We start from the raw sequence: 57,233 nt of genomic DNA on the forward strand, positions 1-57,233 counted from the left end.
GGGCGGCGGCCATCCGCTCGACCGTGGACGGGTGCGTGGCGGAGTAGAGGTACTCCCAGCGGGGCGGATCGGGGTCGGCGAGGTTGATGCCGGCGAGCCGCCGCTGCATCGCCTCGAAGGCGGCCGGGTCGCCGGTCAACGCGAGCGCGTGCGCGTCGGCGCGCGCCTCCACCCGCCGCGACATCAGCGCCTGTGCCGGCGCGGAGACCAGCCCGGCCACCGTCACCAGGGCCACCAGCAGGGGGAACGCGCGCGGCTGGGCGACCGAGTCGACGCCGGCCAGCCGCAGCAGCGGGCCGGCGGAGCCGAGCAGGTAGAGCGCGACCACCGCGGCGGCGGCGCCCAGCGACCCGGTCAGCGTGCCGACCGCCACGTCCCGGTCCTTGGCGTGCCCCAGTTCGTGGGCCACCACGGCGGTCACCTCGGCCGGCGTCGCCTCGCGCAGCAGCGTGTCGTAGACCACCACCCGCCGGGTCGGCCCGAGGCCGGAGACGTACGCGTTGACCGCCCGGGTGCGGCGCGAGGCGTCGGCGACCAGCACGTCGCGCACCGGGACCCCGTCCCGGGCCGCCAGCTGCGTCAGCTGGGCGCGCAGGGGGCCCTGTTCCATCGGGGTGAACCTGTTGAAGACCGGCTCCACGAGCACCGGCAGCACGAAGGAGAGCAGCACCACCAGGGTCGCCGCGCCGGCCGCGCCGAACGCCCACCACCAGCGCGGCGACAGCCGGACGACGGTGTAGAAGCCGAGCAGCGCCACCGCGCCGATGACGGCGCTGACCGCGTACGACTTGAGCAGGTCGACGGTCCAGCCGCTCCAGCCGTTGGTGCTCAGTCCGTAGCGGGTGAGCACGGCCTGCCGCCAGGCGGCGAACGGGAGGGTCACCAGGTCCGCGACGAGCACCACGGCGAGCCCGCCGAGGACGGCCTGGGCGGCCCAGTGGTCGCCGAACGGGCGCCCGGCCAGCTCGACGAGCCGGCTGCCCAGCGGGGTCAGGCCGAGCAGCAGGGCCACCAGCAGGCCGATCGCGATGGCGACCCAGCCGGCGGGGCGCAGCGCGGAGCGGAACTCCCGGCTGCGGGCCACCTGCTCGGCGGGGAGGTCGCCCAGCGCGGCGAGCTGGTCGGCCCGGGGGGCCGGCGGCCGGTGCCAGGGGATCAGCAGCGCCGCCGCGACGAGGAGGGCGAGGGTCAGCCCGGCGAGGGTGAGCAGCGCCCAGCCGCGCGGGGTCACCGCAGCCGTCCTCGCGCCGCGTCGTCGCGAGCAGTGCGCATCCGTACCCGCGTCATGCCGCCGCTCCCTCCGCCGTGACCGCCCATCCTATTGCCCGCCGCGCCGCCGCCCGCGCGGCCCGGCACGCGCGGTCCCGGCGACGATCCACCCCCCTGGCGCCACCGATTGCCAACGTGACGCCATCCGAAGCCATGATGGCTTGCTATGACGCCATTCTGATGCCATAGTGACGTCATGGACCTGACGTCGTATGTCGACAACCTCCGGCAGGAACTGGCCGGCGTCGCCGAACTCGGCGGCGCCGAGGCCCGCGCACTCGCCGAACGACTGGCGGGGCCGCTCGACTCGGCGCTCCGGCTGGCGCTCCTGGACGCGCTGACCGCGGCGGCGGCCGAGATCACCCGCGACCTGGCCCCCGGGTCGGTCGAGCTGCGCCTGCGTGGGCGGGAGCCGAGCTTCGTCGTGACGCCACCGCCGGCCGGCCCGGAGTTGCCGGGCGAGGCCGAGGCCCCCGAGCCGGCCGTCCCGCCGGCGGCGGACGCCGAGGAGGGCGCCACCTCGCGGATCAGCTTCCGCCTCTCCGAACACCTCAAGAGCCGCATCGAGGAGGCGGCCGCCCGCGACGGCCTCTCGGTCAACGCCTGGCTGGTCCGGGCGGCCACGGCCGCCGTGGCGTCCAGCGGGGCGGGCCGGCAGCCGCAGCGACGCGCCCCGTTCAGCGGGGAGCGCTACACCGGCTGGGCCCGCTGAACCGCCCGCCGGTCCGCGTCACACCTCCGACCATCCGTCCCGGTCCGGGACGTCCACCCGCCAGAAGGGACTGCGCCGTGCCCACATTCGACACCCCGACCCCGATCTCGGCCACCGTCGACCTCGTCGTCGGTGACGTCCAGCTCACCGCCACCGACCGCACCGACACCCACGTCGAGGTCCGCCCGAGCAACGCCGGCACCGAAGCCGACGTACGGGCCGCCGAACAGACCCGGGTGGAGTACGCCGACGGCCGGCTCGTCGTCAGGTCGCCCCGGCAGCGCGGGTTCGGGCTGTTCGGCAAGCCCGGCTCGGTCGACGTGACGATCGGGTTGCCCACCGGCTCGCACCTGCACGGCGACGCCTCCGTGGCGGCGTTCCGCGGCAGCGGCCGGCTCGGCAGCTGCCGGGTCCGGATCGCGACCGGCGACATCCAGCTGGAGCAGACCGCCGACGTGGACCTCGACACCTCCGCCGGCGGCGTCCGCGTCGGGCATGTCGCCGGTGCGGCCCGGCTCAGCACCGGATCAGGACGGATCCAGGTGCAGCAGGTCGACGGCGACGCGGTGGTCAAGAACTCCAACGGCGACAGCTGGCTCGGCACGGTCACCGGCGAGGTGCGGGTGAAGGCCGCCAACGGCGAGACCACCGTGGACCGCGCGCACGGTCCGGTCACCGCCACGGCCGCCAACGGCGACATCCGCATCGGCGAGGTCTCGGCGGGCACGGTGTCGGTCCGCACCGCGACCGGCGGGCTCGACATCGGCGTCCGCTCCGGCACCACCGCCCTGCTCGACCTGCACACCCAGCTCGGCCGCGTGGACAACCACCTCGAGGCGTACGAACCGCCCGGCGAGCCCGAGGGCGCCGTGCGGGTGACCGCCCGGACCTCCTTCGGCGACATCGTGATCCGCCGCTGCTGAACCACCGCTCCGCCCGCCCGCCCGCCCGACCGGCCCCGACGGCCGGCCCGCCCCGACCGGCCCGACAGCCGGCGTGAAGGAGAAGAGACATGCCACCCAGCTCGGCCCCGGCGGCCATCACGGTCACCGCCCTCCGGAAGTCCTTCGGCGATCACGTGGTGCTCGACGGGATCGACCTCACCGTCGCCGCAGGGACGATCTTCGCCCTGCTCGGCCCCAACGGCGCCGGCAAGACCACCACCGTGCAGATCCTGTCCACCCTGATCGGCGCCGACTCCGGCGAGGCGCGGGTGGCCGGTCACGACGTCGCGCGGGAGCCTGACGCCGTACGCGCCGCGATCGGCGTCACCGGCCAGTTCTCCGCCGTCGACGGACTGCTCACCGGCGAGGAGAACCTGCGGCTCATGGCCGACCTGCACCACCTGCCCCGGGCCGAAGGACGGCAGCGCGCGCGGGGCCTGCTCAGGATGTTCGACCTGGTCGAGGCGGCCGGCAAGCCCGCCAGCAGCTACTCCGGCGGGATGCGCCGGCGACTCGACCTGGCCATGGGTCTGGTCGGCCGCCCCCGCATCGTCTTCCTCGACGAGCCCACCACGGGGCTCGACCCGCGCAGCCGGCAGGCCATGTGGCAGATCGTCCGGGACCTGGTCGCGGACGGCGTCACCATCCTGCTCACCACCCAGTACCTGGAGGAGGCGGACCAGCTCGCCGACCGGATCGCCGTGCTCGACCACGGCCGCCTGGTGGCGGAGGGCAGCCCGGCGGAACTCAAGCGGCTCGTCCCCGGCGGGCACGTCAGCCTGCGTTTCGCCGACCGGGCCGCGTTCGACACGGCCGTCCGGGTGCTGCCCGGGCAGTCCCGCGACGCCGCCGAGCTCACCCTGCACGTGCCCGGCGACGGCGGTGTCCGGTCGCTGCGGGACCTGCTCGACCTGCTGGACAGCGAGTCGATCGCCGTGGAGTCGCTGTCCGTGCACACGCCCGATCTCGACGACGTCTTCCTGGCCCTCACCGGCCAGCCCGAGAAGGTGGGAACCCCCCGATGAGCACGGTGACGTACGCCGTCCGCGACTCCGGCACGATGCTGCGCCGCAACCTGCGCCGCTGGGTGCGCTACCCGTCGATGACGGTGCTGCTCGTCGGCATGCCCATCATGCTGCTGCTGTTGTTCGTCTACGTCTTCGGCGGCACCCTCGGCGCCGGGCTGGGCGGCGGTACGGGCGACCGGGGCGACTACGTCAACTACGTCACCCCGGGGATCCTGCTGATGACCGCCGGCCTGGCGGCCACCGGGACGGCGGTGTCGGTCGCGATGGACATGACCGAGGGCATCATCGCCCGCTTCCGGACCATGGCGATCGCCCGGGCGTCGGTGCTGACCGGCCACGTGCTGGCCAGCCTGGCGCAGAGCATGCTCGGCCTGGCGATGGTCACCGGGGTCGCCCTGCTGATCGGATTCCGGCCCACCACGGGCGCGCTGGCCTGGCTGGCGGCGGCCGGCGTGCTGGTCATGACCGCCTTCGCCTTCATCTGGCTCTCGGTCGCGCTGGGGCTGGTCTCCAAGAGCGTCGAGACGGCGAGCAACCTCCCCATGCCGCTGACCTACCTGCCCTTCATCGGCAGCGGGTTCGTGCCCACCGACTCGATGCCCGACGGGCTGCGGCAGTTCGCCGAGTATCAGCCCTTCACCCCCATCATCGAGACCCTGCGCGGCCTGTTGACCGGCGGGCCGGTGGGGACGAACGCCGCACTCGCGGCGGCCTGGTGCGCCGCCATCGCGCTGGTCGGCTATCTCTGGTCGAAGAAGCTGTTCAACCGGGACCCGTCCCGCTGACCGTCGTCCCCGATGTTTGTTCCCCGAGCCAGCGGCCCGGGGAACGAGCGTCGTCGGGGCACCGGCCGTGGCCCTTCACGCGACGCGGCGGCGTCGGGTGCGCCGCCCGGCCGGCCCGGGGGCGGGCAGGACCTCCACCTCGAACCCGGCTCGGGCGAACACCTCGATCGCCCGGGCCTCCGCGCCGTCCAGCCCGGCGGCCGGGGACGAATCGTCGAGCAGGGCGGTCACCAGGCAGTCGGCGCAGCCGGTCCCCCGGATAGCGCACCCCGCGCAGTCGATGAGCATCTCGCCTCCTGATGCGCTGCGGTGACCGGGCGCGGCGTCACCGTCGCCGCCCGAGCACCGTCGGTCACCACGACGGTAGGCGGGGGGTGCGACAGAAAAGGGACAACCGGTCGCGGACGGCCCGAAAGCGATCAAGCACCCCGATCAGGAACGGGCCAGGCGGCGCAGCAGCGAGTCGGCGCCCAGCGGGTACGCCCCGTGCCGGCGTACGCCGTCGGCGACCTCCCGGTCGGAGGAGACCACGACCACCGGCCGTCCCGGCGGCTCGGCGCGGACCAGGCGCCGGATCAGCTCGTCGGCGGTCTCCCCCTTGCGGGAGAAGAGCACCCGTACGCCGCGCGGCGCCGGCGGCAGCCCGTGCATCCGTTCGGCGCCGTCGAAGACCACCGTGACCTCGTCGCCGGTCTGCGCGGCGATCCCGCCCAGGCCGGTGATGAGCCGTTTGCGCTGCTGTTCCAGGGACATCTCGCCGAAGCCGCGCTTGGTCACGTTGTAGCCGTCGACGACGAGGTGCGCCCGGGGCAGGGCGAGCAACTGGTCGAGGCGGGCCGGGTCGTCGGTGTCCCGGGCGCGCGTCGCGGCGCCGGCCGCCGGGGTGGCGGTCTGGTCGGCGAAGGTGTCGGCGACGAAGTCCGCGGGCAGCTTGTCGACCGGGTCGAGCGCCAGCTCGCGGCGCAGCCCGACGGCGGCCTGCCCGATGGTCTCCAGCAGCAGCCAGAGCCGGGCGTCGTCGACCGAGCGGGCCTCCTTGGCGCTGGCCCGGGCGACTCCCGCCGCCGCCTCCGCCTCGGCCAGCCGGGCCCGGACCCGGCGCAGCTCGGCGTCGACGTCCGCCGTCGCGCGGGCGGCCCGCCCGCGCTCGGTGGCGAGCAGCTCGGTGGCCTTGCGCTCGCGGGCCTGCGTCTCGCGCAGCGACCGGGTCAGCTGCCGGCTCTCCTCGCGTAGCTGGCCGAGCTCCTCGCGGACCCGGGCCAGCTCGTCGCGGAGCTTCTCCGCCTCGACCCGGGCCACCGCCCGGTCGTGCTCGGCGCGGGTGGCCCGCTGCTCGGCCTCGCGGACCAGCTCGGCGACGACCGCGCTGTCGGCCTCGGCGCGGACCGCCGCGCCGCTGGCCTCGATCAGCTCCCGCCAGCCCCGGGGGCGGGCCAGGTAGGCCAGCGCGGCCACCTCGACCGGATCGGCGGCGGCCGGCGCGGTGCCCTCCAGCACGGCGGCGCCCAGGTCGCCGGTGTCGGCGAGGACCCGGGCGGTGATCCGCTGGCGGAACAGCGGGTCCGCGGTGAGCTGGGCGGCGATGGCCGGGGCGCCGAGCCGGGCCCGGCGGTTGGGGGCGAACTTGGCGACCCGGCGCAACGGGACCGGCACCTCGTCGGCGGGCAGCCCGGGCAGCACCGTCGCGGTGAGCGCCACGATGCGCTGCCGGACCGGCTCCGGCAGCACGGGCTCCGGCTCGGGCGCCGCCGCCTCAGGTTCGGAAGCCGACGCCGCAACCTCGGACGCTGCGAACTCGGGCGCCTCAGAACCGGGCGCCGAAGCCTCGGAGGCCGTGGCGCCGGGCGGGGTGGTCCCGGCGGGTGCACCCTCACCGGCGTCGCGCGCAGCGTCGACCGGATCCTCCTGCCGGAGGTGGTCGTCGTGCGGCTCGGTGAGGGGCATGTGGCAAGTCTCCCACCGCGACCGGGCCCACCGCCCGGTGAGTGAGCCGATCTCTCATCCTAGACCGGTGGTGACGCCTGATGCCGTTGGGACGGGAGTGTCGGACCGGACCGTTAGCGTGCCGCCGATGGCACAGACCGAGTACGTCCAGCAGCCGCTGGCCGGTTTCGACCCCGGCGCGGGCGGGGTCGACCCGGCGCTGCCCTTGTACGCGACGACGTTCGTGGTGGTCGACCTGGAGACCACCGGCGGCGCGCCGGACGGCGGCGGGATCACCGAGATCGGCGCGGTCAAGGTGCGCGGCGGCGAGGAGCTGGGGGTGCTGGCCACCCTGGTCAACCCCGGCGTGCCCATCCCCCCGTTCATCACCGTGCTCACCGGCATCACCCAGGCGATGCTGGTGCCGGCCCCGCCGATCGAGCAGGTGCTGCCGAGCTTCCTGGAGTTCATCACCGACGCCGTGCTGGTCGCCCACAACGCCCCCTACGACGTGGGCTTCCTCAAGGCCGCGTGCGCGAAGCACGGTCACCGCTGGCCCAACCCGCGGGTGCTCGACACCGCCGCGCTGGCCCGCCGGGTGCTCACCCGCGACGAGGTGCCCAACCGCAAGCTCGGCACCCTCGCGGCCTACTTCCGCACCGCCACCCAGCCGACCCACCGGGCGCTCGACGACGCCAAGGCCACCGTCGACGTGCTGCACGGGCTGATCGCCCGCCTGGGCGGGCACCGGGTCGACACCGTCGGCGACGCCATCGAGTTCGCCCGGGCGGTCACCCCCACCCAGCGGCGCAAGCGGCACCTGGCCGAGGGCCTGCCCAAGGCGCCGGGGGTCTACATCTTCCGGGCCGCCGACGACCGGCCGCTCTACGTCGGCACCTCCGGCGACATCGCCACCCGGGTGCGCAGCTACTTCACGGCGGCGGAGAAGCGGGCCCGGATCTCCGAGATGCTCGCCGCCGCGGAGCGGGTGGAGGCGGTGGAGTGCGCCCACTCGCTGGAGGCGGAGGTCCGCGAGCTGCGGCTGATCGGGGCGCACGCCCCGCCCTACAACCGACGGTCGAAGTTCCCGGAGCGGGTGCTCTGGCTGAAGCTGACCGACGGGCCCTACCCCCGGCTGTCGGTGGTCCGGGCCATCTCCCCCGGCGACGCCGCCTACCTCGGGCCGTTCAGCTCCCGTCGGGCGGCGGAGCTGGCCGCCGCCGGGTTCCACGACGCCGTGCCGCTGCGCCAGTGCACCCACCGGCTCTCGCTGCGCACGGTCACGCCGGCCTGCGCGCTGGCCGAGCTGGGCCGCTGCCCGGCGCCCTGCGAACACCGGATCTCCCCCGAGGAGTACGACGCCCGCGCGGTCGCGCCGTTCCGCACCGCCACCGCCAGCGACCCGCAGCGGGTGGTCGACGCCCTGCTCGCCCGGATCGACACGCTCTCGGACGCCCAGCGCTACGAGGAGGCGGCGGTGGCCCGGTCCCGGCTGGCGGCGGTGCTGCGGGCGACCGTGCGGATGCAACGGCTGACGGCGCTGACCGGGATCGCCGAGCTGGCCGCCGCGCGTCCGGCGGCCCGCGGCGGCTGGGAGTTGGCGCTGGTGCGGCACGGCCGGCTGGCCGGGGCGGGGGTCTCACCCGCCGGCGTCCACCCCCGACCGACGATCGCCTCGATCCGGGCGACCGCCGAGACCGTCCCGCCCGGCCACGGCCCGGTCCCGCGCGCCTCGGCCGAGGAGACCGAACGCATCCTGTCCTGGTTGGAGCGACCAGAGACCAGGCTGGTGGAGATGTCGTCCGGCTGGGCGTCCCCGGTGGCCGGTGCGGCCCGCTTCCGCGACCTGCTGCGCAAGGCCGAGAACGCCGCGTCCCACCAAAGCTCGACCGAACGCCCATGACCAAGTGACCGATCGGACTACCTCCACTCCCTTAGGCTGTTAGAGAAGTGCAGTCCTGCCCGTTTCGTGGGCCTGCTCCCGGTTGCCGGGTTCCGGCGGCCGTGGAGCCGGGGTGAGGAGGTGTCCCACGTGGACGTCGACGCCGGACACGGCGCCGCCCTGGGGGGCGCCCTTCCGACCCATGCGGGCGAGCTGCCGCTGGCCCGCCGGCTGCGCTCACTGCTGAGCTGGCCCACCGCCGACACCGATCCGGTCAGCCAACTCGTCCGGACCCACCGGACGATCCATCCCGGCACCGAGCCCTCCGTGCTGCGCCGGGCTTACACCATCGCGGAGAACATGCACCGCGGGCAGTTCCGCAAGAGCGGCGAGCCCTACATCACGCACCCGCTGGCGGTGGCCCAGATCTGCGCCGAGATCGGCATGGACGCCATCACCCTGGTCGCCGCGCTGCTGCACGACACCGTGGAGGACACCCGCTACACCCTCCAGGCGCTCGCCGAGGACTTCGGGCCGGAGGTGGCGCACCTGGTCGACGGGGTGACCAAGTTCGACAAGGCCTTCTACGGCAAGGCCGCCGAGGCCGAGACGATCCGCAAGATGATCATCGCGGCCGGCAAGGACGTCCGGGTCCTGATCATCAAGTTGGCCGACCGGCTGCACAACATGCGCACCCTGGGCGTCCGGTCCGCGGCGTCCCGGGAGCGGATCGCCCGCAAGACGCAGGAGGTGCTGGTCCCGCTCTGCGACCGGCTCGGCATCCAGACGCTCAAGCGCGAGCTCGACGACGTGGTGCTGCTGCACCTGGAGCCCGACGAGCACGCCCGGATCGCCCGGCACGTGCACGACCGGCCCGGCTGGGACGCGTACCTCGACGAGGTGGTCACCCACGCGAAGTCGGCCCTGCGGCGCAGCCGGGTGGACGCGGCGGTGACCCCCCGCTCCCGGCACCTCTACTCGATCTGGAAGGACACCGTGGCCGGCGGCCACAGTGCCCCCTTCGACCTGCCCCGCATCGTGATCGTGGTGGACGGCCCGGCGACCGACTGCTACGCGGCCCTCGGCGCGGTCCACGGCGTGTGGCGGCCGGTCCCCGGCCGGTTCAAGGACTTCATCGCCTCCCCCAAGAACAACCTCTACCGCTCGCTGCACACCACCGTCTGCGGGCCCAGGAACCGCACCGTGGAGGTGCTGATCCGCACCGTGGAGATGCACCGCTCGGCGGAGTACGGGGTCGCCGCCGACTTCCGTTTCCCGCGCTCCGGCGGCGGCACGGCCCGGGCGGAGCAGCTCGACTGGCTGCGCCGGGTGCTCGACTGGGAGCAGGACACGGCCGACCCGGCCCAGTTCCTCGAATCGCTGCGCTGCGACCTCGCCGAGGCGCAGATCCAGGTCTTCGCCGACGGGCGACAGGTCGTGCTGCCCGCCGGGGCGACCCCGGTGGACCTCGCGTACGAGTTGGCCACCGAGCGGGGCGACCACTGCCTCGCGGCGCGGATCAACGGCCGGCTGGCCCCGCTCGCCTCCGAACTGGACGAGGGCGACGTGGTGGAGATCTTCACCGAGACCGACGCAGAAAACGGCTTCGACGCCGACGCCGCCCCGCGTGGCCCCCGCCGGGAGTGGCTCGGCTTCGTCAAGTCGCCGCAGGCGCAGATGCAGATCAGCCGGTGGTTCGCCGAGCACACCGAGCCCGGCATCTCCATCACCGACAAGGTCCGCCTCGGCCGGGCCACCATCGGGCTGGCCCTGCGCAAGCACGACCGGGGCCTCGCCAGCGACCTGCCGCTGCTGCGGCTGTCGGAGGAGTTGGGCTACCCCGACCTGGAGACGCTGCTGGTCGCGGTCTTCGACCGGGTGATCGAACCGGACACGGTCGTACGCCAGCTCATCGACCTGGTGGACCACCGGCAGTGACCGCCCCGGGCCCGGGTGGTCCGAACGCTCCTCGCGGCCACTAGCCTGGACGCATGATCCCCCGCTCGCGCGCCACCGGTCGAGCCGTCGTCTACCAGGTCTTCTACCGGCTGCCACTGCCGGTACGCCGCCGCCTGGTCCGGCTGGCCGTGCCGAAGTACATCGTCGGCGCGGTCACCCTGGTCCGGGACAGCGAGGCCGACGGCGCGGGCCGGCTGCTGCTGCTGCGTCAGCCGCCCGGCAGGGGCTGGGGGCTGCCGGCCGGCCTGTTGCAGAAGGGCGAGGCGCCGGTGGTGGGCGCCGCCCGGGAGCTGCACGAGGAGTCCGGCATCCGGCTGTCGCCCCGGCAGCTGAGCCCCGCCGTGCCGAACGCCGTGGTGCACGCCAAGGGCTGGGTGGACGTCGTGTTCACCGCCGAGGTGCCGGCGTCGAGCACCGAGTTGAAGGTCGACGGGGCCGAGGTCTACGAGGCCGCCTGGCACCCGCTGGACGACCTGCCCAAGCTGACCTGGCCGACGGCCCGGCTGCTCGCGTACTACGACATCGGGCCTCTGGCCGGGCAGTTCCCGCCACCGGTGCCCGACACGAAGCCGTGACCGTCGGCCGCGCCGCCGACGGCCCGGCCACCGCCTCCTCGGCGACTGGCCACGGCCCGGCCGAGGTCTGCGCGGTGGCGCTCGCCGCCGGCGAGGGCACCCGGCTGCGGCCGCTGACCGAGCGGCTGCCCAAGGCCCTCTGCCCGGTCGGCAACGTGCCCCTGCTCGACCGGGCGCTGCACCGGCTGGCCGGGCTCGGCCTGGTCGGGCCCGGCCTGGTCGCCGTCAACGCCTGCTACCTGGGCGACCAGGTCGTCGAGCACGTCGGGGACCGCGCCCACCTCTCGGTCGAGCCGGGCGACCCGCTCGGCACCGCCGGCGGCGTGGCGAACCTGCGGGACTGGATCGGCGGGCGCGGGGTGCTGGTCGGCAACGCCGACGCCTACCTCGCCGACCCGGCCCGTCCCCCGGGCCCCGACATCGCCGCGCTGCTGCACGACTGGGACGGCGACTCCGTACGCCTGCTCGGCCGGCCCGCCCCTGACCCGGCGGCACCGGGCACCTTCGACGGCCACGTCTTCACCGGCTTCTCGCTGCTGCCGTGGCGGCTGGTACGGGAGCTGCCGGTCGGGTTCGGCGACCTCGTCCGGGCGCTCTGGCGTCCGGCGGAGGCGGCCGGCGCGCTGGCCGTCGTGCCGTATCCCGGCACCTTCTACGACACCGGCACCCCGGCCGACTACCTGGCGGCCAACCTGCACGCGGCCGGCGGCGGCAACCTGGTGGACCCGACGGCCACGGTCACGGGCCGCTGCCGCTCGGCGGTGGTCGGCGCGGGCGCCGTCGTGCACGGCGACGTGGAGCGGGCGGTCGTCTGGCCCGGCGCCACCGTCGGCCCCGGCGAGCACCTGCGCGACGCGGTACGCGCCGGCACCGCCCTCACCGTCCCCGGCACACCACCGGCCCCGGGCCGGGGAAGCCTCTAGCATGGGCGACGACGCCGACGAACGGAGAAATGTCCCGTGATCACCGCCATCGTGCTGATCGACTGCGCCACCGACTCGATCCCCGAGGTGGCCGAGAACCTGGCCAACCTGCCCGGCGTCAGCGAGGTCTACTCGGTGGCGGGCCACGTCGACCTGATCGCGATGGTCCGGGTCCGGGAGTTCGAGCAGATCGCGCAGGTGATCGCCGGCAGCATCTCCAAGGTGCCCGGGGTGCTCAACACCGAGTCGCACATCGCCTTCCGGGCGTACTCCCAGCACGATCTGGAGGAGGCCTTCGCGATCGGCCTCGCGAACGCCGACTGAGGCGGACGCCGGTAAGGAAGGGCACCTTCCTCAGCTGAAGCCCGGCGGGCGGCCCGCCCGGAAGGCGGACCGCCCGTCATGGTGAGGCGACGTCAGCTACCCGCGGGAGCCGGCGTCTCGATGGTGCCGCCCGGAGCCGGCGACTCGGTGTTGGTGCCACCCGGAGCCGGCGACTCGGTGGTGCCACCCGGAGCCGGCGTCGTGCCACCCGGGCTCGGGGTGCCGCTGGCGCTGGTCTGCGGCACCGGGATGCCCAGCTGCTCCGCCAGCTGCACCAGCGCGTCGTAGTGCGCCTGCAGGGTCGGCAGGGCGGTCTGGGCCAGCTGGACCACCGACTGCTCGGAGCCCTGCGAGATCTCCGTCTGGGTGGCCTGGATGGCCTGGACGTGGCCGGCCAGCTCGCTGGTCACCCAGAGCCGGTCGAACTCCTCGCCGCTGGCGTTGTTCAGCTGGTCGAGGACGGACTGCTGATCCGCGGTGGGCTCACTCGGCAACTCCACGCCCAGCTGCGACGCGGTCTGCTGCACCGTCTGGTCGAGCTGGGTGTGGTCCGTCTTGAGCCGGGCGCCCAGGTCCTTGACCCCCTGGCTCTGGCCCTTCTGCTGGGCCAGGTCACCCGCGGTGATCTCGAACAGATTCACCTGGTGCACGGCCTGCAGGTACTGGGTGTCCTGCTGTGACGGCTGCACCGCGGCCTGTGCCGCCGCAGCCGGCGCGATCCCCACCAGCACCAGCGCGGCCAGCAGGCCGAGGCGTTTGATACCCAACATGCTTCCCCCCCTTGAGACGTTGGATCGCACGGATACCCGGCTGACCGGGGTTATTCCTGCGTTCCCCCGTCGGGGAGCCGACCGACTGACACGCCCGTGTCGGACCGTCGGGGGGCGGAAACGGACGTGGCGCCCGCCGGAGGACTCCGGTGGGCGCCACGTCGAGGTGTCGCGGGGTCAGCGGCGGCTCTCGCCGCTGCCGATCTCCTCCCGCTCCGGGCGGGGCTCGACCGGCGGGTGACCCGGCGAGACCGGCGCCTCGGCCGGCTTCTCGATCGGGTAGAAGAAGCCCCGGATGGCCGGGCCGAGGGCACCGAGCCGGTTCATCTTCTTCGGCACGACCCAGCCGGCGTACGGCAGCGCGCCGTGGCCGTCGCCGTGCCCGTCGGCCGCCGCGAGCGGCTGGTGCACCTCTTCGAACCGGCCGTCCGGCAGGCGCCGGATGATGCCGGTCTCGACACCGTGGGCGAGCACCTCCCGGTCGTGCTGCTGGAGACCCAGGCAGATCCGGTAGGTGACGTAGTACGCCAGCGGCGGCAGCACCAGCAGGCCGATACGGCCGGCCCAGGTCATCGCGTTCAGGCTGATCTGGAACTTGTCGGCGATGACGTCGTTGGCGCCGGAGAGGGTCAGCACGACGAAGAACGCCAGCGCCATGGCGCCCAGGGCGGTCCGGGCCGGCACGTCCCGGGGACGCTGGAGCAGGTTGTGGCTCCTGGTGTCCTTGAGGCGCCGGGCCTCCAGGAACGGGTAGAGCGTCGACAGGCCGACCAGGATGCCCGGCAGCACGACCGTCGGCCAGAACAGCGGCGGGATCACGTACCCGTCGCCGAGCGGGATGTTGATCTCCCAGTTGGGCATCAGGCGGGTCGAGCCGTCGAGGAACATGACGTACCAGTCGGGCTGGCTGGCGGCCGAGACCACCCACGCCTCGTACGGGCCGAACAGCCAGATCGGGTTGATCTGGAACAGGCCGCCCATCAGCGCGATCACGCCGAAGACGACCATGAAGAAGCCGCCCTGCTTGATCGCGTAGCGGGGGAACATCCGCTCGCCGACCACGTTGCCGTTGGTCCGGCCGGGGCCGGGCCACTGGGTGTGCTTCTGCTTGAAGACCAGGCCCAGGTGGGCGCCGATCAGCGCGAGCAGCAGGCCCGGGACGAGCAGCACGTGGGCGATGTAGAACCGGCTGATGATGATCGTGCCCGGGAACTCCCCGCCGAAGACCGACGAGGTGACCCAGGAGCCGACCACCGGGATGGAGAGCATGATCGCCGAGGCGATCCGCAGGCCGGTGCCGGAGAGGCCGTCGTCCGGCAGCGAGTAGCCGGTGAAGCCGGCGAGGAAGCCGACCCAGAACAGCAGCGAGCCGATGATCCAGTTGGTCTCACGCGGCTTGCGGAACGCGCCGGTGAAGAAGACCCGGAGCATGTGCACCACGATGGCGGCCATGAACAGCAGCGCCGACCAGTGGTGCATCTGCCGCATGATCAGGCCACCGCGGACGTCGAACGAGATGTCCAGGCTGGAGGCGTACGCGGCCGACATCGGCGTGCCCCGCAGCGGGGCGTAGCTGCCGTTGTAGACGACCTCGGTCATCGCCGGCTCGTAGAAGAAGGTCAGGAAGACGCCGGTCAGCAGCAGGACGACGAACGAGAACAGCGCGATCTCGCCGAGCAGGAACGACCAGTGGTCCGGGAAGACCTTGTTCAGCAGCCGGCGCAGCGGGGTGGCCACCTGGAAGCGGTCGTCCACTCCCCGGGCGACGTTCCCCGGGACTGCTGCCTTGTCAAACTTGCGCCGCTTCACGGCCGCTCCCAGAAGTCTGGCCCGACGGTCTCGGTGTAGTCGGACTTGGCCACGAAGTAGCCCTCGGAGTCCACCTCGATCGGCAGCTGCGGCAGCCGTCGGCTGGCCGGGCCGAAGATGGGCCGGGCGTTGTCGGTGATCAGGAACTGCGACTGGTGGCACGGGCAGAGCAGGCGGTTGGTCTGCTGCTCGTACAGGCTCGCCGGGCAGCCGGCGTGCGTGCAGATCTTGGAGAACGCGGCGAAGTTGCCCCACATGTAGTCGCCGTGCTGCTCACGCTCGTTGGCCTGGCGCGACTTCTGCGCGTCGGAGTCCCGCAGGTGGATCAGCAGGGTCGGCGAGTCCGCGTGCAGGTTGCTCACGCCGTGGTCGATGCCGGGGAAGACGGTGATCTGGCCGCCCGCGCTGACGTCCGCCGGGCGGACCGGCCGGCCGTCCTCGCGGACCAGGCGGATCTTCTCGCCGCTCGCGGTCGGGGCGAAGCCCGTCCTGAACATCTGGTTGTTCTTGTGCGGCTGGGAGATCAGGCCGCCGACCAGGGGCGCCGCGGCGACCGCGCCGACCGGCGCGAGACCGGCCAGCAGCGAGATGCCGAGCAGCGGCCGGCGCTTCACGCCCAACTCGTCGGCCATGTAGAGCATGGTCTGGCCGGTGATGATCCGGTCGTCGGAGGCGACGGCACCCTCGTGCCGGTCCTGGATCGAGACCTCCTTCGGCAGCAGCTTCTTGCCCCAGGTCAGGATGCCGAAGCCGACGCCGAGCAGGGCCACGCCGAGGGTGACGCCGAGCAGCGGCGTGTACCACTTGTCGCCGCCGCTACCCGGGGAGTACTCCCACGGCCACCAGATGTAGATCACCAGGAACGCGGTCGCCGCCAGGCCGGTCAGCAGGAAGAACGACGCGACCGTACGGGTCAGCCGGCGCTCGGCCTTGCTGCCCGGCACCACCTGCGGCTCGTAGTGGACGATCTCGATGTCGTCCCGGCGCGCGCCCTCGCGGACGATGTCGAACTGGCTGAGCCCGGGGGTGTTCACGTCGAGCGGCTCCCGGCCCTGCTGGGCCTGGTGCTCGGTGTGCGTGGTCATGCCGTCACCTCGCTACGGGCGGTGCCGCGCTGCGGCACCACGGCACTGAATCGGATGAGCCGCCCGGTCACGACTTGCCCGCAATCCACAGGCTCGCGAAGACGAGCGCGACGATGCCCACCAGGAAGATCGCCAGGCCCTCGGTGGACGGCCCGTACCGACCGAGGTTGAAGCCGCCCGGGTCCTGGTCGTGCTTCAGGGTCTCCTGGATGTAGGCGATGAGGTCCGCCTTCTGGTCCGGGGAGATCTGGTTGTCGCCGAAGACCGGCATGTTCTGCGGGCCGCTCAGCATGGCGGCGTAGATCTGCCGGTCGGTGGCCGGGCGCAGGCTCGGCGCGTACTTGCCGGAGGAGAGGGCGCCGCCGCCGCCGCCGAAGGCGTGGCACTGCGCGCAGTTGATCCGGAACAGCTCGCCGCCGGCGGCGACGTTCCCGTCGGCGTGCAGGTTGTCGCCGTCGGGCACCACCGGGCCGCCGCCGAGTTCCTGGACGTACTGCGCGAGCTGGCGGGTCTCCTCGTCGGTGAAGAGCACCGGCTTGCGCTGGGCCTGGGCCTCCTGCCGGGCCATCGGCATGCGGCCGGAGCCGACCTGGAACTCGACCGAGGCCGCGCCGACGCCGATCAGGCTCGGCCCACGCCCCTCGACGCCCTGCGCGTTGCGACCGTGACAGGTCACACAGCTCACGTCGAACAGCGCCTTGCCCTCTGCGGCGGCACCGGTGAGCGGGGTGTCCTGCGCCTGCGCGCCGGGGGCGAAGACGGTGTAGGCGCCGCCGGCCAGCATCAGCGCGGCGAACAGCCGGACCGCGGCGCCCAGCCGGCGGCGGCCCCTGCTGCGCGCGGCGGGCCGCTCGCGCAGCCGCGCGAGCAGACCGCGTCGGCGGTCGTTGTCAGAAGTCATGACCTGTGTCCTTAACCGGTTGGACCTTGTCTCAGGGGACGAAGCAGCGGCGCGGTTCGTGACGCGCCAAGATCACTGAAGCCAGTAGATCATGGCGTAGAGCCCGATCCACACGACGTCGACGAAGTGCCAGTAGTAGGACACGACGATCGCCGACGTGGCCTGCGCCGGTGTGAACCGGCCCATGGTGGTGCGGATCATGAAGATGATGAAGGCAACCAGACCGCCGGCCACGTGCAGGCCGTGGAAGCCGGTGGTCAGGTAGAACATCGACCCGTAACCGTCTTCGTTGATCTTGATGCCCGCGTGCACCAGCTCGCGGTACTCGTTGAGCTGGCCGAGGACGAAGATCAGGCCCATCACGAAGGTGATCGTGAACCAGCGCCGTAGCGCGTGGACGTCACCCTTCTCGGCGGCGAACACCCCGAGCTGGCAGGTCACCGAGGACAACACCAGGATCACCGTGAAGGTGGTCGCGTAGGGGATGTTGAGGTGCTCGGTGTGCTTCGCCCACTGCTCCGGCGCCGCCGCGCGGATGGAGAAGTACATCGCGAACAGCGCCGCGAAGAACATGAGTTCGCTGGAGAGCCACACGATCGTCCCGACGCTGACCATGTTGGGTCGGGTCAGGGAGTGGATCCGGCTCTTGTCAATGGCTGGGGCCGCAGTCACGCGGTCATTATTGCCCCTGACCGGGGCCGCCGATCAGCGGGGGGCCAAACCCGTGGCATCCACAGCCCGATCGGGGCAGTCCGGTTCGCCTGACCTAGGCTGAAAAGCGTGCTGCACGCCGATCCGATCTCCGCCGCAGCCGCCGTCGCCGCGCCGGCGGCGAGCGCGGCCACCCCGCCACCGTTCACCGTGACCTCGGTGTTCACCGAGACCAGGCTGGACAGCTGGCTCGCCGTCGGCCTGGTGCTGGCCGCCGGCGTCTACCTCTACGGGGTGCACCGGCTGCGGATCCGGGGCGACCGGTGGCCGGTCGCCCGGACGGTCTTCTTCCTCGGCCCCGGCCTCGGCGGCATCGCGGCGGTCACCGTCAGCGGCCTGCACGCGTACGACACGGCACTGCTGTCGGTGCACATGGTCCAGCACATGGTGCTCTCCATGATCTCGCCGATCTTCCTCGCGCTGGGCGCGCCGGTGACGCTGGCCCTGCGCACCCTGCCGCCGCGACCGCGCAAGCGGCTGCTGGCGGTCGTGCACAGCCGGATCGCCCGGATCTACAGCTTCCCCCTGGTGGCGTTCGCCATCTTCGTGGTGAACCCGTTCGCGCTCTACTTCACCGACCTGTACCGCTACACGCTGGAGCACGTGTGGGCGCACGAGGTCGTGCACGCGCACTTCATCATCACCGGCTGCGTGTTCTTCTGGCCGCTGCTCGGGCTCGACCCGCTGCCGGGCCGCTGGCCGTACCCGGCCCGGGCGCTGCTGATGCTGCTCTCCGTGCCGTTCCACACCGTGCTCGGCCTCACCATCATGCAGAGCAGCACGCTCTTCGGCGGCGACTGGTACCCGTCGCTCGGGCTCACCTGGTCGGACCCGTGGCAGGACCAGGTGGTCGCCGGCGGCATCCTCTGGGCCGGCGGCGAGTTCGTCAGCGTGACGATGCTGGCCGTGCTGGTCGTGCAGTGGATGCGGCACGCCGAGCGGGAGGCCCGCCGCGTCGACCGCGACCTGGACCGCCAGGAGGCCCGTCAGCGCGCCGCGGAGTCCACGGCCTGAACGGGGCCAGCCGGTACGCCCCGGCGCCGCCGCTGGGCGGACGTCGCACACCTCACACCGACCGGTACGATCAGCGGGCGGCCACGAGGTGGGAGCCAGTCCGACCGACGAGCGCGCAGCGAAAGAATCATCAAGCTCAGTGTGATGGTGCCGCACGACGGCACGGAGCGAAGCGGAGTGCCGGCATGAGCGATCGTCTTTGCACCGTCCTGCTCTACAGCGACGACCCGGAGGTCCGCGACCGGATGCGGCTCGCCGTCGGGCCACGCCCCGCGCCCGGCCTGCGGGTCGAGTTCGCCGAGGCGTCCGACTACGCGGAGTGCGTCCGGCTCGTCGACGACTACGAGATCGACCTGCTGGTGCTCGACGGCGAGGCGAGCCCGGGCGGCGGCATCGGCATCGCCCGGCAGATCAAGGACGACCGGGCCGACGCCCCCCCGACCTGTGTGGTGATCGCCCGCGCCGCCGACCGGTGGCTCGCGGCGTACGCCGAGGTCGACGCCACCCTGATGCACCCGCTCGACCCGGTGACCACCGGCACCACGGTGGCCGAGCTGCTGCGGACGCACGCACCCGCCTGACGTCCCCCGCTCCGGCCGCCACGGCGCCGGGCCGACCGGTGCCGGTTCCATCCCACCCGCATCTCGCACGCTCGGGAGGCCCGCCTTGGGCGATCGGACCTGGCCGCACCTGCTCAACACGCTCCTGCGCGGCGAGGAACTCGCCACCGCCGACACCGCCTGGGCGATGGGCGAGATCATGGCCGGCTCGGCCGCCCCGGCGCAGATGGCGGGCTTCGTCGTCGCGCTGCGCGCCAAGGGTGAGACCTCGGCCGAGCTGGCCGGTCTGGTGGAGGCGATGCTCGGCCGGGCGGTCCCGGTCGAGCTGCCCGACGAGCTGCGCGCGACCGCCCTCGACGTGGTCGGCACCGGCGGTGACCTCGCGCACACCGTCAACATCTCGACCATGGCCTCGCTGGTGGTGGCCGGCGCCGGTGTCCGGGTGGTCAAGCACGGCAACCGGGCGGCCTCCTCCTCCTGCGGCACCGCCGACGTGCTGGAGTTCCTCGGCGTGCCGCTCGACCTGGGCCCCGAGGGGGTGGCCCGGTGCGTCGCCGAGGCCGGCATGGGCTTCTGCTTCGCGGCCCGGTTCCACCCCGGGATGCGGCACACCGGCCCGGTACGCCGGGAGCTGGGCGTGCCCACGGTGTTCAACTTCCTCGGCCCGCTGACCAACCCGGCGCGGCCCCGCGCCGGAGCGGTCGGCTGCTTCGACGCCCGGATGGCCCCGGTGATGGCCGGCGTCTTCGCCGCCCGGGGCGACTCCGTGCTGGTGATGCGCGGCGAGGACGGGCTGGACGAGTTCACCACCGCCGCGCCGACCCGCGTCTGGGCGGCCCAGGGCGGCGTCGTCAGGGAGTCGCTGCTGGACGCCGCCGACCTCGGCGTACCCCGGGCCACCCTGGCCGACCTGCGCGGCGGTGACGCCGCCTTCAACGCGGACGTGGTCCGTCGGCTGCTGGCCGGCGAGACCGGCCCGGTGCGCGACGCGGTCCTGGTCAACGCGGCGGCGGCGCTGGCCACGCAGGGCCCGCTCGACGGCGACCTCACCGGGGCCCTGCGGGCCGGGATCGACCGGGCCGCCGAGTCCGTCGACTCCGGGGCCGCCGCCCGCGTCCTCGACCGCTGGATCGAGGTCGCGCGCTCCCTGTGAGCACCGGGCACCGCCGGGTGCCGCCCGAAGGTTGTCGGACCCCCGTGGGAAACTACAGCTGAGTAGTTCCCACATCCGTCCTGCGCCGTCGAGCGCGGCGATCCCCGTCGGGCGTGTGCGACACACCCCCGCGGGACCGGAGCGAGAGGAGACGCCCGTGTCGGAGCGCGAGCTCTACTGCGACACCTGTGAGGGCGTCGAGCCGTTCGAGGCGCCGCCGTGCGCCGACGGCCACGGCGCCGACTGCCCCGAACTGGTCTGCACGGGCTGCGGCGCGGCCGTGCTCGTCACCACCTTCACGTTCCGCCTGGCGCGTCGGAGCGGCCGGCACCGCCCGGCGACCCGCCGCCGCGCCGCCTGAGACCACCGCCACCGCTGAGCGGGCGTCGGGCCCCGCGCGGTGTCCGCTCAGCGCCGCTGCCGCACACGTTCGGCATCCACGCGACCCGGCCTCCGGGCACGGCCGGCACCCCGCAGGACCGGCTCTCGGCCCCGCCCAACCGCGTCCGGCGCGCGCACGACCTGACCTCCGACCACGGCCCGCACCACCCGTTCCACGCCGAAGGCCCGCCTCCCCGGGGGAGGCGGGCCTTCGGGACGTTCGCGGGTGACCGACCGATCAGTGCTCGGCGGTGCGCCGGGTGCCGCTGTAGTACTCGAACAGCAGGCCGCAGACGGAGAACGTGACCGCCAGCATGCCGAGGCCGAGCAGCCAGAACTGCCAGAACGCGAGCCCGAAGCCGGCCAACCCGACGGCGATCGCCAGGCCGAACGGCCAGTAGCTGCCCGGGCTGAAGAAGCCGATCTCGCCCGCGCCGTCGGCGATCTCGCCGTCCGGCCGGTCCTCCGGCCGAAGGTCGATCCGGCGGGAGACGAACCAGAAGAAGCCGCCGCACATCGTGCAGAGCAGGAAGCTCAGCAGCAGGGCGACCGTGCCGACCCACTCGACCTGGCCGCCGGAGTCGGCGGCGGTCCACCCGCCGTAGAGAGCGGTGGCGAAGAGCAGGAACCCGGCGATGACCAGGAAGATGCGCCACTCGGTCTTCATGCCCGATCCCTCAGCTTCCCGCGCCGGCCGGCGCGTCGTCCGGGTTGAAGTTGGCCTCGGTGCGACGGGTCTCGAACGGCTTCGTGGTCTTCGCGTACGGGTCCTCGCCGATGGCCGTCAGCGCCTCCTGCGTGGACCTGCCGTCCCGCTTGGCCGCCAGGAACTGCTCGTACTTCTCCGGGGAGACGACCCGCAGCTCGAAGTTCATGAAGGCGTGGTAGCTGCCGCAGAGCTCCGCGCAGCGGCCGACGTAGGCGCCCTCGGACTCCAGCTTCGAGACCTCGAAGACGTTGCGGATCTTGCCCGGCATGACGTCGCGCTTGAACAGCAGCTCCGGCACCCAGAACGAGTGGATGACGTCGCGGCTGGTCTCCTCGAACCGGATGGACCGGTCGGTCGGCAGCACCAGGATCGGGATGACCTCACTGGTGCCGAGCACGGAGGCGACCGTGTTGGCGTCCTGGCCCTGACCGTCGCGGTAGTTGAACTGCCAGTTCCACTTGAACGCGACCACCTCGACCGTGACGTCGGGGTTCTTGGTCGTCCGCACCACGTCGGTCTGCACGACCGCCGTGTAGTAGAACAGCACGGAGACGATCAGGATCGGCGCGATGGTGTAGAGGAACTCCATCGGCATGTTGTAACGGGTCTGCACCGGCAGCTCGTTGCCCCGCTTGCGGTAGCGCACGACGCACCAGAAGATCAGGCCCCACACGAAGACGCCGACCGCGAGCGCCGCGATGCACGAGGCGATCCACAGGTCGTACATCCGGTGCGACTCGGGCGTGATGCCGCCCTGCGGCCAGCCGAAGCCGCCGAAGGCCGCGCCGACGTCGCAGCCCGTGAGCAGGACCAGCAGCGCCGCTCCGCCGAGGCCGAGCCCGGCGATCCGACCGGCACCACGTCCCCGGCGCCCACCGGCTCCTGAGGAAGCGCTGTGCCGTACGGCCGACGGCCGTACCTCCGAACTCCTTGCGACCACCTGGTCCTGCCTCCCTAGCGCGCCGCGGTGTCTTGTCCCTGCCCTCCGCCTGCGGAGCGACAGCACCAGCGGCAAAGGCGTCACCGACGGTCGCAGATTACTCGACCATGACGGGCTGGACCGTGTTGGGGTCGCTGTCGGCCCCCATCGGGGGGATCTTGGGCATACCGGCGCGATACGTTGGCTCGCGTGAGCGCATCCCCGGTCTACCTGGACGCGGCCACCGCCGCGCCGCTGCATCCGGTCGCCCGGCAGGCGCTGCTGGCCGCCCTCGACGACGGCTGGGCCGACCCCGGCCGGCTCTACACGCAGGCCCGCCGCGCCCGTCAACTCCTCGACGCCGCCCGCGAGGCCTGCGCGCAGACGCTCGGCGTCCGCGCGGACGAACTCTCCTTCACCCCCAGCGGTACGGCGGCCGCGCACTCCGCCGTGCTGGGGGGCCTGACCGGCCGGCGTCGGGTCGGCGCCGCCCTGGTGCACTCCGCGATCGAGCACTCGGCGGTGCTGCACGCCGCCGAGAAGCACGTCGCGGCGGGCGGCACGGCGACGTCCGTACCGGTGGACCGGCTCGGCCGGCTCGACCTGGACCGCTGGGCGGCGGCGGTCCGGGCGCCGGGGGTGGCGCTGGCCGCGCTGATCGCCGCCAGCCACGAGGTCGGCACGCTCCAGCCGGTGACCGGGGCTGCGCGGGAGTGCGCCGAGGCCGGAGTGCCGCTGTACGTGGACGCCGCCCAGGTGGTGGGCCGGGCCCCGGTGCCGGCGGGCTGGTCGGTGCTGACCGCCAGCGCGCACAAGTGGGGCGGGCCGCCCGGGGTGGGGCTGCTGGTCGTACGCAAGGGCACCCGCTGGGAGTCGCCCTGGCCGGCCGACGAGCGGGAGGCGGGGCGTACGCCGGGCACGCTCAACCTGCCGGCGGTGGTGGCGGCGGCGGCGAGCCTGCGCGCGGCGGCGGCCGACGCCGCGGCCGAGGCGGCCCGGCTGGCGCCGCTGGTGGCCCGGATCCGGGACCGGGTGGCGGCCGAGGTGCCCGACGTGGAGGTGGTGGGTGACCCCGACCACCGCCTGCCGCACCTGGTGACCTTCTCCTGCCTCTACGTCGACGGCGAGGCCCTGCTGCACGCGCTCGACCGGCGCGGGTTCGCCGTCTCCTCGGGCTCCTCGTGCACGTCGTCGACGCTGCGGCCGTCGCACGTGCTGGAGGCGATGGGGGTGCTCTCGCACGGCAACGTACGGGTCTCGCTGCACCGGGAGACGACGGAGGCCGACGTCGAGAGGTTCCTCGCCGAACTGCCCGGCGTCGTGGCGCGACTGCGCGCCGAGGCCGGGGTGGTGGGGCTGTGACGGCGCCGGCGGAGATCCTCGACTGCCGCGGTCAGCGCTGCCCGCTGCCGGTGATCGCGGCGGCCCGGCGGCTGCCCGAGCTGCCCGTCGGCACGGTGGTGCGGGTGCTCGCCGACGACCCGGCCGCAGCGGTGGACATCCCGGCCTGGTGCCGGATGCGCGGCCACGAGTTCCTCGGCACGATCACCGGCCCGGACGGCCCCGCCTTCGACGTCCGCCGCCGCCACTGACCCGGGTGGCGCGAGGGTCCGACCCGCACCACGCCGCCGTTCCCGCCGCAGGGCGGCGGGGCCGCCGGGGGTGTTCCTCACCAGTCCCGGCGGCCCGGCGACGCGACCAGCGCCGGTGTCACGTCACGGCATGAGGTGCGGGCGGACCTCCTCGGCGGCGACGTCGCCGTACGACTCGGCCAGGCGCTTGACGAACAGGTCGCGGCGGACCTCGTACTCCTGGGTGCCGACGGTCTCCAGCACCAGCGTGGCGAGCAGGGAGCCGACCTGGGCGGCCCGCTCCAGCCCAAGCCCCCAGGAGAGGGCGGTGAAGAAGCCGGCCCGGAACCCGTCGCCGACGCCGGTCGGGTCGACGGCCTGGGTCTCCCGCGCGATCGGCACGTGGATCGGGTCGAAGTCCCGCCCGGCGATCTCCACCCCGTGCTTGCCCAGCGTCGTGACCCGCACCTTGACCCGGTCGAGCAGCTGCGCGTCGGTCAGCCCGGCCTTGCTCTGCAGCAGCGACTTCTCGTAGTCGTTGGTCATCAGGTACTCGGCGCCCTCGATCAGCCCGACGACGTCCTCACCGTCCATGCGGGCGAGCTGCTGGGACGGGTCGGCGGCGAACCGGTAGCCGCGCTCCCGGCACTCGGCGGAGTGCCGCAGCATCGCCTCCGGGTCGTTCGCGCCGACCAGGACCAGGTCCAGCCCGTCGAGGCGGCGGGCCACGGGCGCCAGCTCGATGTTGCGCGCCTCGCTCATCGCCCCGGCGTAGAACGAGGCGATCTGGCACATGTCGGTGTCCGTGGTGCAGACGAACCGGGCGGTGTGCGCCACCTCGCTGACGTGCACCGAGTCGCAGTCGACGCCGTGGCGCTCCAGCCAGGAGCGGTAGTCGGCGAAGTCCGCGCCGACCGCGCCGACCAGGACCGGGCGCAGGCCGAGCTGCCCCATGCCGAAGGCGATGTTGGCCGCCACCCCGCCGCGCCGCAGCACCAGGTCGTCCACCAGGAAGGAGAGCGAGACCTTGTGCAACTGATCGGCGATGAACTGGTCGGCGAAGCGACCGGGGAAGTTCATCAGATGGTCGGTGGCGATCGAGCCGGTCACGGCGATCTTCATGTCAACCCTCGGGGTCGGGAGCAGGGCGCCGGTCAGCCTACCGGCCCGGCCCCCTCAGGATGACCGGTCGGTCGGCCCCGGGTCATCTTCCCGACGGCTCGTTCCCGACCGGAAGACAACGGCGGGGCCGCCCCGGAGGACGGCCCCGCCGTGGTCAGCGGAGGTCTGGCTCAGCTGAACGAGTCACCGCAGGCGCAGGAGTTGCCCGCGTTGGGGTTGTCGATGGTGAAGCCCTGGGCGTCGATCCGGTCGGCGAAGTCGATGGTGGCGCCGGTCAGGTAGGGGGCGCTCATCCGGTCGACGACGACCTCGACACCGTCGTAGTCGGTGACGACGTCACCGTCGAGCGACCGCTCGTCGAAGAAGAGCTGGTACCGCAGGCCGGAGCAGCCACCCGGCTGCACGGCGACCCGGAGCCGCAGGTCGTCGCGGCCCTCCTGCTCGATCAGGGCCTTGACCTTCTGCGCCGCGACGTCGGTGAGGACGACGGACGTGGGGGCCTTGGCCTCGGTCGACTCGGTCTGCGCTGGCGTGGTCACGTGAAATCTCCCTGCGCGGTTGGGTCCGGACGCACTGGCCAACATCTCCTGTCGCCCAGCCATTCCCGGTGTGGTCCAGATCCGATGGTACGCCGCCACGGCCGGCCCCACCCGTCCGGCGTGACCAGGGCCGCCGCCCGGCGTGCCCCCGCACGGGCCGTGGTCAGCGGCTCCACTGCCGGGCGAGCCGGGTGCCGAGCGCCCGCAGCCCCTCGGCCGGGCGCTCCATCGCGGCGGCCAGCCCGCCGCGTTCCTCGCCCCCGAAGTGCTCCACCAGGCTGTACGCGTCGGTCACCCCGGCCGCCCCGGCCTCCCGCCGCCCGGTGCTCACCCGGCCCGCGACCACCACGCAGGGCACGCCCCGGTCCCGGGCGGCGCCGGCCACCCCGGCCACCACCTTGCCGCGCAGCGACTGGTGGTCGAACGAGCCCTCCCCGGTGATCACCAGGTCGACCTCGTCGAGCGTGACGTCCAGCCCGATCGCCCGGGTGACCAGGCCGATGCCCGACTCGCAGTGCCCGCCCAGCGCCAGGACGGCCGCGCCCAGCCCGCCGGCCGCACCGCCGCCGGGCAGCGCGCCCAGCCGTTCGGGGCAGCCGGGCAGGTCGCGCTCCAGCACGGCGGCGAAGCGCTCCAGCGCGGCGTCGAGCAGCAGCACGTCGGCCCGGTCGGCGCCCTTCTGCGGGCCGAACACGTTGCTGGCCCCGTGCAGCCCGAGCAGCGGGTTGTCCACGTCGGTGGCGGCCACCAGGCGGGCGTCGCGCAGCCGGGGCGTGCCGTCGAGGGCGTCCGCCGCGCCGAGCGCGCCCCCGCCGTACGGCAGTGCCTGGCCGGTGGCGTCCAGCGGGGTCACGCCGAGCGCGGTGAGCATGCCCGCGCCGCCGTCGTTGGTGCCGGAGCCGCCCAGCCCGATCACGACCGTCCGGGCGCCGGCCTCCACGGCGGCGGCCACCAGCACCCCCAGCCCGTACGAGGAGGTGGTCTTCGGGTCCCGCTCGGCCGCGTCGAGCAGGTGCAGCCCGCACGCCTGGGCGCTCTCCAGCCAGGCGGTCGCACCGTCGTCGGTGAGCAGGATCTCACCGGCCGTCGGGCGGCCCAGCGGGTCGACGGTCGGCACCGGGATCCGGCGCCCGCCGAGGGCGTCGGAGAGCACGTCGATGAAGCCCGGCCCACCGTCCGACAGGGGCCGCACGAGCAGGTCGTCGCCGGGCGCGACCTCCCGCCAGCCGGTGGCCACGGCGTCGGCGACCTGCGGGGCCGGCAGGGTGCCGGCGAACTTGTCCGGACAGAGCAGCACGCGCATGTCGAGCAGTGTGGCAGCACACACCGCTGGAGGCTGCGCCGAGGCCGCGCTGTGGGACCATGGGGCACGTGACTTCGACCTGGGTGGAACCCTCCAACACCGCGACGGCACTGCTGCTGCTCGGCCGGGGCAGCGACCCCGCCACGGAGCGCGGCGTCGAGTGTCCGGGCGACCTGCCGGCGCCCAGCGACCCGGACCTGGTGGCCCGGGCGACGGCGGCGAAGGCGGCGCTGGGCAGCAAGGTCTTCGTGCTGGGGCACCACTACCAGCGCGACGAGGTGATCCAGTTCGCCGACGTGACCGGTGACTCGTTCAAGCTGGCCCGCGAGGCGGCGGCCCGGCCCGACGCGGAGTACATCGTCTTCTGCGGCGTGCACTTCATGGCCGAGAGCGCCGACATCCTCACCTCGGACGCGCAGAAGGTCATCCTGCCCGACCTGGCCGCCGGTTGCTCGATGGCGGACATGGCGGTGCTGTCGCAGGTCGAGACCGCCTGGGACGTGCTCACCGAACTGGGCATCGCGGCGGAGACCGTCCCGGTGACGTACATGAACTCCTCGGCGGACATCAAGGGCTTCGTCGGCCGCAACGGCGGCGTGGTCTGCACCTCCTCGAACGCGAAGCGGGCGCTGGAGTGGGCGTACGAGCAGGGGTCGAAGGTCTTCTTCTTCCCCGACCAGCACCTGGGTCGCAACACGGCGGTGCTGGAGATGGGCTTCTCGCTGGACGACTGCGTCCTCTACGACCCGCACAAGCCCAACGGCGGGCTCACCCCGGAGCAGCTGCGTGACGCGCGGATGATCCTGTGGCGCGGGCACTGCTCGGTGCATGGCCGCTTCACGCTGGACAGCGTCGACGACGTGCGGGAGCGGGTGCCGGGCGTGAACGTGCTGGTCCACCCGGAGTGCCGGCACGAGGTGGTCACCGCCGCCGACTTCGTCGGTTCGACGGAATACATCATCAAGGCCATCGAGGCGGCCCCGGCCGGCTCGGCCTGGGCGGTAGGCACCGAGCTGAACCTGGTCCGCCGGCTCGCGCTGGCCCACCCGGACAAGCAGATCATGTTCCTGGACAAGGCCGTCTGCTACTGCTCGACCATGAACCGGATCGACCTGCCCCACCTGGTCTGGGCGCTGGAGGAGCTGGTGGCCGGCCGGCTGGTCAACCAGATCACCGTCGACCCGGACACCGCGCACCACGCCCGGGTGGCGCTGGAGAAGATGCTGGCCCTGCCCGGTGCCGACACCCCGCCGCCGGCAGCGGGCTGATCACCGTCCGTAGCGGCATTGGCACGGAAAAGGGTCCGATCACCGATAAGTACCCTCAGGGGCGATGTGACCGGGTCCATGATCGTCACCGAGGGCTATGCTGCCGGTGCGACGACTCACGCGGGCCGTTTCGACATGGCCGCATTCCGGGTAGCGAAGACAATCGCGGACCCCACCATCAACACGGCAGCACCGACGCGCTGGAGGTTGCGTTGACCGACGACGTCCTGGTCGTACACGGAGGGACCCCGCTCGAAGGGCGGATCCGCGTGCGCGGCGCGAAGAACCTGGTCTCGAAGGCGATGGTCGCCGCGCTGCTGGGTGACAGCCCGAGCCGACTGTACGACGTACCGAAGATCCGCGACGTCGAGGTGGTCCGGGGCCTGCTCGGCCTGCACGGGGTCAAGGTCACCGACGGCGGGGAGGACGGCGAGCTCGTCTTCGACCCGGCGAACGTGGAGAGCGCCAGCACGGACCAGATCAACGTGCACGCGGGCTCCAGCCGGATCCCGATCCTCTTCTGCGGGCCGCTGCTGCACCGCCTCGGCCACGCCTTCATCCCCGACCTGGGGGGCTGCCACATCGGGCCGCGCCCGATCGACTTCCACCTCCAGGCGCTGCGGGAGTTCGGTGCGACGGTCGAGAAGACCCCGGAGGGGCTGCACCTGTCGGCGCCGAACGGGCTGCACGGCACCAAGTTCGCCCTGCCGTACCCGAGCGTCGGCGCGACCGAGCAGGTGCTGCTGACGGCCGTGATGGCCGAGGGCGTCACCGAGCTGCGCAACGCCGCGGTGGAGCCGGAGATCATCGACCTGATCTGCATCCTGCAGAAGATGGGCGCGATCATCAAGGTGCACACCGACCGGGTCATCGAGATCCAGGGTGTGCCGAAGCTGCACGGCTACACGCACCGGCCGATCCCGGACCGGATCGAGGCGGCGAGCTGGGCGGCGGCGGCGCTGGCCACCCGCGGCCACGTCGAGGTGCTCGGCGCGCAGCAGGCCGACATGATGACCTTCCTGAACATCTTCCGCTCCGTCGGCGGCGAGTACGAGGTCACCGACGCCCGGCCGCCGAAGCTGGGCGACCCGGGCCAGGAGGGCGGGATCCGGTTCTGGCACCCGGGCGGTGAGCTGCACGCCGTGGCGCTGGAGACCGACGTGCACCCGGGCTTCATGACCGACTGGCAGCAGCCGCTGGTCGTGGCGCTCACCCAGGCCCGGGGCCTGTCGATCGTCCACGAGACGGTCTACGAGCAGCGGCTGGGCTACACCGAGGCGCTCAACTCGATGGGCGCCAACATCCAGGTCTACCGGGACTGCCTTGGCGGCACGCCGTGCCGCTTCGGCCGGCGCAACTTCAAGCACTCGGCGGTGATCGCGGGGCCGAGCAAGCTGCACGCCGCCGACCTGGTCATCCCCGACCTGCGGGCCGGTTTCAGCCACCTGATCGCCGCGCTGGCCGCCGAGGGCACCTCCCGGGTCTACGGCGTGGACCTGATCAACCGGGGCTACGAGGACTTCGAGGCGAAGCTGGCCGACCTGGGCGCGCACGTCGAGCGCCCGTAACGTCGACCACTCCCGTACGCGCCCGGTGCACCGCGATGTGCACCGGGCGCCGTCGTTTGGCTACCCTTTCCGCGTGCCCTCGCTGTTTCGCCGCAAGTCCTCCGACCTCGTCGACGAGGCCGTCACCCCGGTGACCCCCGACGAGGAGTCCACGCTTGCCCAGCCCCGGGGCTACACCCCGAGCAAGAAGGAGCTGGGCAAGGCCACCCCGAAGCGGCCGACCGCCGGCCGCCGGCCGGCCGCGGCCACCAAGCCGTTGACCAAGGAGGAGCAGCGGGAGCGCAAGCGCCAACTGCGCGCCGAGGCGGCGGAGGAGTTCCGCCGTGAGGGCGGCCCCCGCGACCGCGGCCCGGAGCGGCTGCTGGCCCGCAACGTGGTCGACTCCCGGCGTACGGTCGGCACCTGGTTCTTCGGTGGGGCGCTGATCGTGCTGATCGGCTCGAACGCCGCGATGCCGCCGGTCGTCCGCCTGGTCTCCAACATCCTCTGGGGCGCGCTCGCCCTGGGTGTGGTGGTCGACTCGCTCCTGATCTCGCGCAAGATCCGCAAGCTGGTCGGGGAGCGTTTCCCCAACACCGGGCAGCGGATGGGCTCGCTCTACCTCTACGCCATCATGCGGTCGATCACGTTCCGCCGGATGCGCGCCCCCGCGCCCCGGGTGAACATCGGCGACCCGGTCTGAGCCTGCCGCACCGACGGCCCCTACCGCAGCGCGGTACGGGGCCGTCGCCGTCACGGCCCTGGCGGCTGGCCCGGCGGCGGCGTCAGCGGCTCCGGTAGAGCCGGGCCACCACGTCCTCGATGTCCGGCTCGACGATCGAGACGTCCCGCAGCGCGCCCAGCCCGGCCAGGGCCGCCACCACCTCGGCCACCCCCGCCGACTCCAACGCGAAGACCAGCCGGTGCCCGTCGGCCTCCTGCCGGTGCAGCGGCGCACCGGGCAGCACCGGCGGCGCGGCCAGCGGTGCGTCCAGGTCGGCGACGAGCAGCCGGCGCGACCCGTACCGCTCGTGCAGCGCGGCGATCGATCCGTCGTGCACCACCCGCCCGTGGTCGACCACCACCAGGCGCCGGCAGAGCCGCTCGATGTCGGCCAGGTCGTGCGTGGTGAGCACCAGCGTCGTGTCCCCGGCCCGGCCCAACTCGCCGAGGAAGCCGCGGACCGCCTGCTTGCTGACCACGTCGAGGCCGATGGTGGGCTCGTCGAGGAACAGCACCTCCGGGCCGTGCAGCAGCGCGGCGGTCAGCTCGCCGCGCATGCGCTGCCCAAGGGAGAGCTGCCGGACCGGGGTGTCCAGGAACGGATCCAGGTCGAGCAGGCTCCGGCAGCGGCGCAGCCGGGCGGCGTGCGCGGCGGCCGGCACCCGGTAGACGTGCCGCAGCAGCGCGAACGAGTCGCCCAGCGGCAGGTCCCACCAGAGCTGCGAGCGCTGGCCGAAGACCACGCCGACGCGCAGCGCGAGCCGGGTCCGCTCGGCCACCGGACGCAGACCGCAGACGCGTACCTCGCCGGCGGAGGGCGTCAGCACGCCGGTGAACATCTTGAGCGTCGTCGACTTGCCGGCGCCGTTGGGCCCGATGTAGCCGAGCATCTCGCCCCGGGCCACCCGCAGGTCGATCCCGTCGACGGCGGTGACCCGCCGCTTCTCCCGCCGCAGCCGGCCGGTGCGCACCCGGACGGTGAACTCCTTGCGCAGCCCGTCGGCCACGATCACGTCGTCGCTCACGACCCCGTACTCCGGTAGTGGCGGACCCCGGTGCGCCAAGCCGCCGCCGCCCCGGCGGCCGCGACCAGCGCGACGGCCGGCGCGGTCCAGCCGACCCACGCCGGCAGGCCGAGCGGGTCGGCGCGGCCCAGCAGCGCCAGCGCCGGGTGGTAGCTGACGAAGGCGAAGCCCAGGCCGTACGCGAACACCGCGCGGAACCAGCCCTCGAAGACGGTGACCGGGTACGAGGTGAAGTCCCGCCCGCCGTAGGTGACCGAGTTGGCCAGCTCACCCGACTCGACCCACCAGAACGAAACGGTGGCGGTGGCCACGAAGACCGACCCGAAGAAGACCACCCCGGCCAGCGGGGCGAGGACCACCAGCAGCGCCCGCGCGGGGGTCCACTCGACGCCGGCGGAGCCGACCGCGACGACCAGCACGGCGAGCCCGAAGACCGCCCGGGACACCTTGCGCAGCGGCAGGTCCATCAGCAGCAGCTGGGGCAGGGCGCCCAGCGGGCGGACCAGCACGGCGTCGAAGAGCCCGGTGCGCACGTACCGGGGCAGCCGCTCGATGTTGCCGACCAGCAGGTCGGCGACGGCGAACGCGCACGTCGAGAGGCCGACGATCACCAGCGTCTCACGCAGCGTGAAACCGCCCAGCTCCCGGGTGACCCCGAAGATCACCAGCACGGTCAGCACGTCGAAGACGGTGGACCCGACGTTGCCGACCACGTCGATGACGAACGAGGTCCGGTACGCCGTCTGCGCGCGTGCCTGCGCGCCGAGCAGCGCCCGGTACGCGGCCAGCGCCCCGCCCGACGCCTCAGCCACCCTGCACCACCAGGCGGCGTTCCGCGCGCCGCTGCACCAGCCGGCAGGCGGCCAGGATCAGCACCGCCCAGGCGAGCTGGAGGCCGACCAGCCCGAACTGGACACCGGTTGGGTCGCGCTCGACCAGCACGTCGAGCGGGGTCTGGAGCAGGCTCGGGAAGGGGGTGCCCAGCCACAGCACGAGCTGGAGCCACTCCGGCAGGAAGCGCAGCGGGAAGTAGAGCCCGGCGAGTACGCCCGACGCGAGGGTCCAGAGGATCACCGGCCCCCGGACGTCCTGCAACCAGTACGCGGTCGCGTTGACCAGGAACCGGCAGCCGAAGCAGAGGACCACGGCCACGACGGCGGAGAACGCGAAGATCGGCAGGGTGGCCCAGCGGCGGGGCACGTGGACCTCGAAGAAGAGCGGCCCGACCAGCACCGGCGGCAGGAACCGGACCAGCGCGGCGTGGCCGGCGCGGCCCAGGTCGGCGGCGAGATGGCTGGTCACGGGGTGCACGGGCCGCAGCAGGTCGCTGGCGACGTCGCCGGTGCGGATCCGGTCGGCCAGCTCGGTCCAGCCCCAGAGGAGGACGACCGCCAGCAGGCCCTGGCCCACCCAGACGAAGGTGGCGAGCTGCCCCCGGTCGTACCCGGCCACCGTGCCGGCCGCGCCGACCGCCGCGAGCAGGACGTAGCACCGCAGGAAGCCGAAGACCGTGTTGGTCACGATGCCCGCCACCGACGCCTGGCGGTACGTGGCGTAACGTCGGAACCCTGATCCGGTTATAGCCTTAAATGTCCGGAACCATAGGATAACGTTTGGGGCGGTGGGCGGTGCCACAGTGGCGGTGAGCAAGCCCACGCCGCTACCCTCCTTCCGCAGCCACGCCGTACCGGAGGGGCGACTCTACCGGCACGTGGAGCGCCCAGCGCGACAATTTCCAACGAGGTGACATCGCCGTGAGCGAGCGGACGCGGGCCGGCCACCGGGGCGCCGCCGTGAGCGGACGGACGCCAGCCGGGCACCCGGGCGCGCCCGCTTGCCGGCGGCTGGCTCCGGGCGTTCCGCCTACTCTCCGTGGCGACAGGGCAACCGGATGAGCCGCTACTCCGACCACTGGCACGACTCCGGCGAACCGGCCTGGATGATCGAGCCCACCACCGAGTGGCACCCGCAGTTCCCCGGCCAGCGCTACGCGGGCGACATCGGCGTCGAACACGCGCCGTCCGCGCCCCGGGGCCGCTCCGCCGTGGGCCGGGCCGAGGTGCCCCCGCTCGCGCCCACCCGCCCGGACGGGACCTACATCGGCCGGTCGTGGGACGACCTGCCCGACGGGCGGCCCGGTCGGCAGGACGCGTGGCACGGCCAACCGGACGGCCCCGACGCGCGTCGGTACGGCGACGAGTCGTACCGACGCCCGCCCGCCGAGCCGCGCCGGCCGGACGACCGGCAGTGGCCGCCCCGACAGGAGCCGCCGCACCGCAACGACCGGGGTCAGTTCGACGCCCCCGGCCGGCCCGTCGACTCCCCCCGACAGCGCGACCACACCGGTCCCGACCGCTACGACAGCCGCACCCCCCGGTACGAGCCGGCCGGGCGGGACCGTCCCGTCTCCCCCGCCGGCCGGCCCGAGCCGGGCTGGCTCCCGGAGCCCGACGAGGACGCGCCGCCCCGCCGCCCCGCGGCGTACGAGCGCCCGGACACCGGCTACGACCGCCGGCCGGACCCGGGCCACGACCACCGGCCCGGGCGCGTTCACGACCGTCCCGCCGCGTCCGGCCACGACCGCCGAGCAGAGACCGTCGACGACCGCCAGGCGGACGGGGACGGGCACCGGCCCCGCTACCAGTGGGCGGCCCCGGCCCCGGAGCCCCGCCCCTCCGACGGGCAACGGGAGCGTCCGGTCGACGCGCAGCGGGAGCGTCCTTCCGACGCGCAGCGGGAGCGTCCGGCCGACGGCCAGCGTGAGCGTCCTTCCGACGGCCAGCGGGAGCGTCCCGCCGACTCTCAGTGGGGGCGTTCGGCCGCCCCGCAGCCGGAGCGCTCCGCCGACTCGCAGTGGGACCGCGGCGCTGGCGGACGGGGCCATGAGGCCGGCGTACCCGCCGACGGGTGGCCGCGCCCCGACCGGGCTCCCGCCGGGCAGCAGGCGCCTCCGGACGGCCAGCGGCGGCAGCAGGAGCCGGACGAGCGCCGGCGGGCGCACGAGGCGGCGCGTGCCGAGACGTACCCGGAGCGGGGACCGCGCGGGGTTGCCCGGCCCGACGCCCCTCGCCAGGCCGAGGCGTACCGGGGGTACCCGCAGCAGGACGGCGGCCTGCCCTGGCCACCGGCCGGCCCCCTGCGGCCCGGTTCCGACCGGAACGCGGCGCGGCGCGCCGAAGCCCACCCCGAGCACCGGCGACCGGCCGACCGCCCCCAGGACGCCGCGACCCCGCCGCTCCCGCCCGGGTACGACCAACGGCCGCAATCCCCCACCTACGGTGCCCCGACGACGTCCGGGCCGCCGGCCCCCGGACCGGCGGGCCGCCCCGTCTCCCCCGCGCCGGCCCGCGACCTGCCACGCTCCGACCGGCCCGACCCGACCGCACCGGTCCACGGTCGGCCGGTGTCGCCTGCCGGTCCCCTGTCCGGTCCTGTCTCGCCTGCCGGTCCGGTCACCGGACCGGTGTCACCCGCCGGGCCCCTTTCCGGGCAGACGTCGCCGGCGGGTCCCGCCCCGACCCCGGTGTCGCCGGCAGGTCCGACCGTCAACCGCCCGGTCTCGCCGGCAACCCCGGACGTCCGCCACCCGGTGTCGCCGGCGGGTCCGGTGAATGAGGTGGTCGGGCGGCCGGTGCCGCCAGCGGGTCCGGCCACCGGCCGCACGCCCCGCCCGGCCCCGGAGGACGACGCCACGCCGGTCTCGGCGCCTCCCGACGCCCGACTGCGCCTGGAGTTCCTGCCGGCACCGGAGGCGACCGCCAGCAGGGTGTCCGGCCCGGCCCCGGTGACGACCACCGACGCGGCCCGGCAGGCGACAGCCAGCGCGGTGCCCGGTCCGACCCCGGAGCCGACCGCCGACGCGGCCGGTCCGGCCCGCCAGGCGACAGCCGCCACGATGCCCGGGCCGGCCCCGGCACACCCCGGACCGGCCCGGCCGGACGCATCGGCGCCGCACCCCGGCACCGCGCACGGCGAAGCCCGGTCCGTGACACAGCCGCCGGCCCCTACGCCGTCCGGGCAGCCGTCCGCCACCCGTCCGACCGCACCGCACCGCTCGCCGGAGGACCCGGGAGCCGCAGGCACGGCCAGGCAGGACGTCCCGGCACCGCAGGCGCCCATCGCGCCCGACAGGCCCAGGCGGTACGTCCCGCCACCGCCCAGCAGCCCGCCCACACCGGCCGCCCCGCCGCCTCCCCAGGCACCCACCCCGAGCGGACCGGACGCCTGGTTCCGACCGTCCCGGCCCGTGGCACCTGCCCCGGTCACGCCGGACGGGGCTCGGCCCGCCGGCCAGGCTGACCCGCCCCCGACCGCCACGCCGCCTCCGACCGCCACGCCTCCCCCGACCGCCACGTCGCCCTTGGGCGACCCGGAGACTCCGCGCAGCACGGCGGCGCAGGGTGGCCTGTCGACTCCGAGCGGCGTGTCGACTCCGAGCAGCACGGCCGCATCGAGTGGCGCGGCGGCATCCAGCGAGGCGCCGGCCCCGAGCGGTACGGCACCAAGCGGCACGGTGGCTGCAAGTGGCGTGTCGACTCCCCACAGCGCGTCGGGCGTAGAGGTGCGGAACCGGGGCTTCGACGGGTCGGTCCCGAATCCTCCCGACGGCGGTGCCGCCTCACCCAAACCTGCCTCGTCGTCGGCGAGATCCACGTCACCGTCTCACGACCACCCGGAGCCGCCGACCGAGGTCGCCCCGGCGGAATCGGCCCCGGTCCTGCCGGCCAGCCCACCGGCATCCGGCCCACGGGTCGTACCGGCCCCAGCGCCGGCACCACCCGCGTCCTCGCTATCCGAGCAGGTGTCCGGTCCGCCCGCTGGGCTGGCATCGCCCGCGTCCACCCTTCCCGAGCCGGTACACGTTTCGCCCGCTGTGCCGGCGCCTTCCGCGCCCGACCCGGTGTCCGGTCCGCCCGCCGGCCCGGCCCCCGCGCCTGCCCCGGCGTCCCCTGCGCCGGCCGTCCCGACGCCGCCGACCGTTCAGGAACCGACTCCGGCGGACCCGCCGTCGGTCGTCGTACCGCCGGAGCAGCCGGTCTCCGCAGCGCCCGTCTCCGCGCCTCCCGGACAGACCAACTCCGCGTCGCCCGCGCCGCGCCCGGTCTCCGCAACTCCTGCCCGGCCCGTGTCGGCGCCACCGTCCGGCCCGCAGGTTGCGGCGCCGGTCGTACGGCCGATGCCGGAAGCACTGACGGCAGCAGCCCAGGCACAGCCGGCCGTGCCCGAACCCGTTGCGGCGAATGGAACCGCCCCGAACGCAGCGGCACAGTACGAATCAGCGCCGCCGCCCTACCCGAACGCGGCGGACACGGACACAGCGGCCCCGCGCATGGACGGGCACGCCACGACTCCCACGCTCGGACCGGTCGAGCGGGTGCCGAACGACCCGGCTACGCCCACCGGTGGAACACCATGGTTGTCACCGAAGGCTTTTGACACCCATGGTGTTCCACCCACCGCGGCCGATCCGCGTCCCGTGTCCGCTTCGCCCGTTGGTGCTGTGGCACCGGGGTCCACACCACCGGTTTCCCCCGTCGCCGGCCCTCCGGCCGAGCCGACGGAGGTGTCCCGGGCGGGTTCTGTCGTCGGGCCGACGGCCGGAACGAGCGAGCCGGTCCCGGCCGCACCGGCCCCGCGTCCGGTCTCCGCGCCACCGGCCCAGCCCATCGACGCGCCGCCAACCCAGCAGACCTCCCCGTCACCAACCCGGCCCATCGCCGTGCCAGCCGCCCAGCAGGTCTCCGCGCCACCGGCCCAGCAGGTCTCCGTGCCAGCCGCCCAGCAGGTCTCCGCGCCACCGGACCCGCGTCCTGTCTCCGCGCCACCAGCCCGGCCCATCGCCGCGGCGCCGGTACCGCCTGTTTCAGGGCCGCCCGTCGCGTCAGATCCGTACGTGCCTGCGCAGGACGCGTCCGCCGCTGCCGCGCCACAGGCCGACGCGGGGGCGGCCCCGCCGGGCGAGCCGGTCTCCGCTCCGCCCGCCGCGTCGGCGCCGCCCCCGCCCATCGTCCCTGGCGCGTCGTCGCAGGCACCGCAGCCCGTTTCCGCATCCGCCGCAGGCCTCGTGCCGGCCCGGCCCGTTTCCGCGCCGCCGACGGCCTCGGCACCGCCCACGGACGCCTCGCCGGTACCGCCCGCCTCCGAGCCGTCGGCGCAGCCGGTGTCCACGCCGCCTGTCGCCGCCTCGCCCGACGCCGCGCCCTCCATCGCCACGCCGCTCGCCGCCGCACCGCTCGGTGGGCAGGTGCCATCGACGAGCGCGGAGCGGACCTCCGCGCCCCGCACCGCCGAGCCAGACATCGCCGCAACGAACACCACCGAACCCCACACCGTCGGAGCGAGCGCCGCCGAATCACGGACCACCGAACCGAGCACCACCGGACCACTGGCCACCGAACCGAGCACCACCGGACCACGGACCAGCCAACCGAGCACGGCCGGACCACTGGCCACCCACCCGAGCGCCGCCGAACCACGGCCCACCCACCCGAGCATCGCCGGACCACGGGCCGCCGGACCACGGGACGCCGGACCAGGGGCCACCGAACCGAACACCATCGGACCGCGGGCCGGCGGGATGCCCGTCGGGTCGCGGGACGCCGGGCACCAGAGCGTGGCGCAGGGCGATCCGGAGCAGGTCCTGGCGAGCTACCGGTGGCGGCTCGATCCGGCCACCCTGCGGGAGGTCGTGGAAGAGCCGGACGAGTTCCGGACGATCCGGCGGCGGCTGACCGAGAAGCTGGGCGCGGCCGTGGACAACAAGTCGCGCGCCCGACTGCTCAGCCTGCGGGCGGTGGTGTCCCGGATTCTCGGCGAACTGGACGACGCCCTCGCGGACGGTCGGCTCGCGCTCACCTACGCCGAGGCCACCGGGGAGCTGCGGCGTACGGCGGTGGCCCAGGCGCGGCTGGCGCACGTGTTGCGCTGGCGCGGCGAGTTCGTCGAGGCCGACCGGCTCTTCGCCGAGGCGAACTCCACGGAGTTGCCCCAGCGGCTGCGCGCGGTGCTGCACGAGCACGCCGGGCGGTCCTGCTACGACCAGGGTCGGCTGATGGAGGCGTGTCACCACTTCGAGCGCGCCCTGGACCTGCGTGGCACCGAGGACCCCGAGTTGCAGGCCCGCATCCGGCTGAGCCTGGACGCGGTGGCGGAGCGGGTCGCGGAGACAGGCTTCGGGCCGTACCCGCGCAGCCGCGAGGACGTGCTGGAGCGTGACCGGCCCCCGATGCCGGCCCGCGACGGCGACCTGTGGGGTTTCTCCGACCCGGACGGCGACCTGGTCATCGCGGCCGGGTACGCGGAGGCGCAGCCGTTCCGCGACGGGCTGGCCTGGGTGCGGCGCCCCGAGACCGAGCGGTGGTCGCTCATTGACCGCGCCGGCGCCACGGTGCTCGAACCGTCGTACCCGGTGGTCCGCTCGTTCTCCGACGGGCTGGCCTGGGTGTCCGACGGCGGCGACGCCGGCTGGGTGGCGATCGACGCCACCGGCGAGGTGGTCGTGCCGCACGGCTTCGCGGACGTACGCCCGTTCCAACGCGGCGTGGCCGTGGTCCGCCGCGACGGCTGGGGCGCGGTCGACCGCAACGGCCGGATCGTGGTGCCCACCCGGCACCACGGGTTCGCCACCGTCCTGGCCGACGGCCGGTACGTCGACGGCTTCACCGAGGAGGGGCTGGCCGTGGTGGAGGTGGCCGGCCGGCGCGGCGTGGTGAACCGGGCCGGGAAGGTGCTGGTGGCGCCCAGCTATCCGGCGCTGGTCGTCCACCCGGTCGCGTTCCTGGTCGGCGACGGCACGGGCCGCTGGGGCGCACTCGACCGACGGGGCGAGCCGCTCATCGAGCCGGTGCACCGCGACCGCGACGAGGTCGTCGCCGAGATCGAGCGGCTGCTCGTCGACACCAGCCCCGTGCTCTGAGCGACACGGAGGCCCGCCACGAGGGGTGGGCATGATCCGAACGGGCTAGGGTCGACTCATGGAATTCCGTCACCTGGGCCGTTCCGGCCTGATGGTCAGCGAGATCTCGTACGGCAACTGGATCACCCACGGCTCGCAGGTCGAGGAGGACGCGGCGTTCGCCTGCGTCCGGGCCGCCCTGGACGCCGGCATCACCACCTTCGACACGGCCGACGTGTACGCGGGCACCCGCGCCGAGGACGTGCTGGGCCGCGCGCTGGAGGGCGAGCGGCGCGAGGGGCTGGAGATCTTCACCAAGGTGTACTGGCCCACGGGGCCGGGCCGCAACGACCGGGGCCTGTCCCGCAAGCACATCATGGAGTCGATCAACGGCTCGCTGCGCCGGCTGCGCACCGACTACGTGGACCTCTACCAGGCCCACCGGTACGACCACAGCACGCCGCTGGAGGAGACGATGGAGGCGTTCGCCGACGTCGTGCACTCCGGCAAGGCGCTCTACATCGGCGTCTCCGAGTGGAAGGCGTCGGAGATCCGCGCGGCCCACCAGCTCGCCCGTGAGCTGCACATCCCGCTGGTCTCCAACCAGCCGCAGTACTCGATGCTCTGGCGGGTCATCGAGTCCGAGGTCGTCCCCACCAGCGAGGAGCTGGGCATCGGGCAGATCGTCTGGTCGCCGATCGCGCAGGGCGTGCTGTCGGGCAAGTACCTGCCGGGCCAGCCGCCGCCGGCCGGCTCCCGGGCCACCGACGAGAAGTCGGGCGCGGGCTTCATCTCCCGGTTCATGACCGACGAGGTGCTGACCCGGGTGCAGCGGCTCAAGCCGCTGGCCGAGCAGGCCGGGCTGAGCATGGCGCAGCTCGCCGTCGCCTGGGTGTTGCAGAACCCGAACGTCTCCTCGGCGATCGTCGGCGCCTCCCGCCCGGAGCAGGTGCACGACAACGTCAAGGCGGCCGGCGTGAAGCTCGACGCCGAGCTGCTCAAGGCGATCGACGAGATCGTCGACCCGATCGTCGAGCGCGACCCGGCCCGCACGGAGTCTCCCGCCGAGCGCCCGTGACGCGTCCCGGCCCGGGCCGGCCCCACACCACGGGCCACCCGGGCCGGACCGCGCCACCACGGGCCGGCGGGCCGGACCGTGCCGGCGGGCGCGGGTCGTGCCGGCGGGCGCGCGGTCAGCCCTGCCAGAAGCGGATCAGGTCCAGGCCGAGGGCGTAGAGCCACGGGGGCAGGCCGAGGAAGTCGCCGACGGCGAAGACCGCGTCGAAGAACCAGCCGCCGATCCGCGGGTTCCACAGCAGCGCGAACAGCAGGATGAAGCCGAACGGGGCGAACAGGTCGTACATCCTGCGCCACTGCGGGTTCAGCCACGGCTGGATCATGTTGCCGCCGTCGAGGCCGGGCACCGGGAGCAGGTTGAGCACGCTCGCGGTGAGCTGGAGGAACGCCAGCAGCGCCACGGCCGCCCAGAACTCGACCGGCCCGCCGCCGGCCGCCCCGAGGCGTACGGCGAGCACCAGCACCAGCGTGAACAGCACGTTGGTGGCCGGGCCCGCGAGGCTGACCAGGGTGTGCCGCAGCCGCCCCGGGATGGCGTGCCGGTCCACCCAGACCGCCCCGCCGGGCAGGCCGATGCCGCCGAGCAGCACGACCACCACGGGCAGCCCGATCGACAGCAGCGGGTGGCTGTACTTCAGCGGGTTGAGCGTCAGGTAGCCCCGGTGGGCGACGCTGCGGTCGCCGGCCCGGTAGGCGACGACGGCGTGGGCGTACTCGTGCAGGCAGAGCGAGACCAGCCAGCCGGACACGACGAAGAGGAACACGTCGAGCCGGACGTTGCCGAACCCGTTCCAGGTGAGCACCCCGCTGGTCACGAAGAGCGCGACCAGGGCGAGGAAGACGGGGCTGGGCCGGAACGCCGCCCGGGGCACGCCGAGCACCAACGGCTCGCCCCCCGGGCGGTCGCCGGCCATCACTCCGCCGGAGGCAGCAGGCTCATGCGGTAGTCCACCCGGTCGTCCTCCACGAGCGTGACCGAGGTGACGCCGGACGCCGCGAGCTCCCGCCAGGCCTGACCGATCCAGGACTCGGCGTCCGCCTGGCTGCTGAACGACTCCGCCGGCCCCTCGACCGACTCACCGTTCGCGCCCTCGTACCGCCAGCTCCACGCCATGCCGCGTCTCCCCTCGCCGCTGATGTCCCTTGGGACGAACCCCCGCCAGCGTAGTCGGCCGGGCGCGGGGCGGCCCGACATCCGTACGCCGGGCGGGCGGCGCAGGGTTTCCCGGCCCCTGTCCGGGTATGGGCCTCCTGACGCGCGACGGGGCGGTCGCCGACCGCCGACGGGCCTGGAGGAGGCGACGATGGACGAACCGCTGCACGACAAGGACACCGAGGCGTTGCGGGCGATGGCGGTACGCGGCGGCATCCTGGGGGCCGCGCACATGGAACGGGAGGACCTGCTGGACGCCCTCGTCGCCCGCCCCGGGGAGGGCGCCTGGCAGGAGGACCCGAAGCCGGCGGCGGTCAACCCCAACGACTTCCAGTACCAGACACCCCGGTAGTCCGCCCCCGCCCCGCCGGGCGTTCAGCCCCGCTCCGCCGCCCCGCCGGGCGGCCCGTCCCGCTCCGCCGGGCCGGTACGGTGTCGCGGTGCTTACTCGGGGAGTGGTGCTCAGCGACCGGTACCGGGTGGCGATCGGCGGCATGGGCGCGGTCTGGCGGTGCACCGACCTCATGCTGGAACGTACGGTGGCGGTGAAGGCGCTGCTGCCGGCGTTGAGCGCGGATCCCGAGTTCACGGCCCGGTTCCGGGCGGAGGCGCGGATGCTGGCGGCGCTGCGCCACCCGGGCGTGGTCGCCGTGCACGACGTCGGCCGGTCCGTCCTCGACGACGGCAGCCAGGTCGACTACCTGGTCAGGAGTACGTCGACGGTCAGCCGCTGAGCTCCTGGCTGCGGCGGGCGGGGTCGCTCGACCCGGCGTCGACCATGTCGGTGGTGGCGCAGGCCGCCGACGCGCTGCACACCGCCCACCTCGCCGGCATCGTGCACCGGGACGTCAAGCCGGGCAACCTGCTGGTGAAAAGCGACGGCCGGGTGGTGCTGGTCGACTTCGGCATCGCCCGCTCCGGCACCACGGCGGGCATCACCGCCGCCAACGTGATGCTCGGTACCGCCTCGTACATGTCGCCGGAGCAGGCCGCGAACCAGCCGGTCTCCCCGGCGACGGACGTCTACGCGCTCGGCGCGGTGGCGTACTTCTGCCTGACCGGCCAGCCGCCGTTCGACGGGGACAACCCGCTCCAGGTGGCGTTGCGGCACCTCCAGGAGGAGCCGCCGCCGCTGCCGCCCGGCATCCCGGCGGCGGTGGCCGCGCTGGTGCGGCGGGCGATGGCGAAGCGCCCCGGCGACCGGTTCGGCGACGCGGCGGCGATGGCCGACGCCGCGGCCGAGGCCCGCGACGCGACCCTGGCCGTGGTCCCGACGTCCGCCCGCCCGCCGTGGGCCGTCGCCGGCTCGACCTCGGCGGCGCCCGCCGCCGCGCAACCGGACCAGGGCGGTACCCCGGCGGCCGGTGACGCCGTTGCGCCGGCCCCCGCCGGGCCGGTCGCCCCGCCGGATCCGTGGGCGCCGCTGCCGCCCGTCGCCGCCCGGCCCACCCGGGACCGGCGACGGGAAGCGACGCCTGGGGACCGGTCCCGCCCACCCGGGAGGACCCGGTCGAGCCGCAGCCGGCACGGCGGCGCCGGGCCGCGCTGCTCGGCTCGGCGGCCACCGGGCTCGTGGTGCTGGTCGGGGTGGCCGCGCTCGCCCTGGCCCCCGACGACGGCCCGGCCGGCGGAGACGTCCCGGCGGCGCTGACCGGCGAGTCCGCGGCGGCGGGCCCGTCCGGCGCGGCGGCCGACGACGGTACGGGCCGGTTGCGCGTCGAGCCCACGCCGGGTGCCACGCGCTCGACGGTGCCGTCGGCGTCCCGCAGTCCGTCGGCGTCGCCGCCCGGGCGCTCCCGGGTCCCGGCGGCGGGCAACGGCGAGCCGACCGTGACCGCTCCCGGAGGACCCGGCCCCGGACCGACGACCGGCCAGCCGGCGAGGTCGAACCCGTACACGCCGGTCGAGGCGTGCGGCAGCGGGTACCGGGTGGTCGACTCGGCCCCGCTGACCGCCTCGGGCCGCCGGAAGGGCAGGGTCTACCTGCTCTACCACGCCGGCACCGGCAACAACTGCGTGGTCACGATGAAGGAGACCGCGGTGGGTACGGCGACGGCCGCCTCGGCGTGGCTGGAGGTGCGGGGCCGGGCGCGCAGCACCGACAGCGGGTCGTTCTCGTACTACGCGGGACCGGTGCGGGCCAAGGCCGCCGGGGTGTGCGTGAAGTGGGGCGGGTCCACCGGCGGGGCCAGCTACGGCAGCGGTTTCGAGCACTGCGACTGAGCGCGGCCCGGGGGCGCCCCTGCCCGCGGCGGTGACCGGGCCGGCCGTTGCGGGGTCCGGGCCGGTCGTACCCCGCACCTCCGGGGGGCCGCACCCGGGCGCTGGCTCTAAAGTACGGGCATGTCCCTTGACGGGTGGAACACGGTCCTGGTGCTCGGCGGTATCCGGTCCGGAAAGTCCGAGTTCGCCGAGTCCCTGGTTGCCGACGCGCCGACGGTCCGCTACGTGGCCACGGCCGCCGACGCGCCCGCCGACGACGCGGAGTGGGCGGCGAGGCTGGCGGCGCACCGCGAGCGCCGACCGGAGACCTGGACCACCGAGGCGACCGCGGACGACCCGCGCCGCCTCGCGGACGTGCTCGCCTCCGCCGGGCCCAACGAGACGCTGCTCGTCGACGACCTCGGCGGCTGGGTGACCGTGCTGCTCGACCCGGCGCACCAGCCAGCGGACGACACCGCCACCATCGCCGAACTGGCGGCGGCGGTGCGCTCCTGCGCGGCCCGACTGGTGCTGGTCAGCCCCGAGGTCGGGCTCTCCCTGGTGCCCACCACCCCGCTCGGGCGGGCCTTCACCGACGCGCTGGGCGCGGCCAACCGGGCGGTCGCCGACGCCTGCGACGCGGTCGTCCTCGTGGTCGCCGGCCAGGCCGCCTGGCTCAAGCCGGGCGCCCCGCACCCGGCCACCGTGCCCGCGCAGCCCGGCCCCATGCAGACCGGGCCCGCACACGCCGGGCCCGCACACGCCGGGCCCGCGCAGACCGGGCCGGCGCAGACCGGGCCCGCACACGCCGGGCCCGCACAGGCCGGCCGGGCGCAGTTTGGCGCCCCGGGCATTCCCGGCGGCGCTGGCGGCTCGCTGGCCGCGTCGGAGCCCTCCCCGGACGTGTTCACCCCCACGCCGCCGGCCGCCCCGGACGCGGTGCCCGGCGCCGAGCCGACCGGCACCGCCTGGGCCGCCCCGACCATGGCGCTGCCGATGGTCGCCACGGGCCTGGTCATCCAGCCCGGCATGGAACTGCCCATGCCCGACGAGTACGCCGGCCCGCAGGCGATCGAGCGGCTCGCCACCCTGGACGTGCCCGGGTCGGGGCTGGGCGTGCTGGAGCGGGCCGTCGGGTTCGCCGCCGCCACCCAGGGCACCGTCACCCCGGCCCCGTGGGGCTCGGTGCGGGTACTGCTGCTGCACGGCGACCACCTCGGCGACGCCGCCGCCGGCACCGTGGCGGGCGAGTCGGCGCGCCGGGCCCGGCAGGCCCGCGCCGGGCAGGGGGCGCTGGCCCGGCTGGCCGCCGAGAGCGGCGCCGAACTCCAGGTGGTGGAGGTCCCGGCGTCCGCGCCGATGGAGACCGAACCCACGCTGACCGGCGAGCAGGTCGAGGTCGCCCTGCGCTACGGCTGGCGGCTCGCCGAGGAGGCCGCCGACGCGGGCGTACGACTGCTGGTGCTCGGGGCGTGCGGCGCCGGCACCGAGGCTGCCGCGGCGGCGGTGCTGGTGGCGACGGCGGGCGCCGAGGCGCCGGCGGTGCTACGTCGGGTGGTCACCGACTCGGGCGAGATCGACGACGCGGCCTGGATGCGGCGGTGCGCGGCGGTACGGGACGCGCTGCACCGCACCCGGAACTCGCCGCGCAGCGCCAAGGACGTGCTGGCCGAACTGGGTGGCGGGGACGTCGCCGTGGCCACCGGCGTGCTGCTCGGCGCCACCGCCCGCCGGCTGCCGGTGATGCTCGACGGGCCGGTCGGGGTGGCCGCCGCCATGGTCACCCGCGACCTGGCCGGGCAGGCCCGACACTGGTGCCTGCTGGCCGACCACGGCGGGCACCCCGCCGTCCAACTCGGCGCCGACGTGCTCGGCCTGACGCCCCTGCTCGACCTGCGGCTCGACCTGGGCGAGGGCGCGAACGCGCTGGCCGCGCTGCCGCTGCTGCGCTCGGTGCTGGCGCTGGCCGCCGCGCTGCCGGCCCACCCGTCGCTCGGCGGTGGCGAGGACGACGAGCCGGACACCACGCCGGACACCGACGAGCCCGACTTCCGCGAGCCGGAGCCGGCCGGTCCCGGACCGACCAGCACCGAACCCGACTTCCGCGAGCCGGAGCCCGCCGGCCCCGGACCGACCAGCACCGGGGCCGACCTCCGCGAGCCCCGCGGCGCCGGGCCGGACACGGAAGCGGTGGACCCGTCCGGCCGGCGTGCCGGCTGAGTCGCGGCTCGCCGACGGGGCGCGGCTGGCGCTGACCACCTTCACCATCCTGCCGGTACGCGCCGGCCGCATCGACCGGTCGGTGGCGGGCACGGCGATGGCGCTCGCCCCGGCGGTCGGCGCGCTGCTCGGCGTCGTCCTCGCCGGCGTCCTGCTGCTCCCCGGTGCGCTCGCGCCCCCGCTGGTGGCGGCGGCGGTGACCGTCGGCGTCGGGGCGCTGCTCACCCGGGGGCTGCACCTCGACGGGCTGGCCGACACCGTCGACGCGCTGGGGTCGTACCGGCGGGGGGACGCCGCGCTGGAGATCATGAAGAAGCCGGACGTGGGCCCGTTCGGGGTGGTCGCGCTGGTGGTCGTACTCCTGGTGCAGACGGTCGCCCTCGCGGAGCTGGCGGGACGGTCGTGGCCGGCGGCGCTCGCGGCGGTGGTCGCGGCGACCGCCGCCGGCCGGCTCGGGGTGGCGGTGGCCTGCCGGCGCGGGGTGCCGGCCGCCCGCCCGGAGGGGCTCGGCGCGCTGGTCGCGGGCACCGTCGGGCCGGTCGCCCTGGCCGCCGGCGCCATCGCCGTCGCGCTGCCGGCGCTCGCGGCCGTGCCGGGCCGCCCGTGGCAGGGGCCGCTCGCCGTCGCCGTGGCCCTCGCCGTCGCGGTGGGGCTGCTGCGACACGTGGTACGCCGGCTCGGCGGCGTCACCGGCGACGTGCTCGGCGCGACCGTGGAGGTGGTCACCACGCTGGTCTACCTGGGAGTGGTGCTGTCCGGCTGAACGGGGCGCACCGCGCCGGGTAGCGTTCTCCCACGACAGGACCGGCGCGGCCAACCGGGGGACGACATGCTCATCACGGACGACTTCCTGCCCGTACCGGTTCCGGAGTCGCTGAGCGCGACCTACCTGGTGCCCATGACGGGGCTGCCGAAGGTGAGCGCGAAGACGGCGGTGGCGCGGCTCACCGGCCGGCTGGCGGAGCCGGTGCACGGGCTCGCGCGGCACATGCTCGACAGCCCGCTGATGAGCGTCGACACCCGGCCGATCGCCGAGTTCCCCGAGCTTCCGCCGGACCTACTCACCGCGTTCGGCGCCACCGAGGAGCAGCTGGCCCGGCTGGCCGCCGCGAGCCACCTGGTCGTGGTGCAGGCCGAGTACCGGCCCGGCTGGCCGCCGGCCCACGAGTGGGCGGCCCGGGCGGTGGCCGCCGCAGTCGCCGAGTCCGTCGACGGCGACGTGGTGGACGTGTTCGGCCTCCAGTTCCTCGACCCGGCGACGGCGCTGCGCTCGCTGCCCGACGACCAGGGGCGGATCCGGCTGGTCGACTGGGTGCTGGTGCCCTACTCCTCCGACGCCGAGGGGCTCTGGTTCACCACGAAGGGGCTGCGCCGCTTCGGGCTGCTGGAGTTGCAGACCCAGGGCGTGCCGGACCACCTGACCCGGGCCTGGGGCGCGGTGATGACCGGGGCCGCCCGGCGGCTGCTGCGGGACTGGACCGACGGGCTCTCCGGGGAGGAGGTGCCGGCGTTCGTGCAGCTGCCGGTGCTGGCCACGGTGACCGGGCACGACATCGCGGTGGCGTACGGCAATCCGGAACAGCACGGCGCGACGGCGCCGGTGCTGCTGCGCCTGGAGCTGGACCCGGCCACCGACCCCGACGCCGACTCGTTCCTCAGCCTGCGCCCGCCCGCCGGGCACCCGGGGCCGGACGGCCGCTACTACGCCGCCGCCTGCGCCACCCTCTTCGCCGGCATCCAGCCGGACGTGCGCTACGCCCGGGCGGGCGACGCGATGAGCAGGGCGGTCGCCACCGCCCGGGCCGGGCTGGGCGACATCCGGGCCCGGTTCCTCGCCGGCCAGCTCCCGCCGGAGACGCAGCTCGTGGTCAAGTACGGCCTGCCCGGCGACGACGGCCCCGAGCTCGTCTGGGCCGGGGTGACCTCGTGGGACGCCCCGGAGCGGATCGTGGCCGCCAGCGCCTGCGACGCCAACACCGACCCGACCGTGCGCATCGGCTCCCCGGTCGTCGTGGAGGCCACCGACGTGGTCGACTGGGCCGTCCTGGACGGCACCGGCGTCATCGAGGGCGGCTGGACCCAGGCCGTCCTCGACGCCGGCGAACGCCCCCACCCCCCACTCTGACCCCCTGCCCTCCCCCCTCCCCCTGCCCCCCGATCCCCCCGTTGATCATGAAGTTGTTGCCGGGACACGCCGGTCCGGGTGACAACAACTTCATGATCAACGGGGAGAAAGGGGCGGGGGAGGGGGCGGGGCGGGGTTAGCGCACCGAGGGGGTTACGAACGGGGGGCGGGTGACGCGCATCTGGGCGCGGCGGCCGCGGATGTCCACCTCGACCAGGTCGCCGTCGGTCAGCTTCGCGGCGGTGTCCAGCAGCGCCAGGGCGACGCCCTGCTTCTTCGTCGGCGAGAACGTGCCGCTGGTGATCGTGCCGACCTCCGCGTCGCCGACGTGCACCGTCATGCCGGGGCGCGGGATCGCCCGGTCGACCGCCTCCAGGCCGCGCAGCGTACGCCTCGGGCCGGCAGCCTTCTCCGCGAGCAGCGCGTCGCGGCCCCAGAAGGCCGGCTTGTCCCAGCCGACCGCCCAGCCGGAGCGGCCCTGCACCGGGGTGATCTCCAACGACAGGTCCTGACCGTGCAGCGGGTAGCCCATCTCGGTGCGCAGGGTGTCCCGGGCGGCCAGCCCGCAGGCGCGCAGCTCGGCGTCCGCCGCGAAGAGCGCGTCCCAGACCGCGACCGCGTCGGCCGCCGGCACCACCAGCTCGTAGCCCAGCTCGCCGGTGTAGCCGGTGCGGCACACCGTCAGCTCCACCCCGTCGAGCGTCGCGGTGGAGAAGCTCATGTAGTCGTGCCCGGTCGGCAGGCCCAGCGCGCCCAGCAGCTCGACCGAGCGCGGGCCCTGCACGGCGAGCACGGCGTACGCCTCGTGCTCGTCGGTGACCGTGACCGACGCCGGGGCGGCGGCGCGCAGCCGGCGCACCACCTCGGCGGTGTTCGCGGCGTTCGGGATGAGGAAGACGTGGTCGTCGGCGTGCAGGTAGGCGATGATGTCGTCCACCACGCCGCCGGTGGCGTCGTCGCAGCAGAGGGTGTACTGCGCCCGGCCCGGCCCGATCCGGCCCAGGTCGTTGCTGAGGCAGGCGTTGACGAACTCCGCCGCGCCCGGCCCCGCGACCCGCGCCTTGCCCAGGTGGGAGACGTCGAACACGCCCACCCCGGTCCGCACCGAGGTGTGTTCCTTCAGCACCCCGCCCCCCGCGTACTCCAGCGGCATCTCCCAGCCACCGAACGGGGCGAACTTGGCGCCGCGAGCGGTGTGCCGCTCGTGCAGCGGGGAACGGCGCAGCCGGGTCGCGGCGGCGTCGGAGGTCACGTCGGTCATGGGTGGGAACTTACCGGGAGCTGGGCGGCTGGTTAGCATCGGCGGGACCCGTCGGAGCCGTCGACGGGACAGCCCCGACCTCCGACGGGTACGTTCCGCCGGAGACCTCCATCGCCGGTACGCGACGACGCGACCGGCCCGGCCCGCCCGGAGTAGCTTCAGTGACATCGCCCAGCACCACCCTGAGCCTGGTCGACACCGACCCCGCCGAGCTCGCCGTCGACGCGATCGTGATCGGCCTGCACAGCCAGACCGGCGAGCAGGACGCCACCACCGGCCTGGCCGGAACCCTGCTGCTGGCCAGCGGCGCGGAGAGCATCGCCGCCGCCTTCGACGGCAAGCTGACCGAGACGCTGGCCCTGCTCGGCGCGACCGGCGCCCCCGGCGAGGTGATCAAGCTGGCCACGCTGGGCACCGTGACCGCCCCGGTGGTCGCCGCCGTCGGGCTCGGCCCGGAGCCGACCGGCGCCGCCCCGGCCCCGGAGACCCTGCGCCGGGCCGCCGGCGGGGCCGTACGGGCGCTCGCGGGCGCGCCGCGGGTGGCGCTCGCGCTGCCGCTGCCGGACGACGCCGACGCGCCTGCGGCGCTGCGCGCGGTGGCGGAGGGCGCCCTGCTCGGCGGCTACCGCTTCGCCGGCTACAAGACCCGGCCGCAGCCGTCCCGGCGGGAGCCGGTGGCCGAGGTGCTGGTCGCCGTGCCGGACGCCGGTGACGCCGGCGCCCAGGCCGAGATCGCCCGCGCCCAGGTGGTGTGCGGCGCGGTCCGGCGCAGCCGGGACTGGGTCAACACCGCCCCGAACGAGCTGCGCCCGCCGTCCTTCGCCGACTCGGTGGCGGACTCCGCCCGGGAGGCCGGCCTGACGGTCGAGGTGCTCGACGAGGCGGCCCTGGCCGCCGGTGGGTACGGCGGCATCATCGCCGTCGGGCAGGGCTCGGAGGCCCCGCCGCGGCTGGTGAAGCTGACCTACACCCCGGCCGGCGGCGGCAACGGCAAGCGGGTGGCGCTCGTCGGCAAGGGCATCACCTTCGACACCGGCGGCATCTCGATCAAGCCGGCGCAGGGCATGTGGGAGATGAAGTCCGACATGGGGGGCGCCGCGGCGGTGGCCGCGACCATGCTGGCGGTCGCCGCGCTCAAGCCGTCGGTGGCCGTGACGGCCTACCTGCCGATGGCGGAGAACATGCCGTCCGGGCGGTCGTACCGGCCGGGTGACGTGATCAGCATGTACAACGGCAAGAAGGTGGAGGTGCTCAACACCGACGCCGAGGGCCGGATGATCCTGGCCGACGCGATGGCGCGGGCCTGCGAGGACGGCTGCGACTACCTCTTCGAGACCTCCACCCTCACGGGCGGGCAGGTCGTCGCGCTGGGCAAGCGGATCGCCGGCGTGATGGGCAGCCCCGAGCTGTGCGAGCGGGTCCGCACCGCCGGCGACGCGGTCGGCGAGCCGGCCTGGCCGATGCCGCTGCCGGACGACGTGCGCAAGGGCATGGACTCCGACGTCGCCGACATCTCCCAGGTCAACGCCGGCATGGACCGGGCGGGGCACATGCTCCAGGGCGGGGTGTTCCTGCGGGAGTTCGTCAGCGCCGACGTCGACTGGGCGCACATCGACATCGCGGGCCCGAGCTACCACTCGGGCGAGGCGACCGGCTACTGGACCAAGGGCGGCACGGGCGTGCCGGTCCGCACGCTCGTCCAGCTGGTGGAGGACGTCGCCGCCAACGGCTGACGTACGCGAAGGAGGGCCCCTCGCTCGGCGAGGGGCCCTCCTTGCGTTCTCACCCGGCCGAGCGCCGGCTCAATACAGCTCGGGGCGGCGCTTGCGGCGCTCGTTGTAGTCGCGCATCCGCTGCGGGTAGCCCATCAGCCGCACGTCGTAGACCGGGATGCCCATCCGGTACGCGAAGCGGCGGGCGCCGTCGGGGCCGTCGATGCGACGGCGGGTCCACTCCCCGTCGTCGGCGATCAGCATGACCGTGGTCTCGGTGACGGTGGTCCGCGGCTCGATGTACGCCTCGACCCCGCGCCGGCTGCGGACGAAGCCCTCCAGGTGCTCCAGATCGGCGCGGTCGGCGGCCCGGTCGAGGCTGACCGCCCGCGTCTTCTTGCGTCGCCGGAACAGTCCCACCGAGCGTCTCCCCCTCAGTCCGTCATCGAAGTCAGTGCCAAGCGTACGTGTCACGGACGTGTCGTTGGGCACCTCACTACGCGGGCGGCGGGCGGTGGTGACAAGATGACCGAGGTGGGGTGTGCCCGTTGTCGCCCCGCCGTGACCCCCGAAGCAGTGACGCGACCTGGGAGTTGGACGTGAGCGAGCCGAACGACGCAACCTTCGACATCGTCATCCTCGGAGGTGGCAGCGGCGGCTACGCGACCGCCCTGCGCGCCGTCCAGCTGGGCCTGAAGGTCGCGCTGGTCGAGAAGGGCAAGCTCGGCGGCACCTGCCTGCACAACGGTTGCATCCCGACCAAGGCGCTGCTGCACGCGGCCGAGATCGCCGACCAGACCCGCGAGTCGGAGCAGTTCGGCGTGAAGGCCGAGCTGGTCGGCATCGACATGGCGGGGGTCAACGCCTACAAGGACGGCGTGATCTCCCGGCTCTACAAGGGCCTGCAGGGCATGCTCAAGGGCAACAAGTCGATCACCATCGTCGAGGGCCACGGCAAGCTGGTGGGCAAGAACGTCGTCGAGGTCGACGGCAAGCGCTACACCGGCCGCAACATCGTGCTGGCCTCCGGTTCGTACGCCAAGAGCCTGCCCGGCCTGGAGGTCGACGGCGAGCGGGTCATCACCAGCGACCACGCGCTCACCCTCGACCGGGTCCCGGCCTCGGCGATCGTGCTCGGTGGTGGCGTGATCGGCGTCGAGTTCGCCAGCGTGTGGAAGTCCTTCGGGGTGGACGTCACGATCGTCGAGGCGCTCCCCCGGCTGGTCGCGGCCGAGGACGAGGAGTCCTCGAAGGCGCTGGAGCGGGCGTTCCGCAAGCGGAAGATCAACTTCAAGGTCGGCAAGCCGTTCGAGAAGGTCGAGAAGACCGACAAGGGCGTCAAGGTCACCATCGCCGGCGGTGACACCGTCGAGGCGGAGCTGCTGCTGGTCGCCGTCGGCCGCGGCCCGAACACCGCCGACCTCGGCTACGAGGAGCAGGGCGTCAAGATGGACCGCGGCTACGTGCTGACCGACGAGCGGCTGCGCACCAGCGTGCCGAACGTCTACGCCGTCGGCGACATCGTGCCCGGCCTCCAGCTCGCCCACCGGGGCTTCCAGCAGGGCATCTTCGTCGCCGAGGAGATCGCCGGGCAGAACCCGGCCGTCATCGACGAGGTCGGCATCCCCCGCGTCACCTACTCCGACCCGGAGCTGGCGTCGGTCGGCCTCACCGAGGCGAAGGCCAAGGAGCAGTACGGCGCCGACAAGGTCAAGACCTACAACTACAACCTGGGCGGCAACGGCAAGAGCCAGATCCTCAAGACGGCCGGCTTCGTCAAGCTCGTCCGGGTGGAGGACGGCCCCGTCGTCGGCGTGCACATGGTCGGCGCCCGGGTCGGTGAGATGGTCGGCGAGGCGCAGCTCATCTACAACTGGGAGGCGTACCCGGCCGAGGTGGCGCAGCTCGTGCACGCCCACCCGACGCAGAACGAGGCCCTGGGCGAGGCGCACCTGGCGCTCGCCGGCAAGCCGCTGCACGCACACGCCTGATCACGACAACCGCGGCGTCCGGCGACGGGCGATGATCCCACCAGGGGAATGAAGGAGTCTTTGAAGATGCCGGTATCGGTCACCATGCCCCGGCTCGGTGAGAGCGTCACCGAGGGCACCGTCACGCGCTGGCTCAAGCAGGAGGGCGACACCGTCGAGGTCGACGAGCCCCTGCTCGAGGTGTCGACCGACAAGGTCGACACCGAGATCCCGTCCCCGGCGGCGGGCGTGCTGAGCCGGATCGTGGTCGGCGAGGACGAGACCGCCGAGGTCGGCAGCGAGCTGGCCGTGATCGCGGGCGAGGGCGAGTCCACCGGCGGCGGCGAGACCGCCCCGCAGCAGGAGGAGCCGGCCGAGGAGGCCGCCGAGGCCGCCGAGGCCGCCGAGGAGCCGCAGGCCGAGGCGGAGCAGCCGGCCGTCGAGGAGCCGGAGACCCAGGCGCAGGCCGCGCCGGCGCCGTCGGGCGAGGGCACCCCGGTCAAGATGCCGGCCCTGGGCGAGAGCGTCACCGAGGGCACTGTCACCCGCTGGCTCAAGCAGGTCGGCGACACCGTCGAGGTCGACGAGCCCCTGCTCGAGGTCTCCACCGACAAGGTCGACACCGAGATCCCGTCGCCGGTGGCCGGCACGGTCCTGGAGATCAAGGTTCCCGAGGACGAGACCGCCGCGGTCGGCGCCGACCTGGCCGTGATCGGTGCTGCCGGCGCCGCCCCGGCCGAGGCGAAGCCGGAGCCGAAGGAGGAGCCCAAGGCAGAGGCCAAGCCCGAGCCGAAGCCGGAGCCGAAGGCGGAGGCCAAGCCGGAGCCCAAGGCCGAGGAGCCGACCCCGGGCATGTCGTACAACGAGCCGTCGGCGGAGGCCGAGACCTCGGCGCAGCCCGCGCAGGCCGAGCAGAAGGCCGTGCCCTCGGCCCCGGCCCCGCAGCGCCCGTCGGCGCCCGCACAGGGCGGCGGCGAGGAGGCCGCCGGCTACGTGACCCCGCTGGTGCGCAAGCTGGCCAGCGAGCACGGCGTCGACCTCTCCTCGGTCAACGGCACCGGCGTCGGCGGCCGGATCCGCAAGCAGGACGTGCTGGAGGCGGCGGAGAAGGCGAAGGCCGCCAAGGCCGCGCCGGCCCCGGCGCAGCAGCCCGCCGCGGCGGCCCCGGCCAAGCCGACCGCCAAGCCGCAGCCGAGCGCCAAGCGCGGCAGCACCGAGAAGCTCCCCCGGATCCGCGCGACGATCGCCAAGCGGATGCAGCAGTCGCTGCACGAGATGGCGCAGCTGACCACCGTGGTCGAGGTGGACGTCACCAAGGTCGCCAAGCTGCGGGCGCAGGCCAAGGAGTCGTTCCAGCAGCGGCACGGCGTCAAGCTGTCGTTCCTGCCGTTCTTCGCCCTCGCGGCGGTCGAGGCGCTGCAGGCGTACCCGATCGTCAACGCCAGCATGGACCTCGACGCCGGCACGATCACCTACCCGGACTCGGAGAACCTCGGCATCGCCGTGGACACCGAGCGGGGCCTGATGGTGCCGGTGATCCACGGCGCGGGCGACCTGAACCTGGGTGGCATCGCCAAGCGGATCGCCGACCTGGCCGAGCGCACCCGGACCAACAAGATCAGCCCGGACGAGATCGCCGGGGCGACCTTCACGCTGACCAACACCGGCAGCCGGGGCGCCCTCTTCGACACCCCGATCGTGCCGTCGCCGCAGTCGGCGATGCTCGGCACGGGTGCCGTGGTCAAGCGTCCGGTCGTCGTCAACGACCCGGAGCTGGGCGAGGTCATCGCCGTCCGGTCGATGGTCTACCTGGCCCTGTCGTACGACCACCGGCTGATCGACGGCGCGGACGCCGCCCGCTTCCTGGTCGCGGTGAAGGAGCGGCTGGAGTCGGGCAACTTCGAGGCCGAGCTCGGTCTGTAGTTCCCGCCTGGACCACACGACGGGCGCCCCGGTCACACCGACCGGGGCGCCCGTCGACGTTCCGGCCGCCTCGTCCACCGCCGCCCCAGGGGCCCTCGGCAGGCTCACACGATTCCGGCCCGGCGGGGACAGGGCGCTGCCAGAGTGGATGAGGTGGGCGGCATCCGGTGGCGCGAACGGCTGGGACCGGCCGTCTCGATCGCCCCCGGCGCCCGGGTCGACCGGTTCGAGGTCTTCTTCGACCTGGTCTTCGTCTTCTCGTTCTTCATCATCACCCGGACCACCGCCGCCCACATCTCCGGCTGGCAGCTCACGCACGCCATGCTCGTGCTCGCCGTGCTCTGGTGGTGCTGGGTGATGCACAGCGTGGTCGCCACCCGGGTCCGGCTCGGTGAGGGCTTCGTCCCGGTACTGATGGTCGTGGCCATGGCCGCGCTGTTCTGCTTCGCGCTCTCCCTCCCCCAGGCGTTCAGCGACGCGACCGACGTGGCCGCCGGGCCGATGGTGGTCGCGCTCAGCTACCTGGTGATCAGAGGTGTGCACCTGTCGCTGTACTGGCACGTCGCACGGGAGAGACCCGGGGAGCGTCGGCTGCTGCTGAAGTACTCACCGGAGGTGGTGGCCAGCACCGCCCTGCTCATGGCCGCCGCGCTGATCCCGTCCCAGATCGACGACCCGGACCGGGCGGCGATGCTGCGCGACGGCCTCTGGGTCGGCGTCATCCTGCTCCAGTACGGCATGGGCCTGGTCGCCGGCGCCTGGGGCTGGACGGTGACCTCCGCCGAGCACTGGACCGAGCGCTACGACCTCATCCTGATCATCGCCCTGGGCGAGTCGATCATCTCCGTCGGCGTCGGCAGCAACCTGCTCGGTCAGCCGCCCACGTGGCCCGCGGTCGCCGCGGCGGTGCTCGGCGTCTTCTTCACGGCCGCGCTCTGGTGGGCGCACTACGACGTGATCGCACCGGCCGCCCGGATCGCCCTGCACGCGTCCGAGGGTCGGTCCCGGGTCGGGATGGCCCGGGACGCGTACGCCTACCTCTACGTGCTGATGATCGCCGGGATCATCCTGTTCGCCCTCGGCGCCGAGGAGATCGTGAACCAGGTCGCCGATCCCGGGGTACCGCTCGGGGACCGGACGCGCGGCCCCGGCGTGGTGCTCCTCTTCGGCGGGGTCATCTGCTACCTGTTCGCCAACATCCTGTTCCAGTTGCGTACGCTGCGCACCGTCTCCTGGACGAGGGTCGGCACGGTGCTCGTGCTCGCCGCCGGCATCCCCGTCGGCCAGCGGCTGCCGGGGCTTGCCGCCCTCGCCCTGCTCACCACGATCTGCCTCGGGCTGGTGGCTGTCGAGGCGGTGGTCATGGCGGACTCCCGGCGCGCCCTGCGCGAGCTGGTCTTCGAGGAGAAGACCACCCACGAGGCGCACGAGGCGGCCTGGCGCGCCCGCTGGCGCGAGCCCGCCCCGGACGAGCCGTCGACCTGACACGTGGGCACCGCGGCCACACCCCTCCCCCGCAGGGTCGTAGCACTCCGTAGCACCTGGGACCAGGATCGTGTCGTGGCAGAGCACGCTCACCGGGAGATAACGCAGCGGGAGCTGCGCAACGACTCGGGCGCGATCATGCGGCACGTCGAGTCCGGCGAGTCCTTCGTCATCACGCGCAACGGCGCCCCCGTCGGAAAGCTCATCCCGCTGCGCCGGCGCACGTTCGTCCCCCGGGCGGAGGTGCTCGCCGCTTTCGCGACGGCCCCCGTACTCGACGACGAGAGGTTCCGCGCGGACCTCGATTCGTCGGTCGAGCAGGACCCGTTCAGCCGTGAGTGGTGAGGCGCCGGTCCGTGGCATGATCGACACGAACGTCGTGATCCATCTCGGCGCCGGCTGGCGGACCTGATGATCGCCTCCATCGCGTACGCGAACGGACTGTCGCTCTACACCACCAACCCGGCCGACTTCGTCGGGCTGGAGGAGCTGGTCTCCGTCCGGCCGGTCCGACGGCCCTGACCGGGCACGTGTCGCCGCGCCTGCTGTCGTAGGGTGGGCGCAGCGTCGCGGTGCACCCGGCAAGGAGACCGCCGAGGGCATGGAGGCGCGGGACAGCATGGGACACACATGCCCCCCGTCACGCCGCACGAGCGCCTGCGGGCCTTCGGCAACCAACTGATCGAGATCCACCTCTGGCTCCGCGAGGAGCTGGCCCGCCTGCGCGAGGGGGTGGGCGAGCCCGGCGTACGGCCGAGGGACCTGCGGGCCCACTGC

General features: G+C 74.1%; 53 protein-coding genes (2 of these 53 cut by a window edge). 33 read left to right on the forward strand and 20 right to left on the reverse strand.

Annotation, left to right across the window (positions count from 1 at the left end):
• Window positions 1-1,231: the 5' portion of a M48 family metallopeptidase gene (locus ACPXCB_RS10535; protein ID WP_425874380.1), read on the reverse strand. 29 nt of this gene lie to the left of the window's left edge; 1,231 of the gene's 1,260 nt are visible here — the first part of the coding sequence; it begins with the start codon at window positions 1,229-1,231; its stop codon lies beyond the left edge, outside the window.
• A 234-nt stretch (window positions 1,232-1,465) separates the two neighbouring features.
• On the opposite strand from ACPXCB_RS10535, the gene ACPXCB_RS10540 reads away from it, so the two are divergent.
• The 4 genes from ACPXCB_RS10540 to ACPXCB_RS10555 all read left to right on the forward strand — a co-directional run bounded on the left by ACPXCB_RS10540 (window position 1,466) and on the right by ACPXCB_RS10555 (window position 4,738).
• Window positions 1,466-1,981, forward strand: coding sequence for a hypothetical protein (locus ACPXCB_RS10540; protein WP_425874381.1), 516 nt, complete (start codon window positions 1,466-1,468; stop codon window positions 1,979-1,981).
• Window positions 1,982-2,058: 77 nt separating this feature from the next.
• Complete coding sequence (locus tag ACPXCB_RS10545; RefSeq protein ID WP_425874382.1) at window positions 2,059-2,904, forward strand: DUF4097 family beta strand repeat-containing protein; 846 nt, start codon at window positions 2,059-2,061, stop codon at window positions 2,902-2,904.
• 89 nt (window positions 2,905-2,993) lie between these two features.
• Entirely contained in the window at window positions 2,994-3,950 is a 957-nt protein-coding gene (locus ACPXCB_RS10550; RefSeq protein ID WP_425874383.1) for an ATP-binding cassette domain-containing protein, read from the forward strand.
• Window positions 3,947-4,738: an ABC transporter permease gene (locus ACPXCB_RS10555; protein ID WP_425874384.1), complete on the forward strand. Its 792-nt coding sequence runs from the start codon at window positions 3,947-3,949 to the stop codon at window positions 4,736-4,738. The genes ACPXCB_RS10550 and ACPXCB_RS10555 overlap by 4 nt, the downstream gene beginning before the upstream one ends.
• A gap of 75 nt (window positions 4,739-4,813) precedes the next feature.
• Here the strand turns inward: ACPXCB_RS10555 and ACPXCB_RS10560 are convergent, their stop codons facing one another.
• Both ACPXCB_RS10560 and ACPXCB_RS10565 read right to left on the reverse strand, forming a co-directional pair.
• Window positions 4,814-5,026, reverse strand: coding sequence for a hypothetical protein (locus ACPXCB_RS10560; RefSeq protein ID WP_425874385.1), 213 nt, complete (start codon window positions 5,024-5,026; stop codon window positions 4,814-4,816).
• A gap of 144 nt (window positions 5,027-5,170) precedes the next feature.
• Complete coding sequence (locus ACPXCB_RS10565) at window positions 5,171-6,682, reverse strand: NYN domain-containing protein (protein ID WP_425874386.1); 1,512 nt, start codon at window positions 6,680-6,682, stop codon at window positions 5,171-5,173.
• Between the two features lie 127 nt (window positions 6,683-6,809).
• Between ACPXCB_RS10565 and ACPXCB_RS10570 the strand changes: the two genes are divergently transcribed.
• The 5 genes from ACPXCB_RS10570 (at window position 6,810) to ACPXCB_RS10590 (ending at window position 12,324) form a co-directional block, all read left to right on the forward strand.
• Window positions 6,810-8,564, forward strand: a complete 1,755-nt coding sequence (locus tag ACPXCB_RS10570; protein WP_425874387.1) for a DEDD exonuclease domain-containing protein — start codon at window positions 6,810-6,812, stop codon at window positions 8,562-8,564.
• A 129-nt stretch (window positions 8,565-8,693) separates the two neighbouring features.
• Window positions 8,694-10,481: a RelA/SpoT family protein gene (locus ACPXCB_RS10575; RefSeq protein ID WP_425874508.1), complete on the forward strand. Its 1,788-nt coding sequence runs from the start codon at window positions 8,694-8,696 to the stop codon at window positions 10,479-10,481.
• Window positions 10,482-10,534: 53 nt separating this feature from the next.
• The gene (locus tag ACPXCB_RS10580; RefSeq protein ID WP_425874389.1) at window positions 10,535-11,077 is read left to right on the forward strand and encodes an NUDIX domain-containing protein; all 543 of its coding nucleotides are present in this window, start codon (window positions 10,535-10,537) and stop codon (window positions 11,075-11,077) included.
• Between the two features lie 74 nt (window positions 11,078-11,151).
• Window positions 11,152-12,000 carry a nucleotidyltransferase family protein gene (locus ACPXCB_RS10585; RefSeq protein ID WP_425874509.1) on the forward strand — a complete coding sequence of 283 codons (849 nt, stop codon included), beginning with the start codon at window positions 11,152-11,154 and terminating at the stop codon, window positions 11,998-12,000.
• 36 nt (window positions 12,001-12,036) lie between these two features.
• Window positions 12,037-12,324: an Lrp/AsnC family transcriptional regulator gene (locus ACPXCB_RS10590; RefSeq protein WP_088999172.1), complete on the forward strand. Its 288-nt coding sequence runs from the start codon at window positions 12,037-12,039 to the stop codon at window positions 12,322-12,324.
• A gap of 92 nt (window positions 12,325-12,416) precedes the next feature.
• On the opposite strand, the gene ACPXCB_RS10595 is transcribed toward ACPXCB_RS10590, so the two are convergent.
• The 5 genes from ACPXCB_RS10595 to ACPXCB_RS10615 all read right to left on the reverse strand — a co-directional run bounded on the left by ACPXCB_RS10595 (window position 12,417) and on the right by ACPXCB_RS10615 (window position 17,561).
• Window positions 12,417-13,094, reverse strand: a complete 678-nt coding sequence (locus ACPXCB_RS10595; RefSeq protein WP_425874390.1) for a DUF4142 domain-containing protein — start codon at window positions 13,092-13,094, stop codon at window positions 12,417-12,419.
• 177 nt (window positions 13,095-13,271) lie between these two features.
• A complete protein-coding gene (locus ACPXCB_RS10600) occupies window positions 13,272-14,903 on the reverse strand; it encodes a cytochrome b (RefSeq protein ID WP_425874391.1) in 1,632 nt (543 codons plus the stop codon).
• Entirely contained in the window at window positions 14,900-15,988 is a 1,089-nt protein-coding gene (locus ACPXCB_RS10605; RefSeq protein WP_425874392.1) for a ubiquinol-cytochrome c reductase iron-sulfur subunit, read from the reverse strand. The genes ACPXCB_RS10600 and ACPXCB_RS10605 overlap by 4 nt, the downstream gene beginning before the upstream one ends.
• Window positions 15,989-16,055: 67 nt before the next feature.
• The gene (locus ACPXCB_RS10610) at window positions 16,056-16,889 is read right to left on the reverse strand and encodes a cytochrome c (protein ID WP_425874393.1); all 834 of its coding nucleotides are present in this window, start codon (window positions 16,887-16,889) and stop codon (window positions 16,056-16,058) included.
• A gap of 72 nt (window positions 16,890-16,961) precedes the next feature.
• Window positions 16,962-17,561 carry a cytochrome c oxidase subunit 3 gene (locus ACPXCB_RS10615; RefSeq protein ID WP_425874395.1) on the reverse strand — a complete coding sequence of 200 codons (600 nt, stop codon included), beginning with the start codon at window positions 17,559-17,561 and terminating at the stop codon, window positions 16,962-16,964.
• Between the two features lie 108 nt (window positions 17,562-17,669).
• Here ACPXCB_RS10615 and ACPXCB_RS10620 point away from each other — a divergent pair, with 108 nt between their 5' ends.
• The 4 genes from ACPXCB_RS10620 to ACPXCB_RS10635 all read left to right on the forward strand — a co-directional run bounded on the left by ACPXCB_RS10620 (window position 17,670) and on the right by ACPXCB_RS10635 (window position 20,688).
• Complete coding sequence (locus tag ACPXCB_RS10620) at window positions 17,670-18,614, forward strand: cytochrome c oxidase assembly protein (protein ID WP_425874397.1); 945 nt, start codon at window positions 17,670-17,672, stop codon at window positions 18,612-18,614.
• 185 nt (window positions 18,615-18,799) lie between these two features.
• A complete protein-coding gene (locus tag ACPXCB_RS10625) occupies window positions 18,800-19,195 on the forward strand; it encodes a hypothetical protein (RefSeq protein WP_425874399.1) in 396 nt (131 codons plus the stop codon).
• Window positions 19,196-19,280: 85 nt separating this feature from the next.
• Window positions 19,281-20,327, forward strand: a complete 1,047-nt coding sequence (trpD, locus tag ACPXCB_RS10630; RefSeq protein WP_425874401.1) for an anthranilate phosphoribosyltransferase — start codon at window positions 19,281-19,283, stop codon at window positions 20,325-20,327.
• Between the two features lie 157 nt (window positions 20,328-20,484).
• Window positions 20,485-20,688 carry a hypothetical protein gene (locus tag ACPXCB_RS10635; protein ID WP_425874403.1) on the forward strand — a complete coding sequence of 68 codons (204 nt, stop codon included), beginning with the start codon at window positions 20,485-20,487 and terminating at the stop codon, window positions 20,686-20,688.
• Window positions 20,689-20,946: 258 nt separating this feature from the next.
• Here ACPXCB_RS10635 and ACPXCB_RS10640 read toward each other — a convergent pair whose 3' ends face one another.
• Both ACPXCB_RS10640 and coxB read right to left on the reverse strand, forming a co-directional pair.
• Complete coding sequence (locus tag ACPXCB_RS10640; RefSeq protein WP_425874405.1) at window positions 20,947-21,375, reverse strand: cytochrome c oxidase subunit 4; 429 nt, start codon at window positions 21,373-21,375, stop codon at window positions 20,947-20,949.
• Between the two features lie 10 nt (window positions 21,376-21,385).
• A complete protein-coding gene (gene coxB / locus ACPXCB_RS10645; protein WP_421452306.1) occupies window positions 21,386-22,357 on the reverse strand; it encodes an aa3-type cytochrome oxidase subunit II in 972 nt (323 codons plus the stop codon).
• Window positions 22,358-22,546: 189 nt separating this feature from the next.
• On the opposite strand from coxB, the gene ACPXCB_RS10650 reads away from it, so the two are divergent.
• Together ACPXCB_RS10650 and ACPXCB_RS10655 are read left to right on the forward strand one after the other, a co-directional pair.
• The gene (locus tag ACPXCB_RS10650; protein ID WP_425874407.1) at window positions 22,547-23,698 is read left to right on the forward strand and encodes a cysteine desulfurase family protein; all 1,152 of its coding nucleotides are present in this window, start codon (window positions 22,547-22,549) and stop codon (window positions 23,696-23,698) included.
• The gene (locus ACPXCB_RS10655) at window positions 23,695-23,928 is read left to right on the forward strand and encodes a sulfurtransferase TusA family protein (protein WP_132236127.1); all 234 of its coding nucleotides are present in this window, start codon (window positions 23,695-23,697) and stop codon (window positions 23,926-23,928) included. Before ACPXCB_RS10650 ends, ACPXCB_RS10655 begins: the two co-directional genes overlap by 4 nt.
• Before the next feature lie 123 nt (window positions 23,929-24,051).
• On the opposite strand, the gene ACPXCB_RS10660 is transcribed toward ACPXCB_RS10655, so the two are convergent.
• From ACPXCB_RS10660 to ACPXCB_RS10670, 3 genes are all read right to left on the reverse strand, one after another.
• Complete coding sequence (locus tag ACPXCB_RS10660) at window positions 24,052-25,029, reverse strand: carbohydrate kinase family protein (protein ID WP_425874409.1); 978 nt, start codon at window positions 25,027-25,029, stop codon at window positions 24,052-24,054.
• 170 nt (window positions 25,030-25,199) lie between these two features.
• Window positions 25,200-25,568, reverse strand: coding sequence for an iron-sulfur cluster insertion protein ErpA (gene erpA, locus ACPXCB_RS10665; protein WP_007072244.1), 369 nt, complete (start codon window positions 25,566-25,568; stop codon window positions 25,200-25,202).
• A gap of 163 nt (window positions 25,569-25,731) precedes the next feature.
• Complete coding sequence (locus ACPXCB_RS10670) at window positions 25,732-26,871, reverse strand: glycerate kinase (RefSeq protein ID WP_425874511.1); 1,140 nt, start codon at window positions 26,869-26,871, stop codon at window positions 25,732-25,734.
• Between the two features lie 68 nt (window positions 26,872-26,939).
• Between ACPXCB_RS10670 and nadA the strand changes: the two genes are divergently transcribed.
• The 3 genes from nadA to ACPXCB_RS10685 all read left to right on the forward strand — a co-directional run bounded on the left by nadA (window position 26,940) and on the right by ACPXCB_RS10685 (window position 30,389).
• Complete coding sequence (nadA, locus tag ACPXCB_RS10675) at window positions 26,940-28,139, forward strand: quinolinate synthase NadA (protein WP_425874411.1); 1,200 nt, start codon at window positions 26,940-26,942, stop codon at window positions 28,137-28,139.
• A gap of 212 nt (window positions 28,140-28,351) precedes the next feature.
• A complete protein-coding gene (gene murA / locus ACPXCB_RS10680; RefSeq protein ID WP_151456661.1) occupies window positions 28,352-29,707 on the forward strand; it encodes a UDP-N-acetylglucosamine 1-carboxyvinyltransferase in 1,356 nt (451 codons plus the stop codon).
• Between the two features lie 73 nt (window positions 29,708-29,780).
• Window positions 29,781-30,389, forward strand: coding sequence for a DUF3043 domain-containing protein (locus ACPXCB_RS10685; protein ID WP_151456662.1), 609 nt, complete (start codon window positions 29,781-29,783; stop codon window positions 30,387-30,389).
• Window positions 30,390-30,471: 82 nt separating this feature from the next.
• Here ACPXCB_RS10685 and ACPXCB_RS10690 read toward each other — a convergent pair whose 3' ends face one another.
• The 3 genes from ACPXCB_RS10690 to ACPXCB_RS10700 are packed head-to-tail and all read right to left on the reverse strand — an operon-like array spanning window position 30,472 to window position 33,090.
• Complete coding sequence (locus tag ACPXCB_RS10690) at window positions 30,472-31,434, reverse strand: ABC transporter ATP-binding protein (protein ID WP_425874412.1); 963 nt, start codon at window positions 31,432-31,434, stop codon at window positions 30,472-30,474.
• A complete protein-coding gene (locus ACPXCB_RS10695) occupies window positions 31,431-32,246 on the reverse strand; it encodes an ABC transporter permease (RefSeq protein WP_425874414.1) in 816 nt (271 codons plus the stop codon). The genes ACPXCB_RS10690 and ACPXCB_RS10695 overlap by 4 nt, the downstream gene beginning before the upstream one ends.
• Window positions 32,239-33,090, reverse strand: a complete 852-nt coding sequence (locus ACPXCB_RS10700; RefSeq protein ID WP_425874416.1) for an ABC transporter permease — start codon at window positions 33,088-33,090, stop codon at window positions 32,239-32,241. The genes ACPXCB_RS10695 and ACPXCB_RS10700 overlap by 8 nt, the downstream gene beginning before the upstream one ends.
• Window positions 33,091-37,594: 4,504 nt before the next feature.
• Here ACPXCB_RS10700 and ACPXCB_RS10705 point away from each other — a divergent pair.
• Window positions 37,595-39,349, forward strand: a complete 1,755-nt coding sequence (locus ACPXCB_RS10705) for a WG repeat-containing protein (protein WP_425874418.1) — start codon at window positions 37,595-37,597, stop codon at window positions 39,347-39,349.
• Window positions 39,350-39,407: 58 nt separating this feature from the next.
• The gene (locus ACPXCB_RS10710; RefSeq protein WP_327029177.1) at window positions 39,408-40,406 is read left to right on the forward strand and encodes an aldo/keto reductase family protein; all 999 of its coding nucleotides are present in this window, start codon (window positions 39,408-39,410) and stop codon (window positions 40,404-40,406) included.
• Window positions 40,407-40,521: 115 nt separating this feature from the next.
• Here the strand turns inward: ACPXCB_RS10710 and ACPXCB_RS10715 are convergent, their stop codons facing one another.
• Both ACPXCB_RS10715 and ACPXCB_RS10720 read right to left on the reverse strand, forming a co-directional pair.
• The gene (locus ACPXCB_RS10715; protein WP_151456672.1) at window positions 40,522-41,319 is read right to left on the reverse strand and encodes a site-2 protease family protein; all 798 of its coding nucleotides are present in this window, start codon (window positions 41,317-41,319) and stop codon (window positions 40,522-40,524) included.
• Window positions 41,319-41,519, reverse strand: coding sequence for a hypothetical protein (locus ACPXCB_RS10720; RefSeq protein ID WP_151456671.1), 201 nt, complete (start codon window positions 41,517-41,519; stop codon window positions 41,319-41,321). Before ACPXCB_RS10720 ends, ACPXCB_RS10715 begins: the two co-directional genes overlap by 1 nt.
• A gap of 190 nt (window positions 41,520-41,709) precedes the next feature.
• Between ACPXCB_RS10720 and ACPXCB_RS10725 the strand changes: the two genes are divergently transcribed.
• The 7 genes from ACPXCB_RS10725 (at window position 41,710) to ACPXCB_RS10755 (ending at window position 48,105) form a co-directional block, all read left to right on the forward strand.
• Window positions 41,710-41,910 (forward strand): hypothetical protein, encoded by a 201-nt coding sequence (locus tag ACPXCB_RS10725; RefSeq protein WP_425874420.1) that lies wholly within the window; start codon window positions 41,710-41,712, stop codon window positions 41,908-41,910.
• An 88-nt stretch (window positions 41,911-41,998) separates the two neighbouring features.
• Complete coding sequence (locus tag ACPXCB_RS10730) at window positions 41,999-42,292, forward strand: hypothetical protein (protein ID WP_425874516.1); 294 nt, start codon at window positions 41,999-42,001, stop codon at window positions 42,290-42,292.
• Between the two features lie 8 nt (window positions 42,293-42,300).
• Window positions 42,301-43,209, forward strand: a complete 909-nt coding sequence (locus tag ACPXCB_RS10735; protein ID WP_425874513.1) for a serine/threonine-protein kinase — start codon at window positions 42,301-42,303, stop codon at window positions 43,207-43,209.
• Window positions 43,134-43,781: a hypothetical protein gene (locus ACPXCB_RS10740; protein ID WP_425874421.1), complete on the forward strand. Its 648-nt coding sequence runs from the start codon at window positions 43,134-43,136 to the stop codon at window positions 43,779-43,781. The genes ACPXCB_RS10735 and ACPXCB_RS10740 overlap by 76 nt, the downstream gene beginning before the upstream one ends.
• Window positions 43,782-43,901: 120 nt before the next feature.
• Window positions 43,902-45,980, forward strand: coding sequence for a bifunctional adenosylcobinamide kinase/adenosylcobinamide-phosphate guanylyltransferase (locus tag ACPXCB_RS10745; protein WP_425874423.1), 2,079 nt, complete (start codon window positions 43,902-43,904; stop codon window positions 45,978-45,980).
• Complete coding sequence (gene cobS / locus ACPXCB_RS10750) at window positions 45,970-46,743, forward strand: adenosylcobinamide-GDP ribazoletransferase (RefSeq protein WP_425874424.1); 774 nt, start codon at window positions 45,970-45,972, stop codon at window positions 46,741-46,743. Before ACPXCB_RS10745 ends, cobS begins: the two co-directional genes overlap by 11 nt.
• Window positions 46,744-46,809: 66 nt before the next feature.
• Window positions 46,810-48,105, forward strand: a complete 1,296-nt coding sequence (locus ACPXCB_RS10755; RefSeq protein WP_425874426.1) for a DUF2314 domain-containing protein — start codon at window positions 46,810-46,812, stop codon at window positions 48,103-48,105.
• Between the two features lie 136 nt (window positions 48,106-48,241).
• On the opposite strand, the gene gcvT is transcribed toward ACPXCB_RS10755, so the two are convergent.
• Window positions 48,242-49,366, reverse strand: a complete 1,125-nt coding sequence (gene gcvT, locus ACPXCB_RS10760; RefSeq protein ID WP_425874428.1) for a glycine cleavage system aminomethyltransferase GcvT — start codon at window positions 49,364-49,366, stop codon at window positions 48,242-48,244.
• Window positions 49,367-49,527: 161 nt separating this feature from the next.
• On the opposite strand from gcvT, the gene ACPXCB_RS10765 reads away from it, so the two are divergent.
• A complete protein-coding gene (locus ACPXCB_RS10765; protein ID WP_151456449.1) occupies window positions 49,528-51,099 on the forward strand; it encodes a leucyl aminopeptidase in 1,572 nt (523 codons plus the stop codon).
• A gap of 69 nt (window positions 51,100-51,168) precedes the next feature.
• Here ACPXCB_RS10765 and ACPXCB_RS10770 read toward each other — a convergent pair whose 3' ends face one another.
• Window positions 51,169-51,498: a hypothetical protein gene (locus ACPXCB_RS10770; protein WP_151456448.1), complete on the reverse strand. Its 330-nt coding sequence runs from the start codon at window positions 51,496-51,498 to the stop codon at window positions 51,169-51,171.
• Window positions 51,499-51,677: 179 nt separating this feature from the next.
• Between ACPXCB_RS10770 and lpdA the strand changes: the two genes are divergently transcribed.
• The 5 genes from lpdA to ACPXCB_RS10795 all read left to right on the forward strand — a co-directional run.
• Window positions 51,678-53,069 carry a dihydrolipoyl dehydrogenase gene (lpdA, locus tag ACPXCB_RS10775; protein WP_132236095.1) on the forward strand — a complete coding sequence of 464 codons (1,392 nt, stop codon included), beginning with the start codon at window positions 51,678-51,680 and terminating at the stop codon, window positions 53,067-53,069.
• A 66-nt stretch (window positions 53,070-53,135) separates the two neighbouring features.
• A complete protein-coding gene (gene sucB / locus ACPXCB_RS10780) occupies window positions 53,136-54,971 on the forward strand; it encodes a 2-oxoglutarate dehydrogenase, E2 component, dihydrolipoamide succinyltransferase (RefSeq protein ID WP_425874430.1) in 1,836 nt (611 codons plus the stop codon).
• 153 nt (window positions 54,972-55,124) lie between these two features.
• Complete coding sequence (locus tag ACPXCB_RS10785) at window positions 55,125-56,456, forward strand: low temperature requirement protein A (RefSeq protein ID WP_425874432.1); 1,332 nt, start codon at window positions 55,125-55,127, stop codon at window positions 56,454-56,456.
• A gap of 75 nt (window positions 56,457-56,531) precedes the next feature.
• A complete protein-coding gene (locus ACPXCB_RS10790) occupies window positions 56,532-56,801 on the forward strand; it encodes a type II toxin-antitoxin system Phd/YefM family antitoxin (protein ID WP_425874434.1) in 270 nt (89 codons plus the stop codon).
• Between the two features lie 285 nt (window positions 56,802-57,086).
• Window positions 57,087-57,233, forward strand: the start of a protein-coding gene (locus ACPXCB_RS10795) for a hemerythrin domain-containing protein (protein ID WP_425874436.1). 351 nt of this gene lie beyond the right edge of the window; 147 of the gene's 498 nt are visible here — the first part of the coding sequence; its start codon is at window positions 57,087-57,089; its stop codon lies off the right edge, out of view.

This window comes from Micromonospora sp. DT62 (assembly GCF_049847285.1).
In the GTDB taxonomy this organism is placed as follows: domain Bacteria; phylum Actinomycetota; class Actinomycetes; order Mycobacteriales; family Micromonosporaceae; genus Micromonospora; species Micromonospora reichwaldensis.

Bases quoted from the DNA above. Each gene is read 5' to 3' on its own strand.
- ACPXCB_RS10540 (WP_425874381.1), top strand. From the start codon at position 1,466: ATGGACCTGACGTCGTATGTCGACAACCTCCGGCAGGAACTGGCCGGC.
- ACPXCB_RS10550 (WP_425874383.1), top strand. From the start codon at position 2,994: ATGCCACCCAGCTCGGCCCCGGCGGCCATCACGGTCACCGCCCTCCGG.
- ACPXCB_RS10555 (WP_425874384.1), top strand. From the start codon at position 3,947: ATGAGCACGGTGACGTACGCCGTCCGCGACTCCGGCACGATGCTGCGC.
- ACPXCB_RS10560 (WP_425874385.1), bottom strand. From the start codon at position 5,026: ATGCTCATCGACTGCGCGGGGTGCGCTATCCGGGGGACCGGCTGCGCC.
- ACPXCB_RS10565 (WP_425874386.1), bottom strand. From the start codon at position 6,682: ATGCCCCTCACCGAGCCGCACGACGACCACCTCCGGCAGGAGGATCCG.
- ACPXCB_RS10570 (WP_425874387.1), top strand. From the start codon at position 6,810: ATGGCACAGACCGAGTACGTCCAGCAGCCGCTGGCCGGTTTCGACCCC.
- ACPXCB_RS10580 (WP_425874389.1), top strand. From the start codon at position 10,535: ATGATCCCCCGCTCGCGCGCCACCGGTCGAGCCGTCGTCTACCAGGTC.
- ACPXCB_RS10595 (WP_425874390.1), bottom strand. From the start codon at position 13,094: ATGTTGGGTATCAAACGCCTCGGCCTGCTGGCCGCGCTGGTGCTGGTG.
- ACPXCB_RS10605 (WP_425874392.1), bottom strand. From the start codon at position 15,988: ATGACCACGCACACCGAGCACCAGGCCCAGCAGGGCCGGGAGCCGCTC.
- ACPXCB_RS10610 (WP_425874393.1), bottom strand. From the start codon at position 16,889: ATGACTTCTGACAACGACCGCCGACGCGGTCTGCTCGCGCGGCTGCGC.
- ACPXCB_RS10625 (WP_425874399.1), top strand. From the start codon at position 18,800: ATGAGCGATCGTCTTTGCACCGTCCTGCTCTACAGCGACGACCCGGAG.
- ACPXCB_RS10640 (WP_425874405.1), bottom strand. From the start codon at position 21,375: ATGAAGACCGAGTGGCGCATCTTCCTGGTCATCGCCGGGTTCCTGCTC.
- ACPXCB_RS10660 (WP_425874409.1), bottom strand. From the start codon at position 25,029: ATGAAGATCGCCGTGACCGGCTCGATCGCCACCGACCATCTGATGAAC.
- ACPXCB_RS10670 (WP_425874511.1), bottom strand. From the start codon at position 26,871: ATGCGCGTGCTGCTCTGTCCGGACAAGTTCGCCGGCACCCTGCCGGCC.
- ACPXCB_RS10710 (WP_327029177.1), top strand. From the start codon at position 39,408: ATGGAATTCCGTCACCTGGGCCGTTCCGGCCTGATGGTCAGCGAGATC.
- ACPXCB_RS10715 (WP_151456672.1), bottom strand. From the start codon at position 41,319: ATGGCCGGCGACCGCCCGGGGGGCGAGCCGTTGGTGCTCGGCGTGCCC.
- ACPXCB_RS10720 (WP_151456671.1), bottom strand. From the start codon at position 41,519: ATGGCGTGGAGCTGGCGGTACGAGGGCGCGAACGGTGAGTCGGTCGAG.
- ACPXCB_RS10725 (WP_425874420.1), top strand. From the start codon at position 41,710: ATGGACGAACCGCTGCACGACAAGGACACCGAGGCGTTGCGGGCGATG.
- ACPXCB_RS10745 (WP_425874423.1), top strand. From the start codon at position 43,902: ATGTCCCTTGACGGGTGGAACACGGTCCTGGTGCTCGGCGGTATCCGG.
- ACPXCB_RS10755 (WP_425874426.1), top strand. From the start codon at position 46,810: ATGCTCATCACGGACGACTTCCTGCCCGTACCGGTTCCGGAGTCGCTG.
- gcvT (WP_425874428.1), bottom strand. From the start codon at position 49,366: ATGACCGACGTGACCTCCGACGCCGCCGCGACCCGGCTGCGCCGTTCC.
- sucB (WP_425874430.1), top strand. From the start codon at position 53,136: ATGCCGGTATCGGTCACCATGCCCCGGCTCGGTGAGAGCGTCACCGAG.